Genomic DNA, 56,110 nt, shown 5'->3' with positions numbered 1-56,110 from the left:
GCAAGGGCGCTTGGTTTATTCCAAGATCGCGGTCAGAGCGCTCAACCCAACCATGAACGGTCTCAATCCGAGCCGGACCTGCATAAGAAACCAGAAACGAAATGATCCCAGGCGGAACCCATCCGGTGCTGAAGGACCGGAATAAGTTTCGTGTCAGACGCTTCGCGGCGGCCGCATTGCGATTGGCTGTCGCCAACTCAGCCTCGGTCAAAAGCGACTTAACCTCAATGGTCGCAACGACCGACTCCGCTAAAAACGCGCTAATTCCTCCTCCTAGATCAATACGCGGGCTATCTGATTTGTAGATGACGATATCAAACTGGTTTCTCGGCTCACGGGGCGCTGAATTTGCATCGATAATTTCTCCAGTCCCGACCGCAAGTTTTGAACTCAAATGACCCTGTAAAAATTCGCGAATAAACGCCTCTCGCGGAGTCCCTCGATGCAGCATGTGCCCGGCGTTGGCTGGGATTTGTGAAATGGCAAGTAGATGCCGCTCCACTGCATCGAGATGGGATTTTAGCATGATACGCTTCCGTTCCGGCGCTATGGAGCCGCTCAGCGGGAAAGGGCTCAGTATTTGCCGGGTAGAGCCGAAACTTAAGCCGAACGGCGCTGAGCACGTTGCTTACCCACAAGGAAAAAATGGGCAGCGCACTAGACCCCCTCACCCTCAACCGGCCGCCGTCTCGCCCCCTCAGAGAACCGACCGCGAAGGAAGCCGCGAGACGCCGCAGCGTCGGCATCGAGCGACATCGTGCCCAAGTCCTGGAGCAGCATGCGGATGGCCTCTCGGGGGTCACCGCTGGCCTCATGGAGCTTTGCGCAACCCGTGACGGCCAGCAAGGTCTACCAAGGGTCAACTCGCTAGCGGCGGCCCGTGTTCTTGGTCTTGGGTGCCGGTGTCTGTGCGCCTACCTGTTCATCTGCAACCTCAGGTGCCCCGCGTCGGGTAAGCTCAAGGTCCAGGGCATGGCGGATTAAGTCTAGGCGGGTCTCGCCTTCCTGCCTCACCGCATCAATTCGGGCAGTCGTGCCGGCCGCAAGTGGCAATTCGGTCCTCTCGGGATAACGCAGTTTCCGGCCCATCTCGTGCTCATGCCTCCGCAAAACCAATTTCGTCCAGACGTTATTGACAGCTAATTACGTACAGACGATAAACGGCAGCATCCTCGGAATGACGAGAGGCCGCACCAACATGACATCCCACCTAACGTCCGGCATCAAGCCGGCGACGATTGTCTACGTCACCTCCACCGGCAAACGAATAACCCTCTCTGCGGGCGCCTTTATCAACCGCAGAGCCTTGGGCGTTTAGGCCTCCCCTTAGACCCTAATAACTCGCCGTAACCGTCTGTAATCACGGGCGGAAACCACATTGCGGCAATTCTGTGATGAATTAGGCCACCCTTTAGATGGACCTAGGCGGCATTTTGGCTGCCGTCTGCCTGGGCAAAACTCGCTCTACGAGGCCCCGCTGAGAAGCGCCGGAGGAGCCCCTTGAAGGGCGCCATGTGCCGCGACCGACCTTGAAGCGCTGCCTTCCTCAATCCCACAAGGCAAACATACCATGACCGCCACCGCCCTTTTTGACTGCCGGCCCATCGTGCCGGAAGACCCCTTCGCCCTCCCAGCCACCCCGGCCTTTGATCCTGCCGACCCTTCCACTGCCCAGCACCACCCCATGTGGCCCGACCAGATCGACCTTGAGAAGGGCATGAGGGACGAAGGCGCGGAGGCATACGTCGCCACGGTCGATAAGGCTCGCCGCAAAGGCCACATGGCCCGGCTAGAACCCGTTCGCCACCTGTTGCTTGACTGGGTGCCGAAGGTCTCGGAGTTTATTTGCGCTTGGCGTCGTGCCTACTCCCAAGGCCGTGGCCCGAAACCCACCGCTCTGCCGCTCATCCAGGGAGTGGACCCCGACCTCCTCGCGACCATAACCCTCCGCACCGTCCTCAACCGCATCACGGCCCGCGCCACCAACATCACGCCGCTGTGCATCGAGATAGGCCGCTTCGTGGAGCATGAGCTTCGCATGCGTGCCTGGGAGCGTCACGACAGGCTGGACGAGAAGGCCCGCCGCAAGTTGGCCAAGGAGCTGGCTGCCGAGGGCCTTGAAGTCCCGGAGGACCTCCTCCGCAAGGGCTCCTGGCGCAGCCTCCAAGACAAGCTCACCCGCGAGTTCTCCTCCGCCACGCACCGCCGCATCGTCAACGCCATCATGTTCAACACCGTGGCTGCCGAAGGCGGCATGGAAGGCGTGGACTGGACAGCGTGGTCCGTGGAGCAGCACTTCCGCGTGGGCTCGACCCTGCTAGAGGCTCTGTGCTGCGGCACCAACTGGTTCACCCTGGAGAACGACCCCAACTACGTGTGGAAGCCCGGCTCGAAGAAAGGCCCGGCGCTCGCCCTCCTGCCCCGCCCCGAGATGCTCCAGTGGCTCTCCGAGGCGCTCGACCGTGAGCAAATCTCCCAGCCCGTCTTCAAGCCCACCCTGATGCCCCCCAAGCGCTGGGAGAGCACCAAGGGCGGCGGCTACTGGACGCCCTACGCCCGCACTCCCCGCCTCATCCGCTTCAAGGCCTCCCAGGCAGAGCAGCGTGAAGGGGCGGCCGATGAGTACGAAGCGCTCGACATGCCCGAGGTCTACTCGGCGCTGGCCTTCGTGCAGGAGACCGGCTGGGCAGTGAACACGGGGGTCTTCCACGTCGCGCAAGTCTGCTACGACCGAGGCATCAAGGTGAACGGGATGGTCTCCACGGCGGAGATATCCGACATCATCGAGCCCGAAGACATCGCGGAGAACGCGGACGCTCGGAAGATTTGGCGCAAGGCCCAGGCCTCCGTCTACAGGGCACGCCACGAGCAGGCCACCAAGATGTGGGCCTTGGAGCAGACCATCTCCCTGGCCGACGAGTTCGCCTCCACGACCTGCTTCTACTTCCCCCATATGCTGGACTTCCGGGGCCGCATGTATCCCATCCCGAGCGGCATGCAGCCTCAGGGCAACGACCTCGCGCGGGGCCTCCTGCGCTTCAACGAGGGCCTGCCCGTCACGGAGGAGAATGGTGGCGCCGGATGGATTGCCGTTCAGTTGGCGTCCATGTGGGGCAACGACAAGTGGGACTTCGACAAGCGCATTGCCTGGGTCGAGAAGCACAACGACCTCTGGCAGAAGATAGCCTCAGACCCCATCGGCTACCGCGAGGATGGCCCTGACGGTATGGGCGAAGGCCACGGCTGGGTGAACTGCGACAAGCCCTTCCAGGCCCTCGCGGCCATCCTCGACTGGGCCGGCTTCCTGCGGGAGGGCTACGGCTACTGCTCCTTCCAGCCCATCCAGGTTGACGGCACCTGCAACGGCATCCAGCACCTCGCGGCGATGACCCGCGACGAGGTGGCAGGAAAGCATGTCAACCTCGTGCCCGGCACTGAGCCCCGCGACATCTACCGCTTCGTGGCGGAAGCTCTCCAGGCCAAGCTCGAAGCCCAGGGTGGAGAGCGGACTGACAAGGGGTCTATCGCCCGGTAGCCCGCCAAGCGGGAGCGGGAGATCATTTTTTAAGCGGCCTCATCGCCGCGACCTCCTCCACCGATCAAAGCCCCATACGCCCACCACCAACGCCAGCCCAGCGAAGGCGCACGGCGAGTTGATGTGTGGCGTAGTGGTCAACAGGTCCAACAATCCAATTGTGCGGCCCATAAGCCAGCCCTCCGCTCGAAACTCGATGCCGAGCATGAGGCTGGCGCAAGGTGGTCAACCGTGCACCGCACATGCCTCTGACAACGTCAGCTTCGAGTCTCGAGGCAGATGGTTATGTCGAAAAACTGGCATCAGGCACGCCCCGTATGTGGGGCGGGTGAGCGGCCCGCGCCGGTCAACCGTCTCACTCCAGCCCCGACCCGCTGCCCAACATCTGGATGAAGTCGTGCAGGTTGAGCAGCACGTAGCCGGCCCCTAGGAACCACAGGTACTTTTGCCAGACCGGGGTGGTGGAAGCCAAGGCGACCTGGGAGGCAGCCCCAAGAACACATACCGCCGCCCCTCCGAGCAATGGCATGACGACCAGCGCCGCGAGGAAATTCAAAAGGCTTTCCATCGGGTCAGTCCTCCAGCTTTACGCGGGGGAACTTCGCCATGGCCGCCGCCTGTATCTTGACGGTGGCCCTGCTGCCGTATTGGTCTCCCACCCGCTGCGGTGCGTGCCCTTGGATCGCATCGAGCACCCGGCCCTCAATGCCGGCCTCAAGCCCAACCTCCTTAAAGCGATGCCGCATCCCATGGTAGGGCGCCACGTTGAGGTCCTTGACGTGCTTGCGAGCAAACTGCGCCAGCCGGTTGCGGAGCCCGGTGATTTTCATGGTGACATCGCCATCGCGGCCGGGCGTGAGGAAGAGATGCCCTGGAGGCGAGGCGTCTACGAAGGCCACGAAGCCGACTTCCACGAGGTGCTCATGCACCACCACGTCCCTCGCCTCGTTGGTCTTCACCGTGCCGGCCTCGGGGGTGATGCGGATGACCCAGTTCTCCCCTTCTCTGCGGAGGTCCTGCTTGCGAAGCTGCGCCATCTCGCCAATGCGGGCGCCGGTATAGGCACAGAGCCACGGCACCCACCGCGAGGCCGCGACCGTATGCCGCGCCTTGGTAGTGCTTTCGTAGGTCAATGCCGCAGCGAGCAACGCCGCCGTCTCATCGTCCCGCTGGCTCTTCCCGCGAAGCTGGACTTTCTTGCTCACCTTGAGGGTTAGACCCTCCGCCGCATTGATCGGCAGCTTCCTGTTGGCCTTGGCCCACCCCAGCACCGTCTTGAGCGCCGCGAAGTCGGTATCCTTGACGGTCTTGGGCGAGATCGGCTTGCCCGTCTTCGGGTAGACGCTGGCGAGGCGGTGGTCTTTGTACCGGAGCACGTCATCCGGCCCCACCTTCGCGGCGTCATCGTGCTCCAAGAAGCCCGCGAACTTGAGCAACACGTTGCGGTAGTTCACGTAGGTGACGCGCTTGGTCCCGGTCTTCTCGGCCTCTTTCCACCAATCCTCCACGAGACCCTTGAGCGAGACCGTGGCGGCAGGCGCCGGGGCTGGCACTGCCTGAGGCTTTTCCTGAGGCGGCACCCATTCCGGGAAGCGCTGCGACTTCGGGTCCGGCGAATAGTCGCCCTCTGCGTTCCGAGCGCGGTTCTCTAAGGCATCGCGCAAGGCCTGCACGAAGGCGGCTAGGAGTAGGAGCCGTGAGGGGTGGTCCACCGCTGCGATGCCGCGAGCCAGCAAAAGGCGGTCCACGATTGGGCCGACCACGGGCTCCATCTGGGCTGGCTCGGGCTCTGGGGTGTCGAGCAGTGCGTTGAGCTTAGTTACTTGGGAAAGGGCGCCCCCCGCCTCCTCTACGGGGGAGGCTCCATGCTCAAGCACCCAGTCGTCCCGGCCAAGCTCTCTACCTCTCCGACCCGGCTTGAGGGTGATGCCCATGGTCCCGGTGTTTGGCCACTCCGATGCCCAAGCCCGGTAAAGCTCGCTAGCCAGCGCATGCGCCTGCTTGTTGGTGAGGCTGATAGGCTTGGTGGCACGAAGGCCCCGCCAGACATCCTCAAGGTGGGCCAGCGCATGGGCCTGCCGGCTCTTGGCCACGTTGGGGTCTCGGGTCCTCAGGGAGAACCGGATGGCCTGTGCTTTTGGCGAGATGGTGATGTGATGAAACTCCCCATCGCCCAGAGGGATGGAGAGCTTCAAGTTGGCGGCTCTCGGCAGCACATCGTCAGGGATGCGCTTGACGAACTGCACGAGGGAAGAGTCGGAACGCTTCACCGAACGAACAAGCCTATACAGCATTGGTTACCCGCCTCCGTTACACGGTTCGACGGGCGCAAGTGCTTGATATAGCTCAAGTCGTTGAAAGCGCTAGGCTCCCGACGCTTTTAGTTATCAAGGAAGCTCCGGAGCTTCCGGCTCCGGCTCGGATGCTTCAGCTTCCGGAGCGCCTTCGCCTCGATCTGGCGGATGCGCTCGCGGGTGACGCTGAACTGCTGGCCGACCTCTTCCAGCGTGTGGTCGGTGTTCATGCCGATGCCGAAGCGCATGCGCAGCACGCGCTCCTCGCGCGGGGTGAGCGAGGCGAGCACGCGCGTCGTCGTCTCGCGCAGATTGCTCTGGATCGCCGCGTCGATCGGCAGGATCGCGTTCTTGTCCTCGATGAAGTCGCCGAGATGCGAATCCTCCTCGTCGCCGATCGGCGTCTCCAGGGAAATCGGCTCCTTGGCGATCTTCAGGACCTTGCGCACCTTTTCSAGCGGCATGGCCAGCTTCTCGGCCAGCTCCTCCGGCGTCGGCTCGCGGCCGATCTCGTGCAGCATCTGGCGCGAGGTCCGCACGATCTTGTTGATCGTCTCGATCATGTGGACGGGGATGCGGATCGTGCGGGCCTGGTCGGCGATCGAGCGGGTGATCGCCTGCCGGATCCACCACGTCGCATAGGTCGAGAACTTGTAGCCGCGACGGTACTCGAACTTGTCGACCGCCTTCATCAGGCCGATATTGCCTTCCTGGATCAGGTCGAGGAACTGCAGGCCGCGGTTCGTGTACTTTTTGGCGATCGAGATCACGAGACGCAGATTCGCCTCGATCATCTCCTTCTTCGCCTGCCGGGCCTCGCGCTCGCCCTTCTGGACCATCAGCACGATCTTGCGGAATTCCTGGATTTCCAGGCCGGTCTCGGAGGCGAGCGTGTGCACCTCCTCGCGCAGTTGCTTGATCCGCTCCAACTCCGACCCGACGAATTCCTTCCAGCCGCGCGAGCCCAGCTTGGAAACGCGCAGCACCCATTTCGGGTCGAGCTCGCCGCCGACATGCTGCTTGAGGAAGTCCTCGCGGCCGACGCCATAGCTCTCGGCGAGGCGCAGCAGGCGCGTCTCATGGCCGATCAGGCGCTTGTTGATGTCGTAGAGCTGCTCGACCAGCGCCTCGATGCGGTTGTTGTTGAGCGAGAGCGACTTCACCGCGGTGATGATGTCGTCCTTGAGCTTCTTGTATTTGCGGTCCTGCGACGGCGAGAGCTTGGTGTTCTCCAGCCGGTTGGCGATGTCCTGGTCCTGCAGGCGSCGCAGCTTCTTGTAGTYGTCGGCGATGGCGTTGAACGTCTCGAGCACGCGCGGCTTGATCTCGGCTTCCATGGCCGAAAGCGACACGTTGTTCTCGATGTCGTCGTCGTCCATTTCGGGCGGAGCTTCGCCCTCGGCGGCCTCGGCCTGCTCGCCTTCCTCGCCCTCCTCCTCGCCGGAGACGGCCGGGTTCTTGCCGTCCGGGCCGGCATAGGTCGCTTCGAGATCGATGATGTCGCGCAGCAGCACCTTGCCGTCGACGAGCTCGTCGCGCCAGATGATGATGGCCTGGAAGGTCAGCGGGCTCTCGCAGAGCCCGGCGATCATCGCCTCGCGGCCGGCCTCGATGCGCTTGGCGATGGCGATCTCGCCCTCGCGGGAGAGAAGCTCCACCGAGCCCATCTCGCGCAGATACATGCGCACCGGATCGTCGGTGCGCTCGGTCGGCTCGAGATTGCGCTTGGTTTCGGCCGGAAGCGCCGGGCGCGAGGCATCGACCAGATCGCCGCCCTCGGCCTCGTCGTCGTCGCTGCCGGCGGCATCCTTGCGGTTGGCGCGTTCCTCGCCGGCCGCTTCCGGATCCTCGTTGTCGACGACGTTGATGCCCTGCTCGCTGAGCTGGCCGAGCACGTCCTCGATCTGCTCGGAAGAGAACTCCTCCGAGGGCAGCACTTCGTTCAGTTCGTCATAGGTGACATAGCCGCGCTTCTTCGCGAGCTTGATCATGCGCCTTACGGCCTGATCGGTCAGATCGAGCAACGGGCCGTCGGTAGTCGGGGGGGCGTCGGGCGCGACCTGATCGGTCTTTTCCCGTTCGCTCGCTTTCGTCGCCATCAATCAGCGCTCCGCATTCGCGCGCCGGCGATGACAAAAGCTGTCATGTACCGACGCATAAAAGGGCGGCGCGACCGCAGGCCCGGCGCGCTCACCCACCCAAATCCATTCGCAGATGGCACCAGACGTCGTTGACGAATCGTGAACCACCCCGCAGCCCCGCGCGCATCGAACCTGCGTCCACCATTCGCTGGGCTATCAATCTCCGGACATGGCCTCGGTGCCTTCGATTGTCTCGAGGCGGGCCTTCACGTCCTTGATCCAGGCGAAATTGGCTTCGGTCGCGTCGTCAGCCAATGCGCGCTCGGCTGCTCTCAACTCGCTATTTAGCGTTCGCGCGCGATGATGCAAGACGATGGCCTGATGAATCGAGTCAAAAACCGATTCAGGATCAGCATCTTGTGCCAGTTTGCGCCTCTCTGCGGGGCCGGTGACAGCCATGAGTTGATTGCGGGCCTCCCGCACACGCGGCTGTACCAGCCGATTCGCCAGGATCTCCAGGTCGAGCTTGTCGTCCACCGCATCGAGCAGCGCCTGACGGAAGCGTTCGGCGGCCGGACCGTCGAGCGACAGCTCGGCAATTTCGTCGGCGCAGCGCAGGATGAGATCGGGATGGCTCGCCAGCGCGAGCAGGATGAAGGCCTCGCGCTGGTCCTCGCCGCGCAGCTTCGCCATCATCCGCGACTGGGTCACCGCGCTCGAGGCCTTGAGCGGACCGGCAAGCCAAGGCGGCACCTGCCGGCCGAAGCCGCCGCGCCCTGCGCCCTTACCGCGTTGAAAATTTGCCCCACCGCCGCGTTCCGGCCGGGCCGGGGCGGCGCTGGCGAAGAGCTGCGCCAGCCGCTCATCCATCTCGCGGCGATAATGCTTGCGCGTGGTCTCGTCGCGAATCTGCCCCAGCGGCTCCTTCAGCCGGCGCTCGAATGCGGCTCGGCGCTCCGGCGTGTCGAGCGGCCCGGCCTCGACCTCGCGTTGCCAGAGCATGTCGACCAGCGGACGCGCCGCCGCAACCACCTCCGCAATCGCCTGCCGCCCGCCCGAGCGGGCGAGATCATCGGGGTCCTGCCCGTCCGGCAGCAGCGCGAAGGAGAGCGACTTGCCCGGTTCGAGCATCGGCAACGCCAGATCGATGGCGCGGCTCGCCGCCTTGCGCCCGGCCTTGTCACCGTCGAGGCAGATCACCGGCTCGTCGGCCATGCGCCAGAGCAACCCGAGTTGGTCCTCGGTCAGCGCCGTGCCGAGCGGCGCCACCGTCTGCGGGAACCCCGAAAGCGACATGGCGATGACGTCGACATAGCCCTCGACCACGATCACCTGCCCGGTGTCGTGGGCGGCCTTGCGGGCATTGTGGTGGTTGAACAGGAGATGGCCCTTGTGGAAGAGCGGCGTCTCCGGCGAGTTCAGATATTTCGCCGCAACCTCCGAACTCATCGCCCGGCCGCCGAAGGCGACGACGCGCCCGCGCACATCGTGGATCGGAAACATCACACGGTCGCGGAAGCGGTCATAGGGCACGGCGATCTCCTCGCCATGCACGAGCAGCCCCGCCTCCATCATCAGCTCGGCCGGCACGCCCTTGCCGGCAAGATGGTCCCGCAGTGCGAAGCGGTCGACCGGGCCGTAGCCGAGGCGAAAGCGCGTACGCGCCTCGCCGTCGAGGCCGCGCGTCGCGAGATAGCGCCGAGCCGAGCCGCCGCGATCGCCCATGAGCTCGGCCTCGAAGAACTGCGCCGCGAGCTCCACGACCTCGTGCAGCCCCTTGCGCTTCTCTTCCTGGACCTGCGCCTCGTGCGTGATCTTTGGCAGGATGACGCCGGCTTCCGCGGCGAGCTTCTCGACGGCTTCCGGGAAGGAGAGCCCCTCGGTCTCCATCACGAACTTGAAGATGTCGCCGTTCTTGCCGGAGGAGAAATCGAAGAACGACGCCTTCTGGTCGTTGACGAAGAAGGATGGCGTCTTCTCGGCATTGAAGGGGGAAAGCCCCTTCCATTCGCGCCCGGCCTTCTGGAGGCGCACGCGTTTGCCCACGACCGCCGAAACCGGCAGCCGCGCCTTGATCTCCTCAAGGACGGAGGGCGGGAATTTCATGGTTCCTGATGTGGCCTCTGCGTGGCGGAAAGCCAACCTCGAACATGGCTTCGACCGAGCTTGTCGGGAATATCCACAAGGGGGGGCGTCCAAGCAGGCTCGTCATTCTCGGGCGAAGCACAGCTTCGACCCGAGAATCTCATCACCAGAGGGCGCTAGTTTCCGAGATGCTCGGGTCAAGCCCGAGCATGACGGCCTGAGCTTTTCGGCCGCGCCGGCTCAGCCGCCGAGCGCAGCCTTCACCATCGGGCTGACCTTGCCGAAATCCATCTGGCCGGCATAGGCCGCGCGCAAGGCGGCGATGACCTTGCCCATGTCCTTGACGGCGGTCGCGGAGGTCTCGGCGATGGCCTTGTCGATCGCGGCCTTCACCTCCTCGTCCGACATCTGCTTGGGCAGATAGGAGGTGATCACGGCGACCTCGGCGCGCTCGCCATCGGCCAGCTCGGGGCGGTTGTTGGCGTCGTAGATCGCGATCGATTCCTGGCGCTGCTTGATCATCTTCTGGAGGACGCCGAGGATTTCGTCGGCCGTGGCCTCGCCCTTGCCGGCGCCGCGCGCCTCGATGTCCTTTTCCTTCAGCGCCGCCTGGATCAGACGGATCGCGCCGACCCTGCCCTTCTCGCCGGCCTTCATCGCTTCCTTGAGGTCGCCGGTGAAGCGCTCGCGCAAGCTCGTCATCTCGTTGTTCCTTTTTCTCTTGTGCGGCCTGCGCCCGCCTTGATTGACGGGCAGCGCCCGGCTCTTTATGGCTCGCGTTCCAGATCGGCGGAGCGGATTTCTGCAGCCCCGCCTCCGCATTCTGCCGCTGGCGCGGCCTGGACCGAGACATAGACATGACCGCCTCCGAAGGAAACCCCGCCGATAGCGGCTGGATCGAACCGCGCACGACCGCGCTCCTCGTGCTCGCCGACGGCACGGTGCTGGAAGGCTTCGGCCTCGGCGCCGTGGGCGAGGCGCCGGGCGAGGTCTGCTTCAACACGGCGATGACCGGCTATCAGGAAATCCTGACCGACCCGTCCTATGCCGGACAGATCATCACCTTCACCTTCCCGCATGTCGGCAATGTCGGCGTGAACGAGGAGGATACCGAGACGGTGAACGCCGCCGCCTCTTCCGGTGTGCGCGGCTGCGTGCTGCACGCAGCCATCACCGAACCATCGAGCTGGCGCGCTAACCGCCATTTCGACGCCTGGCTCAAGGCCCGCAACATCGTCGGCATCTGCGGTATCGACACCCGCGCCCTCACCGCGCTGATCCGCGACAACGGCATGCCCAACGCCATCCTCGCCCACAGCCCGGATGGCGTCTTCGACATCGACCGGCTGAAGAAGCAGGCGGCGGAGCTGCCCTCCATGGCCGGCCTCGACCTCGTCCCGCTCGTCACCGCCGCCCAGCGCTATGACTGGGACGAGACGCCCTGGGTCTGGCCGGCCGGCTATGGCAAGCGCGAAACCAGCGACTTCAAGGTCGTCGCCATCGACTACGGCGTGAAGCGCAACATCCTGCGCCTGCTCGCGAAGGCTGGCTGCGACGTCACCGTGGTGCCCTCGACCGCGACGGCCGAGGACATCCTGGCGCTGAATCCCGATGGCATCTTCCTCTCGAACGGCCCTGGCGACCCGGCTGCGACCGGCGAATACGCCGTGCCGGTGATCAGGCAGCTGCTCGACCGGAAGATCCCGACCTTCGGCATCTGCCTCGGCCACCAGATGATGGCGCTCGCCATCGGCGGCCAGACGATGAAGATGAAGCAGGGCCATCACGGCGCCAACCACCCGGTGCAGGACAAGACCACCGGCAAGGTCGAGATCGTCTCGATGAACCATGGCTTCGCCGTCGATCCGGCGAGCCTGCCGGCCAATGCGGTCGAGACCCATGTTTCTCTCTTCGACGGCTCGAACAGCGGCATCGCGCTGACCGACCGCCCGGCCTTCAGCGTCCAGCACCACCCGGAGGCCTCGCCGGGCCCCCAGGACAGCCACTATCTCTTCAACCGTTTCGTGGAATTGATGGTGGCGGAAAAGGGCAAGAAGGCGGCCTGACGGCAGCCACGACGAGAGGAGGCAGGCATGATCCACCAGTTGCGCATCTACGAGATCTTCGAGCGCAACAAGGCGGCTTTCCATGCCCGCTTCCGCGACCATGCCGCTCGCATCATGGCGCGCCACGGCTTCRGGATCGTGGCGATGTGGGAGACGGCGAGCGCCGGGCGCACCGAGTTCGCCTATATCCTCGCCTGGCCGGACGCAGAGACGAAGGCGAAGGCCTGGGCGAGCTTCATGGCCGATCCGGAATGGAGCGAGATCAAGCGCACCACCAAGATCGAGCATGGCGACATGGTCGGCGCGATCGAGGACCGCACGCTGACGCCGACCGCCTATTCGCCTGCGCTCGATTGACAGCGCCGCCGCCCCGCGCTTTAAGCGGCTCATGATCAGCCTGCTCGCCTTCCTTCACGGCTATTACGCCCCGTCCTCATAGAGGCGGTGGCATTCCCATGTTCAACCGCCGCGCTGGCGGTTGAATTCAGGCAGATCACCCGGCATCGCGGCTCCCACCGGACCAGAGCGATGTCTTCCAAAATCAGAACCATCTCCACCATCGGCATCATGGGCTTCGGCGCCTTCGGCCGGCTGATGGCCCGCGATCTCCAGCCGCATTTCGCGCTATGTGTATGCGACCCCGCGCAACCGCCCGAACCGGACCTATCAGGCAAGGGGCTCCTGCCGGCCAGCCCCGCTGAGGTAGCCGCTTGCGACCTCGTGATCCTGGCCGTGCCAGTCCCGGCGATCCCAGAAGCGCTCTCGGTGCTGCGCCCCCATCTCAAGGCCGGCGCCGTCGTGCTCGATGTCGGCTCGGTCAAGATCGGCCCGGCCAGCGCCATGCAGGCGGCGCTGCCCGATGATGTCGAGATCATCGGGACGCATCCGCTTTTCGGCCCGCAGAGCGCCCGCAATGGGCTCGCCGGGCTCAGGATCGCGCTCTGTCCTATCAGGGGCGGCAGCGCGCCGCGCATCGCCGCCTTCCTGCGCCGCGTCCTCAAGCTCAAAGTCATCATGACGACCGCCGATGCCCATGATCGCGAGGTTGCGATGGTGCAGGGCCTCACCCATCTGATCGCCAAGATCCTGGTCCGCATGGAACCGCTGCCCCGGACGATGACGACGGCGAGCTTCGACCTCCTGATGCAGGCGACCGAGATGGTCCGCTACGACGCACCCAACGTCTTCATGGCGATCGAGCGCGCAAACCCACATGCCAAGGCGGTGCGGGACCGCTTCTTCGCGCTCGCCGAGGAGATGCGGCTGTTCCTGGAGGATGGCCATGCCGAAGCAGCACAGCCGGCCGCCGACCTGCCTCACAAGGTCGCAGAGGTCGCGCAGGCCTAGCCTTTGCGATCCTTCCCTACGAGAATACCGGAAACACGAACGTTCCTGCGATGACCGACAATCCCCTGACCCACCCGGGCGCTGCCCATCCCGACCTGCGCGAGCCGATGATCGCGGAGCTCGTCCGCACCTTCTATGCGAGGGCGCGACAGGACAAGCTGATCGGCCCCGTCTTCGCAGCGGCCGTCGAGGACTGGGACGAGCATATCGCCAAGATCACTGATTTCTGGAGCGGCGTGATGCTGCGCAGCGGCCGCTACAACGGCCGCCCGATGCGCCCGCACCTGATCCTGCCGCTGAAAGGCGAGCATTTCGACCGCTGGCTCGACCTGTTCGAGATCACCGCGCACGAGGTCTGTCCGCCCGAGATCGCGCAGGCCTTCATCGTCCGGGCGCGGCGCATCGCCGACAGCTTCGAGATGGCGCGCGCCAGCCAGCGGGGCGAATTCGCGGCTCCGCGTCATAGCTTGCGCTGAATGCAGTCCGTCATTCTCGGGCTTGTCCCGAGAATCTCAGGCCGAAAGGGATTTCGGCACCTGCTAGTCACGAGATGTTCGGGTCGAGCATGACGCAGATACGGCTCAGGCCGCCCGCGCCTCGCGATTCAGGAACGCCTCGCTCTCGGCTGGCGCGGCACCTGCCTCGCGCGCGATCCGCTCAGCCAGCGCCGCAGCCGATGGGCGAAGCGCTCCCAGCGGCCGGTCGAGCCAATAGGAAACCGGGTTCAGTGCCTCGCGCGCATCGACCCTGACGATCCGTCCCACCGCCAGTTGCTCGCGCGCCAAAGGCGGCCGCGCCAGCGCGATGCCGAGGCCATGCGCGGCGGCATCGAGGACCAGATTGTAGTCCTCGAAGCGCCGATCCTGCGGGCGCGGACGGTAGTCCAGCCCCTGCGCCGCGAACCAGGCCTTCCAGCCGGCGGCGTCGGAATCATGGATCAGCGGCTGCGCCAGCAGGCGCTCCGGCGCCCCCTCCCCGATTGCGGCGGCGATCTTCGGCGAGGCGATCGGGAAGCACCATTCCTCGAACAGCTTCAGTGAGAGCCGGTCCGGCGCGCCGCCGCGCCCGCAACGAATGCCGAGATCGACGCCCTCCTCCTCGAAATCCACCTTGCGATGCTCGACCTGCAGCACGATCCGCAATGAGGGCGTCCCCGCCTCCAGCACAGCCAGCCTCGGCATCAGCCAGAGTGCACAGACCGAGGGCGGCGCGCTGACCCGCACCACCGAAGCACCTCGCGCCTCGCGCCAGCGTTCCGACGTATCGGCAATCAACGCGAAGGCCTCCTGCGTCCGCTGGAGCAGGCGCTGGCCCTCCGGCGTCAGCGAAACCCCGCGCGCCTGCCGCAGGAAGACGCGCAGGCCCAGCCAATGCTCGAGCTTCGCGATCTGCCGGCTGACAGCGCCATGCGTCAGGTTCAGGGCCTCGGCGGCGGCCGAGAAGCTGCCGGTGCGCGCCGCGGCCTCAAAGGCACGGAGGGTATCGAGCGGCGGCAGGTTTGAGCTGTGATCCATCCTCACAGCTCATGCGCGAATTGATCGTTTGTCAATCAGCTCGCCGAGGCGTCTATCGGGAACAACCTTTCGTCACCGATGGATTGACGCCATGTCCTCCTCAAGCTGCGCCACTCCCGCGCTGACCTCTTCGGGTTCCCAGCGCCTCGACCCCACGCTGCTCTTCACCGTCACCTTCACGGTGATGGCCTGGGCCTCCTCCTTCCCGGCGATCCGCGCCGGGCTCGCCGGCTTCGGCCCTGCAGAGATGGCAGCGCTACGCTTCGCGCTTGCCGGCGTTCCCGCCGCGCTTTTCCTCGTCGCGACCCGGGCGAAGCTGCCTGAACGCGCCGACATCTGGCGCTTCCTCGTCGGCGGCGTGATCTTCATCGCGGGCTATGCCCTGCTGCTCAATTTCGGCCAGCGCGTCGTGCCGGCAGGTCCCGCCGCCTTCATCATCAACACCAACCCCATCATGACGGCCGTGCTCGCCATGATGATCCTCAGCGAGCGCTTCAGCCTGACCGCCTGGCTCGGCACGGCACTCTCCTTCGCCGGCATAGGCGTCATCGCGCTCGGCAAGGGGCTCGATGTCGAGATCGGCATGAGCGTGCTCTTGATCCTCGGCGCCGCCTTCTGCAACGCCATCACCACGGTCGTGCAGAAACCGCTCTTCGCCCGCTACAAGCCGCTCCATGTCGCGGCCTGGAACATGGCGATCGGCGGCTTCGTGCTGCTGCCCTTCCTGCCTTCCGCAATCGCACAGGCGCAGGTCGCCCCGGCCGTCTCCTTTTGGTCGGTGGTCTATCTCGCCGCCGTGCCGAGCCTGATCGCCTACGGCACCTGGGCGATCACGCTCTCGCGCCTGCCGGCCGCTCGCGCCGCGAACTTCCAATACGCAGTCCCGCCGGTGGCGATGCTGATCGGCTTCCTCTGGCTCGGCGAGGTGCCGACGCTCTTCGGCCTGATCGGCGGCGCCATGGCGCTGGCCGGCGTGGTGGTGGTCAACCTGAAGCGCTGACCTAGAAGCCTTTCGCCGCGAGCGCCTTCTCGTCATCCGCAATGTAGTCGCGGATGATCGGGACGGCGCTCTTGTGCGGTCCGAGCAGCAGCTGGAACACCATGTCGCCGCCGATGTCGAAGGAGATCGAGCAGGCGCAGAGATAGAACTCCCACATCCGGGCGAAGCGCTCGCCCATCATGCCGACCACCTCCTCGCGCCTGGCCATGAAGCGCTCGCGCCAGGCTTCGAGCGTCCAGTGATAGTGGCGGCGCCAGAACTCGCAATCGGAGGACCAGAGCCCCGTCTGCTCGACGGCGGCGAACACCTCCGACAGTGCCGGCGCATAGCCACCGGGGAAGATGTATTTCTCGAAGAACGGCCCGGTGAAGCCGGGCGGCCCGGCGCGGCCTATGCAGTGGACGAGAGCGATCCCGTCCGGCGTCAGCAAATCCCGGATGCGCTCGAAATACTCGCCGTAATGCGCGACGCCGACATGCTCCATCATGCCGACCGAGACGATGCGGTCGAACGTTCCGGTGAGCTCGCGATAATCCTTGTTGATGAAGGTCACGGCATCGCCGACGCCGGCGGCGTCGGCGCGTTGCTGCGCCGCCGCCATCTGGTCGGGCGAGACGTTGAGGCCGGTCACCTTGGCGCCGCAGGCCTTGGCCAGATAGATCGCCAGTTCGCCCCAACCCGAGCCGATATCGAGCACGCGCATGCCCGGCTCGATCTTGAGCTTGGCGGCGATATGCCGGAGCTTGGCCTTCTGCGCGTTCTCCAGCCCCACCTCGGGACTGTGCCAATACGCGCAGGAATAGGTCATCGTTTCGTCGAGCCAGAGCCGGTAGAAATCGGTCGGGATGTCGTAGTGGTGCTTGACCTTCTTGCCGGCGAGGCCGAGCGGGTTGTGCATGCGCCAGCGCCGGATGCGGAAGCGCAYSTGCCGGATCGCCTTYTGCAGCGGRTGCTTSCGCAWTTCCTTGCGCTGCAGCCAGAACAGCGTCAGCAGGTCGTGGATCGTGCCTTCCTCGAAGTCGATCCGGCCATCCATGTAGCCTTCGGCCAGGGCGAGCTCGGGATTGAGGAAGAGTTCCCGCTCGATGCGGTCGTCATGGAAGCGAACCGTGACGGACGGCGCCATCTTGCGCACGCCGGCGAACAACATCTCGGCCGGACCGGGCCCGAAGGCATGGCGCTTCCCGTCCGGAGTGATGACAGTCAGGCGTCCCTGCCGGACGAACCCCTTGAGCAATCGCGGCAGCAGCAGCATCGGCATCCCCCTCCCGCGCGTCCCCGACTCGCGGACGCATTCACGACTTAAGCGGAAACGGACGCGTCCCGGAACCCCGGCTGTTGCGGAGCCACGCCGCTTGCGTCTAGTCATCGGATGACGGCCGCGAGCGGCCACCGAGGATCGACACTGCCCATGTCCTGGCGCGATTTCTGGAACGGCGAACATTCCATCTACGTCTCGCCGCGCCACAAGGCGCTGCATTACCGCGCCATCGCAAGCGACTTGATCGCGCATGTTCCCGCGCGTGACGCCGTCGTGCTCGACCATGGCTGCGGCGAGGCGCTCGACGCCGCGCGCGTCGCCTCCGCTTGCGGCCGACTCTACCTCTGCGAAGCTGCGTCCAGTGTGCGCGACAAACTGCGCGCCAAGTTCGGCCGCAAGGACAACATCGCGGTCGTCTCGCCCGAGGAGGTCGAGGCCCTGCCGGAGGCATCGCTCGACCTCGTCGTCGCGAATTCGCTGGTCCAGTATCTCTCCCGCGACGAGCTGAAGGCACTGCTCGAAACCTGGCGCGGCAAGCTCAAGCCCGGCGGAAAGCTGGTGATCGCCGATGTGATCCCGCCGAACGTCAGCCCGCTCACCGACGCATCGCAGCTCCTCGCCTTCGCCTGGCGCGGCGGCTTCCTGACGGCGGCGCTCGGTGGCCTCATCCGCACCGCCTTTTCAGACTACCGCAAGCTGCGCGCCCAATACGGGCTGTCGACCTATACGCCCGAGGCCATCTCGGCACTGATCGGCGAGGCCGGCTTCGTCGACCTGCAGCGGCCCGCGAATTTCGGCCACAATCCGCACCGGATGACGTTCAAGGCGATGAAGCCGGCCTGATCCGCAACACGGCGCATCCAACGGCTCGCCATGGCGACTAATACTAAAGTTCCGTAACTGTAATGCATCAGGCATCTTGATTTAACGACGCAAACATGGCTCTGAGCGCGGCTTGCCCCAAAGGCGTGAGAGCTCCGTGCAGGACCAGTTCAACTGTCCCTATTGCGATGCCACGCTCAATGCGGGGGTGCTGTCCTGCCGTTGCTGCGGACGTGACCTGACGCCCGTGCTTCCCTTGCTGCGCCGTCTCGGTGCGCTCGAAGAGCGGCTCGCCACCTTCGAGAAACGTGCAGAGGAGGACCGCGCCGCGCTGGCTGCAAGACCCGTTGCAGCCCTCGACCCCGCAGCATCGGAGCCGGCAGACGCGCCAGGGCCTGCAGCGCCGGTCGCCCACCCCGCCGCACGCCGCCGCTACTGGGTGCTGCCCTTCGGCCTGACTTTGCTGCTGCTGGCCTATTGCGCCGTCGTCCTTTGGCTCGACCTGCCGCTCTGGGCGCTGCGCCTCGCCTCGATCGGGATCCCCTTCTTGACCGGCATGCTCTATTTCGGGCTTCGCCCGCGGCTGCTCGCTTTCGATATCGGCATCGCCATAGGTTTCGCGATTTTTTCCGTCGCGACCATGAACGCGTTGCTGGGTTGGCACGACAATATACCGCTCCTTCCGCAAGGGCTGGCAGCCTGGCGCGAGACTTCGTTCTACGCGCTGAGCATCGGCGCCTCGATGTTCTCGGGGATGTTGATGCGCGTGACGCAGGCTGCGCTTGCCGCGCGGGGTCTCGTCTCGTTGCCGGAACTGCGAAAGGGGCTGCTGGCCGTGCATGGCAAGGTGCCGATGGAAACGCTGAAGACCATCGAAACCACCATCCTGATGGCCGGTACCATCATTTCTGCCATCGCCGGCCTCATCGCCGGAATTCTGGGAGTGAAATAGGACGATGATGAAGACTGTGCTCATCCCGCACATTCTGCGTGTTGTTCTCGCCACCGCTGCGATGTCGACGGCGTCGCACGCCGCCGAGCCGGTTCAGCTCATCACACGCGAGGAAGCGGGCTTGCCGACCACGGCCAAGGCGCCGGCCAGCACGCGCAACCTCACCCGCGGCCCCGGCATCGACACCTTGCCGACACCCGACAAGGGTGTCGATGGCAAGCCCTTCCGCCTGGCCGTTCGCTTCATGCCGAGCAATGGCGTACCCATCGATCCTGCGACCGTGCGCGTCTTCTATCGCCGCCAGCCCCCGGTCGACATCACCGAGCGGATCAAGCCCTTCATCACCCCGGCCGGGATCGACGCGCCTTCGGTCCTTGTCCCCAGCGGAAGCCACATCATCGAGATCGAGGCGACCGACAAGGAAGGCCGCATCGGCCGCCGCCAGCTCACGCTGACCGTCGCCCCGCAGCAGTAAGGCGGCGCGTAGGGGCCGGAATACACCGTGTGAGTCATCCAAATGGGTGACGCCACATGCAGCCCACGCGCCTTCAATCGACGATGCTGGGGAAGCGCCGTCGCGCCTCCGTCGCCGGCGGGGCTGCCATGTCGTCGAAGATTCTGAGGCCTGGCCAGTTGCTGTCGGCTGGCAGCCAAGGGCCTGAAGTCAAGCAGGTTCAGCGCCTTCTGAACCTGTTCCCTCCGACCAAGCTGGCAGCTCTCAAGCTCGACGGCATCTTCGGGGAGAAGACGCGCCGGCGCGTGCTCGAATTCCAGCAATCGGTAGATTTGCGGCCGGACGGGATCGTCGGCGCAGCCTCGGTCAATGCCCTCTGCGTGACGTTTCCGGAGTTCGAGGCACTCGGAGCCCACTACGGCACGGTGATTCAGGGGCCCCGTCGTATCGCCTATCAGCGCCAGCTCCACGCCACGGTCAACGGATTTCGCCCGGTCGCCGCCGTCCCGGGCGTCGTCGTGGTGGTCGGGCTCGTCATCGCGATCATCATCGTCTTCTACATCGCGATGCTGAACCTTCTGCCCGCGCATCAGAAGGCGCATCGCGAATTCGCGAAGTTCATCGAAAAGAAGATCGACGAGCTGCGCGAGGCGATGAACCTGCCGGGCCCCGTGCAGGTGATGGAACGCGCCATCGAGAACATCCGCGAGACGACCAAGGAGTTCATCGAGCGGCTGAAGCAGAGCCGGCTGAACTGTGACCAGTCGCCCGAGGCCCTGACGCGATGTGCCAAGCAGAGCATGGCGGTCGCCGTTGCCACGCAGAACCTGCTTCACAAGCTCGGCGAGCTCACCTTCATCGGCACGCGAGGTTTCAAGCTCGACGATCTGGTCGCCGGCATCCTGGCCTCCTGCGCAGCGCTGGTGAAAGCCTATTCCGAGCTCGGCAAATGCCTGAACTGCAAGGACATCTCATTCCTGGACTGAGTTCGGGCTGCGTCAGGACGCCCCCTCGTCGCTAGCTGGCCCGATCGGCGAAGCTGAAGAATTTGTGGCCGAGGAACGAGAACACCATCACCACGCCGGTGGTGACGATCTGCATCGGCAGATAGGGCAAGCCGGCCCGCGTCACGAAGACATGCATCAGGATGCCAGTCAGCACGAAGCCGCCGGCCGCGATCAGGGCGAAGCGCCAACCCGCCTGCGCATGGCTGCGCGTGGCGTCGAAGGTCATCCAGCGGTTCAGCGTGTAGGACACCAGCGCTCCGACGACGAAGCCGGCGAGCGTCGCGGGAACGGGGTCTATGCGGCCGAGTTCGACAAGCCCGATCAGCACGCCGTAATGCGCGACCGCCGTCAGCCCTCCGGCGACGACATAGGCCATGAGCTGTCGGAACTGGCGCGGATAGCGGCGAAACGGCATCCGCGCTTCCTAGAGCATTTTCGCGCGAAGTGGACACCGGTTCGCGTGAAGAAAATGCGATGAGGTCAAAGCCGGAGGACGGACGCGCCGGGCGAATGGCTTTTCACCCGGCGCGTCCGGTCCGTCAGCCCGCTTCGCTGCCGGCGAGATTGGCCGGCATGCCGCCGACCGGCATGTCGAGCCCCTGCTTCAGCGTGTCGAGATGGTATTCCCGGATGCGCCCACCGGTCGGATCGCTGACGAAGGCGCTGCCGCCGACCACGGCGAGGCCGGGCGTCGGAGTCTTCGCGCCAAAGGCGCAGTCGAAAGCCGGGACGGCATCGAAGGAGGCCAGTTCCTTCCAGGCCGGCGCAACCTCATAGACCCTCAGCTTGCCGTCGGCTGTGAGGTTCGCAAGCCGGGTGCCGGTGCTGCTTAGCTCGAACTGGCAGACGGCCTGTCCGCCCGGCACCGACAGCACGTCCTCGGCGGAGAGCGCCTTGGCATGCGGATCGATGCGCAGCAGCGCATCATAGGGCGCCTTCAGTCCGTAATTGCCGACGACATAGCGTCCGCCCTCGCGGGATTTGAGAGCGCTGGTGCGGCGCTCGTCGGGATAGGCGAGCTTTCGCGCGCTCCAGCCCGCCGTCTCGCCCTTGCCCGCTTTGGAAAGCACGAGGACGCCGCCTCCCTCGCCCTCGGCGCAACCGAATAGATGCCGTCCGCCGCGCGCCGGCGCATAGCCGTGATAGAGCTTGCAGGAAGCATCGGGCCGCGCCGGATCGTTGAAGTTTGCGATCCGCCTCCAACCGTCTCCCGTCGCGGACGACTTGGCCCGCTCAAGGATTTCGAAGCCGTTGGGCCGCGGCGAGGCCCCGCGGTCGTCGCCCCCGGCATAGGCGGGGTTGGGCACCGAGATCAGCCATTGCTTCGCGCCCAGCGGCACGGCGATGCCATGCTGCGGCGCCGGGCTTGGCCAGATCGTCATATCGGGCTTCGGCTTGGCAAGGCCGTCGATGGCAAGCATCACCACCTTGGGCTCGCTCTTGCCCTCCCAGGGTCGCAAGCCGTCATAGAACAGCCCGAGCTGGCCCTGCCCCGAGATGACATGGGCGGGCCGATCACCCGTCGTCATGAACTCGAGCAGCTTTGGCTCGGCCTTGGCGAGGTCGACATGGTCGCCATGCGATTCGGCCATCAACCCGGTGTCGAGGATGCGCAACGTGCCGGCCTCGTCGCCGGTCTTGACCACGACGTAGCGCCCCCCGGATACGCCTGCGAAACCCGGATTCGCCTTCGGAACGTCGAAGCTGTGCGTCACCTCGCCGCTGTCTAGGTCGAGGATGCGGATGACCGGCTTTTCGTGGTCGGCGAAGACGAGGCGCCCGCGCAGCACCGCATGATCATGCGCAGGGGCCGCGGAAGCGAGGAAGCAGCCGGCGAGGCAGAAGCCGGCTGCGACGAAGCGAGACGAAGACAAAGGGGAGCTCCAATCAGATATGCAATGATATAACATTGCACATTTGCGATCGCAGCTTCAACCCGCTACGACCGCGAGCGCTGGAGAGCCGTCCGCGACGCTTCGGACAGCGCCTCGCCGGATTCAGGCCTCAGGCCCGCACCTCGAACACCATGTTGAACGGCGTCTCGGTCGCACGACGGAAATGCGAGAAACCCGCATCCATCGCGACCTTGCGCAGCCGCATCTCGCCGGCCTGCGCGCCGAGGCAAAGCCCGACCTCCTGCGACTGCGAGGCCGGCGTGCAGATCATCGTCGATGCCCCGTAGAAGATCCGCCCGACGGGGTTGAGATTGTCCTTGAGATGGTCATGCGCGAAGGGCTCGACGATCATCCAGCTGCCGTCCCTCTCCAGCGACTCGCGCACATGCTTGCCCGCGCCGACCGGATCGCCCATGTCGTGCAGGCAGTCGAACATCGTCACGAGGTCGTATTTCCGCTCGGGGAAGTCCTTGGCGGAAGCGCGCTCGAAGACGATGCGGTCCGCGACCCCGGCTTTCTCGGCAGCCTCTCGCGCCCGCTCGATCGACGGTCCGTGATAGTCGAAGCCGTAGAAGCGCGATTGCGGATAGGCCTGCGCCATGAGGATGGTCGAGGAGCCGTGCCCGCAGCCGACATCGGCGACGGTCGCGCCCTGCATCAGCTTGGCCTGGACGCCCTCCAGCGCCGGAATCCACTCCGCCGTCAGATGCGCGTTGTAGCCCGGCCGGAAGAAGCGCTCGGTGCCCCGGAACAGGCATTGGCTGTGTTCATGCCAGCCGAGACCCGCCCCCTTGCGGAACGCCTCCTCGACCTTCGGCTCATCGACCCACATCGACTGGACGATCTCGAAGGCGCCGGCGAAGAAGGCAGGACTGTCTTCCTCGGCGAAGGCCATGGCCTGTTCGGGCGACAGGCTGAAGCTGTCGCTGCCTTCGTCGTAGTCGACATATCCGGCCGAGGCCTGGCCCGCGAGCCATTCGCGCACATAGCGCTCCTTGAGGCCGGTCTTCTCCGCCAGTTGCAGGGAGGTGACGGGCTCGCCATCGCCCATCGCCTTGTAGAGGCCGAGCTGGTCGCCCAGCACGATCAGGGCGCCCGTGACGGAGGCTCCGACGTCACCGACGAGACGTCCTACCAGCGCATCGAGTTTCTGAGGGTCGGCTGCACGCATGGCCATGCTCCTCGTGTTCGGGCGTGGCCGGTGCCGCGTCGCGATCCGGCTCGACGCCATCGCGGAAGAGAGGACGCTAAACCCGGATGGACCGCTGTCAACGGGGCGAAGTGGAACCCTGCGCCTCATCGCCGCCTGAAAGCCATTCGGGGCCGAGCCGCGGCAGGTCAGGATCGCGCCGCGCGGTCTCGATCACGCTGTCGATCAGCCCAGGAAAGCGCTGGTTCAGCTCGTCGCGCCGGATGCTGAGATAGCGTGACGTCCCCTCCACCCGCATGCGAGTGATGCCGGCCTCGCGCAGCTTGGCGAAGTGATAGGACAGCAGCGAAGGCGAGGCGAAGGCGGTGAAATGGCTACAGCGCGCCTTGTCGACCTCGCTGACATCGGCGAGCGCGACGAGGATGCCGAGCCGGATCGGATCGGCCAGCGCAGCGAACACGTCGGCGGGCGCGACATCCTCGATATCGGGATGAAAAACCGGCTTCATGACCGACGAGATAGGCGATCCCCGCGCTCCTGACAATATTCAACATTCATTGAAATTACCCTTGCGGCAATTGTCGGGCCGGATTAATTCAACGATCCTTGAATTTCGAAGCCTGACTCCGAAACAGCGATCATCCGCAAGGATCATTCCCATGGATACGCGCCTTCTTTCGCTTGCCGGCGGCGCCTTCGCCATCGGCACGGGCAGCCTGATCGTCACCGGCATTCTGCCCCATCTCGCCAACGGCCTGAGCGTCTCGGTCGACACCGCCGGCCTGCTTATCTCGATCTTTGCGCTCGCCTATGCGATCGGCTCGCCCATCCTCTCCACCGTTCTCGGCGACGTCGACCGCAAGGCCGTTCTGGTCGGAGCGATGGCGGTGTTCGGCCTTGCCAATCTCGGCGCCGCCTTCGCCAGCGACTTCTGGGTGGTGATGGGCGCCCGCATCGTGATGGCGCTTTCGGCCGGCGTCTTCATGCCGGCGGCGAACGCCGTCGCGGTGGCGGTGTCCGCTCCGGAGCGGCGCGGCCGCGCCATCGCGCTGGTCACCGGAGGTATGACGGTCTCGCTGATTCTCGGCATCCCGATCGGCACCGCCGTCGTCGGCTTCGGCGGCTGGCACCTCGCCTTCCTGATCGTGACACTGTTCAGCGCGCTTTCGCTGGCGGGCCTGCTCGTCAAGCTGCCGCGGGGCCTGCCGCGCGGCACCAACACGCTGCGCGAGCGCCTCCAGGTCGCAGGCCGCGGCGACGTGCTGCTGGCGTTGGCCACGACCATGCTGTGGACCACCGGCGCCTTCGTCCTCTACACCTATATCGCCCCCTTCCTGACCAACCACGCTGGGATCGTCGGCCCCTGGCTCGCTGCAACACTCGTCGTTTCCGGCATCGGCTCGGCCATCGGCAACCAGCTCGGCGGCATAGCCAGCGACCGCTTCGGCCCCGAGCGCACGCTCACCGTGGTGCTGACTGTGCTGGCTGCGGCGCTGCTCGCGGCTTCGCTGATCGCCTTCAGCCTGCCCCCTGAACTGGCGATCTGGCCGATTCCCTTCGTGCTGCTGATCTGGAGTGCGGCGGGCTGGGCCGGCCATCCCTCGCAGATGTCGCGGCTCGCGGCGATGGCGCCAGACGCAGCCGTGGTCGCGCTCTCGCTCAACGCCTCGGCACTGTATTTCGGCATCGCGGCCGGCGCCGCGCTCGGCCAGCAAGTGATGCGCCATGCCGGCACCTGGCCGCTCGGCTTCGTCGGTGCCGCCTGGGAGATCGCGGCGCTCGCCGTGCTCTTCATCGCCATGCGGCGCAAGCGCCGGTTGGAGCGTCGCTCGCCGCGCCCGCTGGAGATCGATCTCGCCCTTCCGGCACCGCGGCCTGTGCGTTGAGCAAGGACCGAAGCGCTTTTAGCTTCCTTCCGCCGCCTTGCCCGTCTATAGCGAGCGCCTAGCATTCATTCAGACGCTCGCCAGGCCTCCGCTCGCCCGATCGGACCGGCCTTGCGCGCGCCCGCAAGACCGGTCGAGATCATGCCCAAGCGCACAGACATCAAGTCCATCCTGATCATCGGCGCCGGCCCCATCATCATCGGACAGGCCTGCGAGTTCGACTATTCCGGCACCCAGGCCTGCAAGACGCTGAAGGCCGAGGGCTACCGCATCATCCTGGTCAATTCGAACCCGGCGACGATCATGACCGATCCGGACCTGGCCGATGCGACCTATGTCGAGCCGATCACGCCCGAGATCGTCGCCAAGATCATCGAGAAGGAGCGCCCCGACGCGCTCTTGCCCACCATGGGCGGCCAGACCGCGCTGAACTGCGCGCTCTCGCTCAACAAGAAGTCGATCGTCCAGCCCGATGGCAGCAAGATCAGCGTGCTCGAGAAGTTCGGTGTCGAGATGATCGGCGCCACCGCCGAGGCCATCGACAAGGCCGAGGACCGCGAGCTCTTCCGCGAAGCCATGACCAAGATCGGCCTGGACACCCCGCGCTCGCACCACATCAAGACGCTCGGCCAGGCGCTCGACGCGCTCGAGGACATCGGCCTTCCCGCCATCATCCGCCCGTCCTTCACCATGGGCGGCACAGGCGGCGGCATCGCCTACAACAAGGGCGAGTTCATCGACATCGTCGAGCGCGGCATCGACGCCTCCCCCACCAGCGAGGTCCTCATCGAGGAGAGCGTGCTGGGCTGGAAGGAATACGAGATGGAGGTCGTCCGCGATAAGAAGGACAACTGCATCATCGTCTGCTCGATCGAGAACTTCGATCCGATGGGCGTCCATACCGGCGATTCGATCACCGTCGCGCCGGCGCTGACGCTGACCGACAAGGAATACCAGATCATGCGCGACGCCTCGCTGGCGGTGCTGCGCGAGATCGGTGTCGAGACGGGCGGCAGCAATGTCCAATTCGCGATCGATCCTGCCACGGGGCGCATGATCGTCATCGAAATGAACCCGCGCGTCTCGCGCTCGTCCGCTCTCGCTTCCAAGGCGACCGGCTTCCCGATCGCCAAGGTCGCGGCGCGGCTGGCCGTCGGCTACACGCTCGACGAGATCGAGAACGACATCACCGGCGGAGCCACCCCGGCCTCCTTCGAGCCGACGATCGACTACGTCGTTACCAAGATCCCACGCTTCGCCTTCGAGAAGTTCCCGGGCTCCGAGCCGACGCTGACCACGGCGATGAAGTCGGTCGGCGAGGCCATGGCGATCGGCCGGACCTTCCAGGAATCGCTGCAGAAGGCGCTGCGCTCGCTGGAAACGGGCCTCGACGGGCTCGATGAGATCGAGATCGAGGGCTTCGGCCATGGCGACGACCGCAACGCCATCAAGGCGGCGATCTCGATTCCGACGCCGGACCGCATCCTCCACGTCGCCCAGGCCATGCGCTTCGGCTTCAGCGACGAGGAGATCCACGAGAGCTGCAAGATCGACCCCTGGTTCCTCGCCCAGATGCGCGAGATCGTCGAGACCGAGGAGAAGATCCGCAAGTTCGGCCTGCCGCAGACACCCGGCTCCTTCCGCCAGATCAAGGCGATGGGCTTCTCGGACAAGCGCCTCGCCGCGGTTGCAGGCAAGACCGAGGCCGAGGTCAGGGCGCTGCGCAAATCGCTCGACGTCCGCCCCGTCTACAAGCGCATCGACACCTGCGCGGCGGAGTTCGCCTCGCCGACCGCCTACATGTATTCGAGCTATGCCATGCCTTTCGCCGGCAAGGCGGCGGATGAGGCCAATCCTTCCGATCGCAAGAAGGTCGTCATCCTTGGCGGCGGGCCGAACCGCATCGGCCAGGGCATCGAGTTCGACTATTGCTGCTGCCATGCCTGCTACGCTCTGCGCGACGCCGGCTACGAGACCATCATGGTCAACTGCAACCCGGAGACGGTCTCGACCGACTACGACACCTCCGACCGGCTCTATTTCGAGCCGCTCACCGCCGAGGATGTGCTCGAGATCCTCGAGACCGAGAAGCAGAACGGCACGCTGCACGGCGTCATCGTCCAGTTCGGCGGCCAGACCCCGCTGAAGCTCGCGAATGCGCTGGAAGAGGCGGGCATCCCGATCCTCGGAACTTCGCCTGACGCGATCGACCTCGCCGAGGACCGTGACCGCTTCAAGCGCCTGCTCGACAAGCTGCATCTCAAGCAGCCGAAGAACGGCATCGCCTATTCGGTCGAGCAGTCCCGCATCATTGCCGGCGAACTGGGCCTGCCTTTCGTCGTCCGCCCCTCCTACGTGCTCGGCGGGCGCGCCATGGCGATCATCCGCGACGAGGTGATGTTCGAGGACTATCTGCTCGGCACSCTGCCCWCGCTGATCCCCTCCGAGGTSAAGGCGAARTATCCSAACGACAAGACCGGCCAGATCAACACAGTCCTCGGCAAGAACCCGCTGCTGTTCGACCGCTACCTATCGGACGCCATCGAGGTCGATGTCGACTGTCTCGCGGACGGCAAGGACGCCTTCATCGCCGGCATCATGGAGCATATCGAGGAAGCCGGCATCCATTCCGGCGACTCGGCCTGCTCGCTTCCGCCGCGCTCGCTCTCGGCCGAGACCATCGCCGAGCTCGAGCGCCAGACCAAGGCGATGGCGCTCGCGCTCGATGTCGGCGGGCTGATGAACGTGCAATACGCCATCAAGGACGGCGATATCTACGTCCTCGAAGTGAACCCGCGCGCCTCGCGCACCGTGCCCTTCGTCGCCAAGGTCATCGGCCAGCCGATCGCCAAGATCGCCGCCCGCATCATGGCCGGCGAGCCGCTGGCGGGCTTCGACCTGAAGCCGGCCAGCCTCGACCATGTCGGCGTCAAGGAAGCCGTCTTCCCCTTCGCGCGCTTCCCGGGCGTCGACGTGCTGCTCGGGCCCGAGATGCGTTCGACGGGCGAGGTCATCGGCCTCGACCGCTCCTTCGACACGGCCTTCGCCAAGAGCCAGCTCGGCGCCGGCTCCAAGGTTCCGGTCAAGGGCACGGTCTTCGTATCGGTGCGGGATGATGACAAGCCGCGCATCGTCCCGGCCGTCCGCATCCTGGCCGATCTCGGCTTCCGGATCGTCGCGACCGGCGGCACGCTACGCCTGCTGCAGGAACAGGGTATCGATGCCGCGCGGATCAACAAGGTTCTGGAAGGCCGGCCGCATGTCGTCGACGCGATCAAGAACGGCGAGATCCAGCTGATCTTCAACACCACCGAGGGTCCACAGGCGCTTGCGGATTCCCGTTCGCTCCGTCGAACAGCCCTCTTGCACAAGGTGCCCTATTATACCACCTTGGCCGGAGCGATCGCTGCGGCGGAGGGCATCAAGGCCTATTGCAGCGGCGATCTCGAAGTACGATCGTTGCAGTCATACTTCGAACGCGCTGCCTGAGACAGGCTGTTCGTGGCGAACGAGGATTGAGCGGAAGCGCGGAAACGCCGGCGGCTGATTTGCCGCCGGCGAACTGCGCTTTCGGAGCTTATGGAACGGAAAGAATGGAAAAGGTTCCGATGACCGCTAGCGGCTTCGCTGCTTTGGAGGTGGAGCTGAAGCAGCGCCAGCAGGTCGAGCGTCAGCGTATCATCACCGCGATCTCCGAGGCGCGCGCCCTCGGCGACCTGTCGGAGAACGCCGAATATCACGCGGCGAAAGAAGCACAGTCGCTGAACGAGGGCCGGATCCTGGAACTCGAATCGCTGATCGGCCGCGCCGACATCATCGATGTCAGCAAGCTCGGCGGTGATACGATCAAGTTTGGCGCCACCGTCAAGCTGATCGATGACGATACCGAGGAAGAGAAGAGCTACCAGATCGTCGGCGAGCCGGAATCGGACGTCAGGTCCGGTAAGGTCTCCATCGGCTCGCCGATCGCGCGCGCGCTGATCGGCAAGAAAGTCGGCGATTCCGTCCAGGTCAACACGCCCGGCGGCGGCAAATCCTACGAGGTCGTCAGCATCGCCTTCCGCTGAGCTCAGCCTCCCCGCAGAACGCACCATGCTCGCCCTCGTGGCGAGCATTTGTGTTTCGGGCCCAGCCTGCGATGGCGACTCAAGCGCTCGGAATGAATCCGGGCACGACGCACACGGTCGTCATCCCGTCACGACGATCCTTACCGCCTTGATGATGCCGTCCACCGCGACGCTCGCCAGGATCAGGCCCATTACGCGGCTGATGACGCTGGCACCGGCATTGCCGATCACCGCGATGATGCGCGAGGCGCAGAACAACAGCCCGACCAGGACGACAAAGATAATCGTGATCTGAAGCACGGTCTCGGCCTGCTCGGCGATGCTGAATCGCGAATTGTCGGTGACGGTCATCACCGTCAGCATCGCGCCGGGGCTGGCGATGCTCGGGATCGCGAGCGGATAGACCGCTTTCTCGAGATCCGAGGAGCTCAGCAGCTTCTGATCCTCATCGAGCTTCGATTCGCCGAAGATCATCGTCAGAGCGAACAGGAACAGCACGATGTTCCCGGCGATCTGGAAGGAGCTCAGCTCGATATCCATCGCCGTCAGCAGGATTTGGCCCAGCACGACGAAGAACAGCAGCACGATGAAGGCGACGAGCGATCCCTGAAGGGCGATGCGACGCGCCGCCGCAGCGCCGAGCCCTGCGGTGACGGCCAGGAATACCGGTAGGGTCCCGATCGGATCGATCACCACCCAGAGCTTCACGAATTCCGTCAGCCAGCGTTCCATCGAATCCCCCAGCGATTCTGACGCCCATAGAGCATGCCGAGACGATGGCGACTATGCTGCCTACCCGCGACACGCCTTGGAAACCAAGATCGAGTGAAGATGGCGCGCGGGCCCGCAGCCATGGAATATCGCAGCCGCGCGCCTACATTGATGTGACAAGCCTTCGGAGACCCCGGCCATGATGACGCGTCGACTTTTTCTGGCTTCCTCGCTCGGTGCCGCGGCGTTGACTCTCGTGCCCCGCAAAGCCTCGGCGCAGGCCGTGCCGATCGGCTCGATCAAGATCCAGTTCTCGCCAACCGTGACTCACGCCTGGGGCGCGAACGTTGCCATCGTCAAGAGCGAGCTCGAGCGCACGCTCATCGACTTGCTCGGACCGTCGTTGCAGCGCGGCGCCGGCACATCCCTCGTCGTCAATGTCAGCAGTATCTGGCTGGCGAGCTTCGCCGGCGGCGGCGGCGGCGGCAAGCCATCCGATGGCGGGGGTTCCAACGACTATCTGGAAAGCATCGCGACGCTCTACGATCGCAACGGCCGCGAGCTCGCCAGCTATCCGATCATGTCGACGGAACTGTCCGGCGGGGCCGGCGCCTGGTATCGGCCGGACATCGATCAACTCCGTCTGAAGGCGCTCGCCCGCAACAACGCCTACTGGATCAAGCGCTACATCGGCTGAGCGCTCAGAGCCCGTTTCGAAACTCGCTGCGGCCAGTCAGATGGCGGTGTTTTCGAGAACCGGAGCGCAGCGGACATTAGATCAACCTGCCATTGGGCAGAATCGCCCAATGGCAGAAAAGTTGATCGATTCTAATACCTTAAGCATGATGTTCTCGAAAAAGTGGAAACCACTTTTCGGCAGCGTGCTCTGGTCCGCGGGCACCGGACGCGCAGCCAACGCCGTCAGATGGCCGCTGCAGCAGAGTTTCGAGACGGGCTCTCAGCCGAAAGGCACGATCGGCTCGTCCTTGACCCGGTCGAGGGCGAGCGCAGTGCGGACGTTGCGGACATTCGGCATGGCCGTCAGTTCGCCGACGAAATCCTGGAAGGCCTTCAGATCCGGCGCCACGCATTTCAGCGCGAAATCGATGTCCCCTGACAGCGTCCAGCATTCGCGCACCGCAGCCCATTCGCGGATGCGGCTCTGGAATGCCGCGAGATCGGCCTCGGCCTGGCTCGCCAGATGCACGAAGGCGAAGCAGACCACCTCATAGCCCAGCTTTCGCTCGTCGAGATCGGCATGGTAGCCGCGGATCAGCCCGGCTTCCTCCAACGCCCGGACACGGCGCAGGCAAGGCGGCGGCGAGATGCCGACGCGGCTGGCGAGCTCGACATTGGTCATGCGCCCATCGGCCTGGAGCTCGCGCAGGATGCGCAGGTCGATATCGTCGAGTTTCGGACGCACGAAGATCCCCGAAGGCAAAGTATCCTCAAAGAAAAGCCGGGCTGGTGTAGACGGCAGCGACGGGCGATACAAGGCGCATGCCGCGGACGCAGACAGCCATGCACGAAAATCCGACGCCGACCGTCTGGGTCCTGAGCGACGGCAAGGCCGGCGACGAGTTGCAATGCCTCGGCGTGGCCGAGCGCCTGGGTGCCGCCCCGGAGATTCGCCGGGTGAAGCCGCGCAAGCCATGGGCCTGGCTGATGCCGCGCGGCCCGATCGACCCGCGCGAGGCGCCGGATCGGCCGGGGAGCCCGCTCAGCCCGCCCTTTCCGGAGATCGCGATCGCCTCGGGGCGGCGCGCCGTCGCTTATCTGCGCGCCCTCAAGAAGGTCTCGAACGGCGCGACCTATACCGTCTTCCTCAAGGACCCGCGCACCGGCCCGGGCACCGCCGACCTGATCTGGGTTGCCGGGCATGACCGGCTGCGCGGCGACAATGTCCTCGTCACCACCACCTCCCCTCACCGCCTGACGCCGCAGAAACTCGCGGCTGCGCGCGCTGCTCCGCCCCCCGCGATCGCCGGACTGCCGCATCCGCGCGTCGCCGTACTGGTCGGTGGCGACAGCCGCCATCACCGCTTCACGCCTGCCGACATCGAGCACTTCACCGGGCAACTCGACGCGCTGGCCCGCTCGGGCGCGTCCCTGATGGGCTCGCCTTCCCGGCGCACCTCCCCCGCATTGGCCACCGCCGTCGCGGCCGTCTTCGCCCGTCACGGCGGCTGGTGGTGGGATGGCTCGGGCGCGAACCCCTATCTCGCGCTGCTCGCCAATGCCGACGCCGTCGTGGCCACCGCCGATTCAACCAACATGATCGGCGAGGCAACCGCGACGGGCGCACCGATCCTGGTTTTCGAGCCGCAAGGCGGCCATCCGAAGATCGCGGCGCTGATCCAGGCGCTGGAGCGCGAGGGCGCTGTGCATCGCTTCTGTGGACGCCTTGAAGGCGAGGGCTATCAGCCGATAGACTCCACACCCGTCATCGCCGATGCGATACGGCGGGGCTGGCAACGCCACAGGGCCGCTTTGGGGCTCGGAGCGGCATGAGTCCGAAGGGTCTTGTTTCTGCGCCGCGCCGCCGTATCTGACGGATCGAGGCTGCGGCCCGGCCGCAGGAGAGGAACTGAGACGATGGCCTCATACCCACGCCCGCGTCATGGCCATCGGCTCCGGCCCGGCCGCCCGATCGCCCGCATCGCAGGCAGTCGCGGCAATCCGACGTATGCTCTCAAGGCCGCCTGATTCCAGCAGCTACCTTTACGGGTTTCATTGATGTCGAAGACTCATCACACCAAGACGCTCATCATCGGCGCAGGTCCTGCCGGCTACACCGCGGCGATTTACGCAGCGCGAGCCAGCCTCAAGCCGATGCTGGTGACGGGCATGACACCGGGTGGCCAGCTCACGATCACAACAGACGTGGAAAACTACCCTGGCTTTGCACACGCCGTGCAGGGGCCTGATCTGATGGAGCAGATGCGCCAGCAGGCGGAGAATGTAGGAACGCAGCTCGTCTACGATCTGATCGTCTCGGTCGACCTCGCGGCCAATCCAAAGAAGGCGATCGGCGACTCCGGCGATATCTATCTCGCGGATACCGTGATCATCGCAACCGGAGCCCAGGCGCGCTGGCTAGGCCTCGAATCGGAAAAAGCCTTTGGCGGCCATGGCGTGTCCGCCTGCGCGACCTGCGACGGCTTCTTCTACCGGGGCAAGGAAGTCGTGGTCGTCGGCGGCGGTAACACGGCCGTCGAAGAAGCGCTCTATCTGACCAACCATGCCAGCAAGGTCACCGTCGTCCACCGGCGCGACAGCTTTCGGGCCGAGAAGATCCTCCAGCAGCGTCTTTTCGCAAATCCTAAGGTCGAGGTGATCTGGGACCACGCAGTCGACGAGATCCTCGGCACCACCGACCCGCTGAAATCGGTCACCGGCGCAAGGTTGCGACATGTGAAGACCGGAGAGCTCAGGGAAATCGCGACTGACGGCGTTTTCGTCGCAATCGGCCACGATCCTGCCACCAGCTTGTTCCGGGGCCAGATCGATATGGACGAGACCGGTTATATCAAGATCGCACCATGGTCGACCAAGACCAGCCAGAAGGGCGTGCTCGCGGCGGGAGACGTGGCCGACCCCACCTATCGCCAGGCCGTCCTTGCGGCCGGCATGGGTTGCATGGCGGCTCTGGAAGCCGAGAAATACCTGGCCGAGCACAGCTCGAATCCCGAGGTGGCCGCCGAAGAGAAGCAGCATTCCGAGATGATCGAAGCCTGGTGAGTTGAACTTCCCTGACCGCGCCCCGCAATGCCGGCGTGGTCGCCACAAGATCCAACGTGGATCGCGACGATCGCGCCCGGGCCTTCGCGCCTAGGCGAGATCGCTTTGGCGGATTGCGCTCGTTTCCACGGCAAAGCTTCCCGATGGTCCGGATGCGGCTTCAAGCCCTCGCGATCGGGGCCTCGCGGCCGATGGCGGCGTCGCGCTCGATTGCCGGTTGCATCAGTCCGGCCGCATCCGAGAAGAAGATCGGCTTATCCTGGCCGCCTGTCCCCGAAGCCGCCAGCAGGCCGCTCCATCAAGCCGGAAGACAAAAGCGGTCGCAGGTGAGTTGCGCCATGCATCATTTCGTAAATGCACTGCAGCATATGTTTCTGAACGCTCTGTCTCTCACTTGAGATGAGCGCGGTTCTAAGCGAAGTTAGATAGGCAGCGCTACCGAGCCGCGTGAGAGCCTGACTGTGCAGGGTGAGTGACATGCGAATTGGCTGGACGACAGTGTTGGCACTCTCTTTAGCCGCGCCGCTGGCGCCTTCGCCCGCAAGTGGCAGAGAAGTCGTCAGCTATAATGGCACGGAAGGGCCTGGCTCTATCGTCATCCGGACAAAAGACCGACGGCTATACCTTATTCTGGAAGATGGAACGGCCATCCGATATCGCGTAGCGGTAGGGAAATCAGCGAAGCAATGGCAAGGAACCGTTCGGATTGAAGGCAAATATGTCGAGCCAGCCTGGTCTCCGCCGGACGAAATTAAGCGCGACAACCCAAATATACCCGATGTCATAGCGGGAGGTTCTCCGCGAAACCCCATGGGTGCCCGTGCAATGACGCTTTCCGGCGGCGGGCAATACGCGATACACGGAACGAACAGGCCCGACTCCATCGGGACTTTTGCGTCTTATGGATGCATCCGCATGCTGAATGACGACATTATCGACCTGTTCGGTCGTGTCCCGGTTGGAACCCCGGTCATAGTGGCTAGATAACACGAGAAACACCTCGTGTTTCGAACGGATCTATTGACCGCTATGCGATGAGAATTGCGGCTCCGACATTTTACGGCTGTTGAGATCGCGAAGACTGGAGATATAATCCGCCGGGTACAGCAGCGTATTATCCGGCGCTCTCATTCCCATGAAAGTAGCGACCTCGCCAACCCAGCGATTGCAGTTATAAAGCACGGCATGCCACATCGTGGCAGTCCTTTGCTTTTGCTTGATATAAGCTAGCACCCGCCGGTACTGAGCCTCATCGAGCAATACGCGAAATCGGTTGGAAATGTACTGATCTTCCGTGTCGCCGTCGCTGGCTCCGGTTTCTGCCGGGACCGGTATGACGTGCCCGGCCGACCAGAGCTGAGGCCCCTCTCCCGCGGGGTGGAGGCCAGCGACTTGATCCGCAGTGACCGGGCCGACCTCACCTCTCGCGTTGAGGCGTCCATGAACCAGGAATGTGTGCCCATAGCTCAAGGCGTAGCGGGAGCGAAACTCGACGAAATATTGCGCTCTCTCGCGCGGTGCGTATGGCGATCTCGGCGCCGACACCGTTCGCGTCGTCGATGCAGTAGCCTGGCTCCTGCTCTCGCCCGATTCATGATCGCGCGCGGCCGCTACACCGCTACCAAATACGAGCAGAATGCTCGTTAGGCCACAAGCGAAGATCCAGGAGCGTATTGGAGGGTTTTTGGCGAACCGCATCGCAAGCCTCCGATCAAGCTTCAACGTGCCAGCGACTGCGCCTCAGTAATCCGAACGCCGCACGCGCCGCACCAAAGGAGAAAGCGGCCGAGTACTCGACCGCTTTCCTTATAGATAATGCTAACCCTTGGTTACGATGGGGGCAGCAGCGGGAGGCGGAGCCTTCCCCTTACCCTTACCGATGGAAGCACACCCGCCAACGCTAATGAGTGCAACAGATACGGCCAACACTACGATCTTTTTCATCGGTTCGCCCTCGGTTAAACAAGCCCACTTTGAGGTCAGCGCAATCATTAGCCTAGTGCAACTGCGCAACATCGTGCCGAAAAATACAAGTCGTCGTGTGGCACCTGCCCATCATCTCAGATGCCATAAGCAATTTCAATTGACAAAAATCCATTAGCTGCGGGACGACGATTTATGGTTGCCAAACAACATGAAGACGGCCGCCCTGGCCGAAGAATCCGCGCTCCATGGCAACTCGTCAGTGGGGAGGATGAGCGCTATTCAGACGTGGCACAACCCGGCCGGTACGATTGATGTAATCCTGGTACTGCTTGCCGAACGCCCCGCTCATGAGCCTTTCCTCCTCCCCGACACGAAAGAAATACAGCGTCCCGAAGCCAATGAGTCCAGCCGGACCCGAAATCCAATTAGGTAAAAGCAGCGCCTGCGCTATGGCCCATAACCAAAAGGCGCTATACATCGGGTGACGAACGTAAGTATACACTCCGCTGGTTACTAACTTGTGGCTCTCTCGAAGATCGAGGGAGACAGACCAGTTGCGCCCCAAAGCGCGGTGAGTCAGGTAAAACAACAGCAATGACGCGGCTGCGAGAAACGCCCCTGCCCAGGCCAAGGTGGGCTGGAACGCGTATTTCGCAAACCGCGGAAACCCGAATGCGACATAGGCAAAAGGCAGGATCCCCAAACCCGTAAAAGAGATGCTCAGCAGGATGCGTTCCTTGATTCCGCGCGCTGACCGGGAAACAGGCGTCCGACGAGAACGCCGCTCGTGCGGAATGCGGATGATGTACCAACCAATTGCGAGAACCAGATAGATCGCCTTGGCAACGGAAAGGGTCATAGCTTCACGACCCCGGCGGCATCGAGATCGCCTGAAAGCTCAACTGATTCGATCAGTTGACCGTCTGCGTCGAATAAATCCATCACACCTCGCTCCGATCGCGCGCTCTGCTCCGCGGAGATCGGGCCGCAGATCGACATGAAGTAATCATAAGGGGCCCGCCGATCGTTGGCCCTCACAAATTGACAGTGCATTTTGTACCAGTTCCTGCGGATTCTCGGATAACGCTCCGGGGCGATCATCCGTCGGATGCTGACATTGCGAACCATTGGAGAGCCGGTGGCAGGCAGCTTCAAATCTCGCAGCAGGTCCGCGCCATAGAAGTTCATCACATCGGAACGAGCGCGGTAATCCGCCCACACAACGTCCGGATTCGAGCTGACACGCCCGACCGCCTCGCGAAATCCGCTTGCAGCGCGGTGGAGGCCAATTTTGAGAATGGAAGCCCCGACCGAAAAAAAGGCCAGCTTCCGGCTTACCCGGCGCTCGAGTTGAAGCTTCGTGGCGCGATCAATGAGATCGACAGCGAGCACGGCGCCCAGACTGTGCCCGACAATAAGAACCTCATCCACCGCCTCGCTTTGAGCGTTGGCGGCGATATCCGCGGCGACCCGCTGCAGGCGGCCGTCCAAAATTTCATTGCCAAATCGGATATAGTGACGCGAAAAAATCCAATCATCCAGCAATAACCCAAGATATAACAAGCGATCAGACATGTATAGCAATAAACAAACAACCAAAAATAAGACAGCCAAACCAAAAAATACACTACCGACAATCTTCGACACCAAATAAAATGAACCGATAGCGAGCGCGATAATCGACATCAATATCACGAACGGATAAATGAAAAACATCGCGTAACGCCAGCTTGATCGAAGATATCCTACGAACGCTCCTGCACTCAAAAAATCGAAAAAGGCCGCCGCCCCCGGTATCAAGCGTCCCCATGTCGGCCCTGCGACCGATTCAGCTATCAGATCATCCCACCGAACCAGACGAACTTCGGTTTCGGTGCGCCAGTTGGGGCCCGCTGCAGACACCTGCCATGTCGCGAGATCTGGCTCCGCTGTCAGCTCAGAGATCGTCGTGCGCACATTCCAGGCGCGTTCGAAGCGCTTCAATTCCTTGGCGAAACGTTCGAACACGGCCGATGGCGGGGCCGGGTCATAGCCACCAACATGGTACACGCGACGCTTGAGAACCCGAGTCTCACTCGCTCCAGGCTGATTTTGGCCGCGTTGTTCCGCTCCATGATCCTGAAGATCGGTCCTATGTGGAGCAGGCGTCATCTCTTGGAACCCGAAGTCAAGACTCATTCCACTGCAAACGCGGCGAGGTCACCCGTAGGATTGCACCGGTTGAGATCATCACCATCTCGCCCCGGCGTAAAACACGAACGATTCATAGCTCGCTCGGCCTTTTAAATACGGCGACAGCGCCTTTACCCCTTATAGGTCGTTGCAGCTCGTAAACATTGCAGCTCACGCGAAATCCTGTCGGCGGCCTCCAGAATGTGTTCTGCCATCGCCGGAATGACTTCGTCGGTCAATCGGCTCGACGAACCCGATATGCCGACTGCTGCGTGGATTGCCCCGTCGGCGCATCTGATCGGCGCCGCCATCTCGCATCTCGCGCTGTCGCCGCCGGTCCAGTGAGCAGCATATCCTTGCGAGCGGATCGCCTCGAACTCGCGTCGAAATGCGCCGGGATCACCCTGTGTTGGAGCGGCGGCAAGCGCGCTTTTCTCTAGTTCACCAATCACATCGAGGGATTGGAAAGCGAGAATGGCCTTCCCTGCCGCGCAAGCGAGGGCCGGCACTTTTGTTCCAACCTCGAACTCCGCCCCCATTGGCCCAGGCACGTTAAATCCGGCCGCGACGACAATCTCCGTATCCGCAATGATTGCCATACACGCCGACTCGCCGGTGCTCATGACAAGCTCGGAAAGATGATGATCCGCAACACGTGTTAGATCGGCCGTGGCCTTCGAGCAGAATCCCAGGCTCCATAATTTTGGCGACAACGTTACGATTTCGGAAGCCTGAGATATCGAGATATAGCGTGTCGTTTCGAGTATCCTGAGCGTCTCTTGAACTATTGCCTGATCGAATCGCGTCTGAGAGCTGATTTGATCGATGGTCTTGGGATGCTTACTTCCAGCTAGAGCTTCAAGGACGGCCATTCCGGCTTCAAATGATACGTTCATGATCAACCTCATGACATTAAGATGGTTGAGAGCCTATGTCCGCTTTCTCAAAGCCACGATACCGGCGCTTGCGCGAACACGGCATCCGGCAACTCAACGTCTACGCACGGATACGCGAGGTGGTCAGGTGCGATGAATACTGATCCGATCGCCAGCCCAAGGCCAGCGCAGATCAAGCTGTTCCCCCAATTTTTTGCCGCAGCGCTGTCCGTGAACTCGCGGATCCGCTGTGGCGCTATCGGAGGCAAGGGACGGCACCCATCCGACCGTCGACGATTGCAGCCTTTTCAACCGCACGCAGTGCGCGCGGGTCGCTACCCGTTCAACGGGGATGCGCTTTTCGTTGGGCCGAACCGCGGGCAAGCCGTGTCCGCACAATTGGGAACGAAAGATCAGCCGCTTCCGGCACTAGCCAAACTGCATGGATGGCACGCAAGATCGAACACCGGCGTTGAGCCCCGCGAGCGTGGCTGATGGCGCTTCACCGAACAATCGTCGGTAGTACGCAGCGAATTTCCCAAGTTCCGAGAAGCCACATTGAGTGGCCGCTTCGGTGACGCTTTCTCGTCTACTGACAAGACGGCGACGCGATTCGTTCAGTCGATAATTTCGAACGAACTTTGCCGGTGGCATGCCCGTTAGACTGACGAAAGCCCTATGGAGCGTTCGCCTCGGAATGGCGAGTTCGGCACAGATGCTGTCTATCCCGCTGCCCCGTTCGATGCTCGACCGCGTGAACTCGATAACGTCGTTGACGATCTTCCGATCTCTTGTCGGGTCTCTTCTGGAATCCGACGTTTCCGGATCGAGTCTGGAGAGATATGCACCTAGAAACCGGTCGCGCACTTCAGCTGCGAAATTTGGGCAGGAGAAGCGCTCCGGGCTGTGCTGCAAGAAGTTCGAAAGAATGCGGCCGACCCAGAAGGCGCGCTTTCCGTCGGCAATGATGCCCTCGGACTGCAACTGTTTGCGGCCCAGCCGGAATTCGTTCTGATCCGCGAACGCGGCCAATCGATCTTCAGACAAGGCTAAGGTCAGATACTCGGCCGAGCCCTGATAGAGTGCCGTCTGCGGGCTTCCAGCCGGGAAGAAGCCAAGATCGCCGGATTCCACCTCGCTTGCCCAATGCGTCACGGGCCGCATGCACGACAGCAGAACACCTAAAACGACGCGGTCCGGCGACAGCGGGCCCTCCAGGTAGAAATCCCCCGCGACCCTGCCGAACGAGAGAACGGCTCCGTCCAAATCTGCGACGAGGAGCGAACCATGAATGCCCGCGGCAGAAAGTTGCGTCGCGCGGACCTCGGCGCCAGCGATCGGGCGCTGGAGCGCTTCGATGTTGTCGAGAACAGACTGGTGAACCGCATCCACCATCGGCGTCCTCCATTGGCAGAAATGGCATAGCCAACTTTCCGCAACAGATTATGGTCGCGATACGGCCGGATGTCGACGGCATTCAATATTGGACGATAGTTTCAGCAATATCTTCGAAGTAATTGCGGTCAGCATGCTGATGGCTGGGTGCGGAGAACTGATCGTCTCGCAAGCTCACGAAACGGAGATCAAAAGGAATTTCCGATGCGCTCGTCGGCGTTAGGCATGTGCCTTGCTGCGCTTTTTCGCTGTGGCTCCTCGCCGCTGCCGCACTTGTCTGCGCAATCGACAGGCGCAGATAGGCTCGCCAGGCAGCTCGCAAATCCGGTCCCGGACCTGATCATGTCATGGCCGGCAGTTGGACGGCGAAAGCGCACGGGAGCGACGCGATAGCCGTCCGCGGGACTGCCGCGTACAATACGAAAGCGGGCGAGGTGTCGGTCTCCGCGCGGGTCAAGATCTACAGGCAGTTCGATGCCTGCATTTGGCAGGAAGGAGCCGAGGACTTTCCGACCTGCCGTTGCCGCTCGGCGCGGAGCAGCCGAGCACCGCCAAGACGATCGACGACCGGAAGGCCCCGCTCTCTGTGCTTTATGTGCGTTGGAGGGTTTCATGAAGGGTATCACGAAACTCATTGCGGTTTTGACGCTGGCCACTGCGGCCCTCACGACGAGTTGGGCATCGGCGCAGCCGGACCCGCTGCCTGGGTGGAATGACGGCAAGTCCAAGGCCGCAATTCTGGCGTTCGTTCGCAAGGTTACTCTGGAGGGCGGACCCGATTTTGTGCCGCCAGCCGAACGAATCGCGACCTTCGATAATGACGGGACGCTTTGGGCCGAGAAACCGATCTACTTCCAGGCGCAGTTTGCCCTTGACGAGATCAGGAGCCAAGCCGCGGCGACACCCGCGCTGAAATCCAAGGAGCCGTTCCGGACCGTTCTCGCGGGCGATCTGAAGGCGCTGATGGCTGATGGCAACAGGGGCCTCGGCCTGGTTCTCGCGCGTACCCATTCCGGCATGACGACACAGGCCTTTTCCCGCTCGGTCGCCGAGTGGTTGGAGACCGCGCGTCATCCGCAAACCAAGCGCCGCTATACGGAAATGGTCTATCAGCCACAGCTCGAATTGCTGGCCTATCTGCGCGCAAACGGCTTCAAGACGTTCATCGTTTCGGGCGGCGGGGTCGAGTTCATGAGGGTGTTCGCGGACAAGGCCTACGGGATCCCGCCCGAACAGGTCGTCGGCTCGTCCGGCGTCGTCAAGTTTCGTCTGGGCAAAGACGGGAAGCCTGAACTGATCAAGGAGGCCAAGGTCGAGTTCGTCGACGACGGCCCGGGCAAGCCCGTCGGCATCAATCGCTTCATCGGCCGTCGTCCGATATTCGCATTCGGCAATTCCGACGGCGATCTCCAGATGCTGCAATACACTGTCGGCGGCAGCGGCCCGAGGATGGCGTTGATCGTCCACCACACCGATGCCGAGCGCGAATGGGCCTATGATCGCAAGTCCGAAGTCGGGAAGCTCGACAAGGCGCTTGACGAGGCCGCGGCGAGGGGCTGGACGATCGTGGACATGAAGAACGACTGGAAGACCGTTTTCCCGCCGCCCCCGTGACGTCGGCCGCCGACATCGAGCCGGGCGCTCTCCGCCCCCGGCTGGCTTGCTGCGGCTGGAGCCCCGCTGTTCGCTTCTGCGCCGCCCGTCAGAGGCGATAGATGCGACTGGCCGTGTCCCAAAACAGTGCCGACCTGTCGTCGGCCGAGTAGTCGGCAGTCAGGCGCTTGAAGGCGTTCCACCCTGCCGCGCAGGCATAGGAGCCCCGGTCCACCGGTGCATTGCTTTCCAGCATGCAGCGCCTCGGTTCGAAGGCCTCGATAGCGGTCTCCACATAAGGCCGCCATGCCTCGGCAAGCGCGCGTGAATCGGGTGGCCGCATCCCCTGCTCGAAGCCGAACCCGTTGATCCGCATGCCAAGGCCGCCGATCTTGACGACCACGTTCGGGCAGCGGGCGAGATCGCGGATCGCGCGCTTCCAGTCACGGAACAACTCGTCGCGTCGCCCCTGATAGGCGCCGGCGCCGAGAATGCCGCCGAGATGGTCGAGCACGATCGTCGTCTCGGGAAAGGCTTGCGCCAGCGCCGTCAACTCGTCGAGTTGCGGCTGGAACAGCCAAGCGTCGAAACTCAGCCCGAGCGGCGCGAGCCGGGCGAAACCCTCCCGGAAGCAGGCATCGCCGAGCAGACCGGGCGGACCGGCGCTCCGCGGGTTCATCAGGCTGGAATCGGCATCCCACACCGTGATGTGACGGATGCCACGGAACCGGCCGCGCCCTTTCTCGATATGCGCGAGGAGAACCGCCTCGACCCCAGCGCCCAGGCGCAGATCGGCATGGCCGACGATGCCGGCGCAGAAAGCGGGCCCGTCCGGGCCGAGCCGCTCGGCTTTGGCCGCGACATAGGCGGTCTCGCCGACCGGGCGCAGATGTGGCGGCTGCGTCGGGTCGTAGGCGGTCTGGCATTGCATGAAGACGGAGGCGATGATGCAGTGGCCGCTCGCGGCAAGCTCCGTCTTGTAATCGTCGATCAGAAATCGCCAGCCCGGCCGGTCCCAGAGATGGTGATGGGCGTCGACGATCGGCAATTCTGGTTCGAGCGCGGCCTCGGACGCCAGCGTCAGCCAGTCCGGGCGCACTGGCAGATAGTTGGCGGGCGGCGCGCTCATGGCTCGCGGTTGGGCACGGGCCGTCGCGATGGCCCGTCATAGCGATAGGCGAAGCTGCGTGGGATCGGCCCCTTGTTCCGTTCGCCGCGTCCGCTCTGCTCCCAGGCATGGGCGAGGATGCCGACTGCCCGCGACAGACAAAATACACCGCGCGCGAGCGGTGCGGCGAAGCCGAGCTCGCCATAGATCACCGCGGTGGCACCGTCGATGTTCATCGGGATCAGCCGCCCCTTGCGCCGCTCGAGGCAGCTCTCGACCGCCCGCGCGGCCGCTGCGTAGCGGCCGGTGATGCCGCCCTTGCCGACCGTAGCGTCGACAAGCGCCAGCAGGCGGCCGGAACGAGGGTCGACCGGGTGGAAGCGGTGGCCGAAGCCGGGCAGGTATTTCCCGCGCGTCGCGATAAAGGCATCGCTCGCGGCTGCCGCCGCCTCGTCCATGCCACAGCCCGCCGCACATCGCGCCAGCAGGTCGTCATAGAGTTCGAGCGCCTGCTCACCCGCGCCGCCATGCACATCGTCGAGGGTGTTGAGCGCTGAGGCCAGCGCTCCGTTGAGCGGCAGCCCGCAGGATACCGCCATGCGCGAGATGGCGATGGAGGGCGCATGCGGGCCGTGGTCGACCGAGGCGACGAGCGCGGCCTGAAGCAGTTGCTCCTGCTCCGGGCTCGGCAGATCGCCGCGCAGCATCAGCCAGATCATCGCCGGAAAGGAGACGGCGCCGATCAGTTCCTCGATCGGATAGCCGCGAAAGGCGATGCGACCGGGTGCGATATCCGCGATCGCGGTCGACCAGTACTCGGCGATCCTCTCGCGATCGGAGGGTGAAGCTTCGTCGTTCATGCTGCGCTCTTTTGCCGTTCGCAGCCGACGATTCGGCGCGCGATCAGGCTCTCGATCTCGTCTTCGCCATAGCCGAGGCGCCGCAGCCAGGCGGCGGTATCCGCCCCCAGCGCGGGCGGATGGGCCGGTGGCGCGAAGGGCTCGTCAAGCAGGAAGCCCGGCCGGGTCACGCGCAGCGAGCGGCCGCCGCGGCCCTTGGCATCGACGGGCTCAACGAAACCGCGCTGTGTCACCTGTGGCTCCGCCATCACCTCGGGCAGGGTGAGGACGCAGCCGGCCGGCACGCCGGCAGCGTTCATCAGGCGCTCCCATTCGCGTGCCGGGCGCGTGGCCAGCGCCTGTTCCAGCGCTGCGGTCAGTGCCCGGCGATTGTCCTTGCGGGCCTGGCGGGACGCGAAGCGCGGATCGTCGATCAGTTCGGGCCGTTCGATCAGTCCGCACAGCGCCTCGTATTGCTTCTGCTCGTTGGCAGCGATGTTGAGCGGCCCGTTCCCAGTCCGGAACGTCCCGGACGGGGCGGCGGTGAAGTTTTCGTTGCCGATCGGCTGCGGGTCGACATCGGCATTGAGATGGTTCGACACCACCCAGCCCATCGCGGCGAGCGTCGATTCGAGCAGGGACACGTCGATGAAGCGTCCCCGCCCGCTCTGCTTCTGATCGACGAGCGCCGCCGAGATCGCGAACGCCGCCGTCAGCCCGGAGATGGTGTCGGAGATTGGAAAGCCGGTCCGCAGTGGCGCGCTTTCCTCATCGCCGGTCACGCTCATGACGCCGGAGAGACCCTGCACGATCTGGTCATAGGCCGGGCGCCCGGCCCAGGGCCCCGTCTGGCCGAAGCCGGAAATCGCGCAATAGACCAGGCGCGGATTGATCTGCGACAGGTCCTCATAAGCGAGACCCAGCCTCTTCATGACGCCGGGGCGGAAGTTCTCGAGGACCACGTCGGCTGTCCCGACGAGCCGCAGGAAGACTTCGCGCCCCTCCGGCGCCTTGAGGTCGAGCGCAATCGACTGCTTGTCGGCATTGACGGCGACGAAGGACAGGCCGGAGAGGCGCGCTGCCATCTCGGGATCGGCGCCGAGCTTGCGGGCGAGATCGCCGCCATCCGGTTTCTCGACCTTGATTACCTCGGCGCCGAGGCGGGCGAGGTTGTACCCGCAGAACGGGCCGGCGAGCACGTTCGAGAGGTCGAGAACGCGCACGCCCGCAAGTGGCATAGTCATTTTCTGTCTCCGACTGCGCGGGATTATTTGCCGATCCGCCTTGCGGCTTCCTCGGCGAACTTGTTCGTGTAGGTCTTGGACAGGTCGATGCCAGCCGCGGCAATCGCGGGATCATAGGCGGTGAGCACCGAGAGCGGCGTCTTCAGGGTGTCAGGCGAGAACCGGCCGTCCTTGGAGAACAGACCCGTCGAGGCACGCATGATCTCGATGTTGAGCACGCGGTCGTCGAGCTTGTAGGCCGACGGGATCGCATCGACGACAGCCTCCGGGCTGTTGGAATGAATCCAGCGCACGGTCCGCAACATGGCGTTGGCGAGGCGCTGCACGGTTTCCGGATTCTTGTCGATATAGCTCTGGTTGAGATAGAGGCAGGCGGTCGGATAGACGCCACCGAAAGCTTTCTTCGACCCTTCCTCGGTGCGGCCGTCGAACAGGATCTTCACGGCGTTCTTGCGCGTCAGGATGGTCGCGGTCGGATCGTAGAAGCCGAGCACGTCGACCGCCTTGCTTTCGAGCGCCTTCATACCAGGGGCACCGCTGCCGACGCCGATGAACTCGACGTCGCGTGGCCCAAGCCCGTTCACCTTGGCGTAGTAGCGAGCGATCATGTCGGTCGAGGAACCCGGCGTGGTGATGCCGACCCTCATGCCCTTCAGGTCGGCGCCGCTCTTCACCTTGTCCGCGAGATCGGCACGGACGCCGAACACGATGCCGGGGACGTCGTTGAGCAGAAAGACGCAGGAGATGTCCTTCTTCTTCGCCTGCATCTGGATGGTGTGGTCGTAGAAGCCGACCACGCCGTCGACCGAACCGCCGACCAATGCCTGGAGCGCCTTGGCGCCACCGGCCTGGAAGTTCTGAATGGTGACGTCGAGGCCTTCCTTCTTGAAGTTCCCGAGGGAATCGGCCAGCGCCAGCGGCATGTAGTTGAGAATGGCGGAGCCGACGGCGATGGTGACCGCCTTGTGCTCGGGTTCGGCGGCGCGCGCAGCGCCCGCCGGAAGCAGCAGCGCGATGGCGAGGGCCGCAGCCCGACTTGCGAACGATGTCATCTGTTTCCTCCTGCTCGGTTATGTTTGTGGTTGCGATGCGGGTCAGGCGTCATCATGCGAGGGGGCCGGACGCCAGACGAGGAGCCGCTTCTCGAGGCGGTCGACCACGAGATCGAGCAGCACCACGAAGACGGAGAGCACGACGATGCCGGCGAAGACGCCGGTGGCGTCCATCACGCCCTCGGCCTGCGCGATGATATGGCCGAGCCCCATCGAGGACCCCAGATATTCGGCCACGACCGCACCCATCACCGCCATGCCGACCGAGACGCGCAGCGACGACAGGATCCAGCTCATCGCCGACGGGATATAGACATGGCGCAGCAGCGAGAGCTTGCTGGCACGCAGCAGGCGGGCATTGGCCAGGACCACCGGATTGACCTCGCGCACGCCCTGATAGGTGTTGAAGAAGGCGATGAAGATCACGATCGTCATGCCGAGCGCGACCTTGGAGGCGAGCCCGAGGCCGAACCAGATCACGAAGATCGGGGCCAGCAGCACGCGCGGGATGGCGTTGAAGACCTTGATGATCGGCTGGATGACGTCGGCGGCGAAGCGCGAGAGGCCGAGCCAGATGCCGAGCGCGGTACCGCCGGTCACACCGAGCACGAAGGACAGCACGGTCTCGAGCAGGGTGATGCCGAGGTCGCCCCAGATGTCGCCCTCGGCGAACCATTGCGCGATGCGCCCGACGATGGCCGAAGGGGCCGGAAAGAAGAACGGGTCGATCAGGCCGGATCTGGCGCCGGTTTCCCAGGCGGCGAAGAAGCCGCCGATCAGCACCAGCCGGGTCAGCCTGACCTTCATGCGATAGGCGGAAGCGGCGCTGCGCCGGCGCGCCTCGACGGCATCCTCGGAGGAGGCGGCACCCGCTGGCGGCGCAAAGGCGAGCGTCTGCGACTTACTGGACGACATAGCTCTTCTCCACTTCGGCGCCGAGGAGATTCCAGATCTCCCGGTAGAGGCTGACGAAAGCGTCGGTGGTCGCCAGCGCCGAGACGTCGCGCGGCCGGGGCAAGGTGATGTCGACCTCCCCGACCACACGGCTGGCGGGACCTGCGGACATGACCACGACCCGGTCGGCCAGGGTGATCGCCTCATCGAGATCGTGAGTGATGAAGACGAGCGAGCGGCGGTCGGCCTGCCAGAGATCGAGCAGGATCCGGTGCATCAGGCGGCGGGTATGCACATCGAGCGCCGAGAACGGCTCGTCCATGAGGACGATGCGCGGTTCCATGATGAGCGTCTGCGCCATGGCGACGCGCTTGCGCTGCCCACCCGAGAGCTGGTGGGGATAGCGCTTCTCGAAGCCCTTCAATCCAACCTTGGCGAGCCAGGCCCGCGCCTTGGCTCGCGCTTCTTCCTTGGCCATGCCGCGAAAGATCAGGCCCAGCGCGACATTATCCTCGGCGGTCTTCCAGGGAAGGATCGCTTCCTGCTGGAGCATGTAGCCGCTGTCGCCGTTCAGGCCCTCGAGCGGCTTGCCGAAGATGGCGACCTCGCCGGCGGCCGGGCGAAGCAATCCGGTGACGACGTTGAGAATGGTCGACTTGCCGCAGCCGGTCGGCCCGACCACAGCCACGAACTCGGTGTCTCCCACAGTGAGATTCATGTTGCCGACGGCGGTGAAGGCGCCAAAGCGCACAGCGACGTCGTGCAGCCGAACGGCTGCTGTTCCCTCGGTCATCGTTCCTCCTGACAGAATAGCATTCTATTTTGCTGCGCTTCTAGCAGGACACAGGTGGCCGGTCAACATCCGTTCCGTTAAGCGGAACATAAAATCAGCGTGATAACGGCCTCCTTGCACAATGCAGAAAGTTACGTTCTATTAGACAGAACGATTTTGATGACGAGGTAGACATGTCCGAACCCGGCACGAAGCGGGAGGGAGTCGACGCGGTGGAGCGGGCTCTGGCCATTCTCACGGCGTTCAGTGAGCAGGCCCAGGAGCTGAGCCTTGCCGAATTGGCCCGGCGGACGGGGCTCTACAAAAGCACGATCCTCCGGCTGGCCGCCTCGCTCGAGCACACGCGCTTCCTGACGCGCGGAAGCGACGGCGCCTTTCGCCTGGGACCGGAGCTCTGGCGGCTGGGCTCGCTCTATCGCCGCAGCTTCGATCTCGGCGAATATGTCCGCCCGACGCTGCGTGCCCTGGTCGAGGCGACGCAGGAGACGGCTTCCTTCTACATCCGCGACGGCGATCAGCGCATCTGCCTGTATCGGCTCAACTCGCCGCGCTCGGCCCGCCATCACCTTGATGAGGGCGTGCGCCTCCCGCTCGGCCGCGGCGCCGCCGGGCGCGTGCTGCTCGCCTTCACCGAACGTGACGATCCTTCGTTGCAAGCAATCCGGGACGCTGGCCTGGTGATTTCGCGCGGAGAGCGTGATCCCGAAGTGGCGGCGGTATCCGCCCCGGTCATCGACAGCGCCGGCCATTTGCGCGGCGCGCTCTCGCTCTCAACACTCATCAGCCGCTTCGACGAGGAGGCCCAGCGCAAGCTGGTGGCAGCGATCGTGCCGGCAGCGACGAATCTCGCAGCGCGGCTGCCGGCTGAATAAGCGCGTTTTCGGGATATCGCCGCGCAGCCCGACAGTGCAGCCGGGGCCGCCGGACCTTCGCCCGAGCCCCCTGGCCAATGCAGATCCTTGGGCGAGCCATATTCGACTTTTGGCCGGTCACACTGATCGGCCACAACAGGCGGCAGCAAGCCGCCATTGCGCGCCCATCAGGGGAAGCTGCCGAGCAGCCGCCCTTTACGTACTCATCACCGAAGCTGATGGGTTTAGTCACCAGATTAAGTACGGATAATGGGCGACATTTGTCACACGGACATTGACGCACAGCAGCTTTATCCCCCATCATGCAAAAAACGCATAGCGGGGGAAGCGCGGTGGATTGGGACCGCATTAGAATCTTTTATACGGTCGCGGAGTCAGGCAGCTTCACCAAAGCTGGCGATGTTCTCGGCTTGAGTCAATCGGCCGTCAGCCGGCAGATCGGGGCGCTTGAGCGAGAGCTGCGCGCGCCGCTGTTCCATCGGCATACGCGGGGTCTCATCCTGACCGAACAGGGCGAGTTGCTCTGGCGGGCGGCGCGCGAGATGACGCAGCGCCTGGAACGGACCCGCTCGCAGCTTTCGGAGACGCGCGAGCATCCTTCCGGCGAGCTCAAGGTTACCGCCACGCGCGGCCTGGGCGGCCATTGGCTGACCCCGCGCCTCGCCGAGTTCATGGATCTCTATCCGGACATCCGGGTCGAGCTCATCCTCACGGATGAGGAGCTCGACCTGTCGATGCGCGAAGCCGACATCGCGATCCGCCTGCGCCAGCCGCAGCAGCCGGACCTGATCCAGCGCAAGCTCTTCACGGTGCACTTCCACGTCTACGCTTCGCCTGCCTATGTGAAGCGCTTCGGCGAGCCGAAGACCTATGACGATCTGGACAACCACCGCATCCTGTCCTTCGGGGGCACCTCGCCCTCCTATCTGACAGCGGTGCACTGGCTGGGCACGATGGGACGCGACCAGCGCAACCCGCGGCCGATCCATCTGACGGTGAACAACATCACCGCCATGAAGCGCGCGGTGGATTCGGGTGCCGGCATCGCCGTGCTGCCCGACTATCTGATCGAGACCGGGTCCCCGCTCGTGCAATTGATGCGCGAGACCGAGATGCCGCAGCTCGAAAGCTATCTGGTCTATCCGGAAGAAATGAAGTCGGTCGCCCGCGTCCAGGTCTTCCGTGACTTCCTGATCCAAAAGGCCCAGCGCTGGACCTACTGACAGCAAGCCGCCCTCTTCTTCGATAGGCCGTTGAATCGGGCGCCTACGGCGCCCGTTTTCAATTCTGACAGTTTTGTGACCAGAGCAGCATAATCCTCGCGCAAATCCGCACGCCGGGAACGCAGGAAAGCCGCCAAAAGAGCGAAAATACCCCGCTAATCGACCTAAAATTGTACCGCCACGCCAGAAGCGTGTGCAACGAATGCATATTTCTCAATCATTTAGGATCAAATTCGTACCATTTGCCACTATCTCATGCAGATAACGCATAGCGGCCCCAAACTATGCTGCATTGCAAAAAGGCAGATCATGCCCGATATTGTGCTCACGGTTGTTCGGAACGGGCTCCGCAATCTCCTCCCGGCGTTGAGTTCGTTTCAGCCGTTCCCCTCTGAGATGTTTGGCGTTTCGCCAGATGTTTCAAACTTTCAAAGCCGGCTCCCCTCGGGGACGCCGGCTCTTTTTTTGCCTGGCCACCGGTTAGCAAAAAAGCGCCGCCCCGAAAGGCGGCGCCTGCGATGGAAGCTTGCGAAGGGCGCCGGCCTGTCAGGCCGCGAGCTTGATCGCAATTCCGGCGAACTGATCGAGGAAACCCTGCAGGAAGGCCCGCGTCCCTTCATTGGTGATGTTGTGCTCCGCGTCGATCAGGCCATCCTTGAAGGTGATGAAGACCTGCCCGCCGACCACGACGCCGACAAGGTTGGTCAGGATCATGCGCAGTTGCTGCTGCGACACGGCGGTGCCGACCGCGCCGCTGCTGGTGCCAGTCACAGCCACGGTCTTGTTCGCCCAGGAGCTCTGGCCATAGGGCCGCGAGGCCCAGTCGATGGCGTTCTTGAGCACCGCAGGGATCGAGCGGTTGTGTTCCGGCGTCACGATCAGGATCGCGTCAGCCGCCTCGATCTCTCGCTTCAGCCTCAGCGTCGGCTCCGGCCGCTGTGGCTCAAGATCCGGGTTGAACATCGGCAGGTCGTCGATCTGGACGAAGGACGCGTCGAAGGCGTTCGCCCCCAGCTTCACCAGCGCCTGGGCCAGCTTGCGATTGATCGAATCGCGACGATTGCTGCCCACGATGACGGCGAGCTTGAGTTTGGCCATGATACCTCTCGAAGAAGCGTTGAAAGGCCGAACAGTAGCGGCCCCTGCGCGCGCCTCGCAAGCAACCTCGCTGCAAACGCGTATTGCGCGATTTCAAGGAAAACAGGTGTACGAAAAATGGGTGATTGCGCGACTCAGCGTCGGGCAGGCCGTGCCGCAAGCGGCAGCTCCCCGAACAGGCCAGGCTCGGCGCTCGTGCGCGCCTTCTCGATGGTCAGGATTCTGAGCTTGGTCTCGATGCCGCCATCGGCTGAGAAGCCGCCTGTCTTGCCGCCTGCCGCCAGCACGCGGTGGCAGGGCACGATGATCGGCCAGGGATTCTGGCCGAGAGCGACGCCGACGGCCCGCGCCGCGCCGGGCTCGCCGATGCGCTGCGCCACCTCGCCATAGGTCAATGTCTCGCCCGGCGGAATGGAGAGCGCGACCTCATAGACCTTGCGGTTGAAGTCGGAGACCGTCTCCAGCGCGACCGGCAGATGGGCCAGCTCACGCTTCTCGCCATCGAACAGCGCCCGGATGCCGGCTACCGCCTCGGCGACGATGCCGGTCGCCCCTGCCTCGTCAGCCTGCGGATAGCGCCGCGCCAGTCGCCTGCGCGCCGTATTCTCGTCACGTTCGGGCAATTGCGCGCCGACGAAGCGCTCACCTTCCCAGATCAGCGCACAGGTGCCGATCGCGGTGTCGAAGAGATGGAAATGCTGGATAGCCATGGGCGACTCGTGCCGTTCCAACTACATGGTGGCTGCACGCTACCATGGCCCCGCTCGGCTTGGGCACCCGAAACCTGCTCCCTCACATGAACAGGCGCTCGTTCTCCAACCCCTTGTAGAGGCCGGCAACCTGCTCGCCGTATCCATTATAGATCAGCGTCGGGCGCCGGTCCCGCGAGCCCAGCACCTGCTCGCTCGCCTGGCTCCAGCGCGGATGCGGCACGGCCGGGTTCACATTGGCCCAGAAGCCATATTCAGAAGCCTGTAGCCCTTCCCAGAAGGTCTTCGGCCGTTCGGCGACGAAGCTGATCTTGCGGATCGATTTCACCGATTTGAAACCGTATTTCCACGGCGTGATCAGCCGGATCGGGGCGCCGTGTTGCGTCGGCAAGGGCTTGCCGTAGATGCCGGTGACGAGCAGCGGCAATTCGTTCGTGGCCTCCGCGATGGTCAGCCCCTCCGTATAGGGCCACGGATACCAGCGCTGGCCCTGGCCGGGCGCGACACGCGGGTTCAGGAAGGTCTCGAAGCGGATGTATTTCGCGCCCGAGAGCGGCTTGGCCAGCGCCACGAACGACTTGAGCGGAATTCCGGTCCAGGGCACGGCCATCGCCCAGGCCTCGACGCAACGGAAGCGGTAGAGCCTCTCCTCCAGCGGCAGCTTACGCACGAGATCGTCGAAGCCGATCTCGAACGGCTTTTCGACCATGCCGTCGACCTGAACGGACCAGGGCCGTGTCGCCAGACGCTGCGAGGCATCGACGATGTCCTTCGACATCCCGAATTCGTAGAAATTATTGTAGTTCGCCGCATCCTCCGCCTTGGTCAGCGGCACGTCGAGCTTGTAGGCGTCGTTGCGCTTGGCGGGGTAGAGGTCGAGCGTCGGATCGGGTGCCTCCGCTCCGGCACGGCCCGGCCACGCTGCCGCTGCGATCAGCCCCGCTCCGGCACTCATCAACTGGCGGCGGTTGAGGAACGCGCTCTCGGGCGTGGCCTCGCTTTCCGGCATTTCCCAGCCGGCACGGCGCTTGATCAGCATGACGGACACACTCCGCTTTCGATGGCGCTGTTAGGCCATGAAAGCGGAGGCACCGCAATTCACGAGGGGGAGAGGTTTTCTCCAGCCGTCATGGTCGGGCTTGACCCGACCATCTAGTAAACCAGCCAGATTCTGCCGGAGATGGTCGGGTCAAGCCCGACCACGACGCGGCGGGATCAGCTCACCCACGCGCTTCCAGCGCCTTGATGATCGCGGCGCCCATCTCGCTGGTCGAGACGGCGTTGGCGCCATCAGCGGCGATGTCCTTGGTGCGGGTGCCCTGGCCAAGCACGTCGGAAATCGCGCCCTCGAGCCGGTCGGCCGCCTCGCCCGCGCCAAAGGAATAGCGCAGCGCCATGGCGAAGGAGCCGATCATCGCGATCGGGTTGGCGAGGCCCCTGCCGGCGATATCCGGCGCCGAGCCATGAACGGGCTCATAGAGCGCCTTGCGCTTGCCTGTGGCCTTGTCCTCGGCGCCGAGCGAGGCCGAGGGCAGCATGCCGAGCGAGCCGGTCAGCATCGCCGCGACGTCGGAGAGGATGTCGCCGAACAGGTTGTCGGTGACGATGACGTCGTATTGCTTCGGCCAACGCACCAGCTGCATGGCGCAGTTGTCGGCGAGCACATGTTCAAGCTCGACATCCCCGTATTCGGCCGCGTGCAGCGCGGTGACCGTCTGCTTCCAGAGCACGCCGGTCTTCATGACGTTGTGCTTCTCGGCCGAGGAGACCTTGTTGCGGCGGGTGCGCGCCAGCTCGAAGGCGACGCGCGAGATGCGCTCGATTTCCGGCGTGGTGTAGAGCTGGGTGTCGACGCCGCGCTTGGAGCCGTCCTCCAGCGTGACGATCTCCTTCGGCTCGCCGAAATAGACGCCGCCGGTGAGCTCGCGCACGATCAGGATGTCGAGCCCCTCGACGACCTCAGGCTTCAGCGACGAGGCCGAGGCCAGCGCCGGGTAGCAGATCGCCGGGCGCAGATTGGCGAACAGGCCGAGATCCTTGCGCAGGCGCAGCAGGCCGGCTTCCGGGCGGTGCTGATAGGGCACATCGGCCCATTTCGGGCCGCCCACCGCGCCGAACAGCACCGCGTCGGCGTCCTGCGCCAGCTTCATGTCGCCTTCGGAGATCGCCGCTTTGTGCGCGTCATAGGCGGCGCCGCCGACGAGCCCCTTCTCGATCTCGAAGGAGGCCAGGCCCTGCTTGCCGAACCATGACACGATCTGCTCGACCTGGCCCATCACCTCGGGGCCGATGCCGTCGCCGGGGAGCAGCAGGAGCTTGTGGGTCGCCATGATCGTCGCCTCGCCTTGTCGCGTGTTTGCGTTGGCGGGGTGATTACGAGCGCAGCGCCCGGCGCGCAAGCATGCGAATGCAGGCCCGTCCTGTTCACGCCGTGGCGCGGTCAGCCCTTCGGCAGGCGCGCCGTCACCTCGATCTCGATCTTCATCTCCGGCCTGAGCAGCCCGGCGACGACATAGATGCCGGCCGCGGGCCTGATCTCGCGAAAAAACTCGCCGCAGACGGCCAGAACCGGTTCGCAATAGCTGCGATCGGTGACGAAGTACTGCGCCCGCACGGCCTGTGACAGCGAAGACCCCGCCTCCTCCAGCACGGAGCCGATGGTGCGGAAGATGTTGCGCGCCTGCTCGGCCGGGTCCTCCGGCAGCGTCATCGTGGCGTAGTCGTAGCCCGTCGTGCCGGAAACAAAGACGAGATCCCCGTCGATGACGGCGCGCGAATAGCCGAAGGAGCGCTCGAAGGGCGATCCGGTGGAAATCAGGCGGCGTGTCATGCAGGCGTCTCCAGAGGAAGTGGAAGAAACGCTTCCCCGAAATGCGTTCCCGACGCCACCCGATTTCTGGACCTCAAACTCGCCCGCCTTTCAGCGCGCGCAACACTTTCTCGCCAGGCCGCCCGGTCTGCGGCATGCCGAGCTTGCCCTCGATCTCCTTAATCGCCGTCCGGGTCAGCGACCCCACCGCGCCGTCCGGCTCGCCGACATTGTAGCCGCGGGATATCAGCAGGCGCTGGAGCTCACGCCGTTGCTCGCGCGACAGCGGCAGATCGTCGGTCGGCCACTCGCCCTGCACGCCCGACTTGCCGCGCAGCCGGTCGGAGAGCAGCGAGATGGCGAGAGCATAAGAGTCCGCACCGTTGTAGCTGTAGGCTGCATCGTAATTCTTGAAGACGAGGAAAGCCGGGCCATTACGCCCCGCTGGCATCAGCAGGCCGGCATTGCCGGTGCCGTTGAGCGGCGAGCCGTCATATTTCACGATGCCGCGCCCCGCCCATGTCGAGACCGGCTGCTTGGGGTTGCGTCCGGTCGGGCCGGAATAGCCATCGGGGACGCGCACCTCGTAGCCCCAGGTCGCGCCGGTCACCCAGCCTGCCTTGGCCATGAAATTCGCGGTCGAATGCAGCGCATCGGGAACGGAATCCACCAGATCACGCCGTCCGTCACCATCGCCGTCGACGGCGAGCCGCAGATAGGTCGAGGGAATGAATTGGGTGTGGCCAAAGGCACCCGCCCAGGAGCCGAACAGCCGCTCGGGCCGCACGTCGCCGCGCTGGATGATCTGCAGCGTCGCGATCAGCTCGCCCTTGAAGAAGGCGTTGCGGCGCGGCGCGAGGCAAGCGCCGGTCGAGAGCGCCTGCACGAGCGGCATCTTGCCGCGCGCCTTGCCGAAATCGCTCTCGACGCCCCAGACGGCGGCAATGGTGTAGCGGTCGACGCCGAAGCGCTGCTCGGCCGCCGCAAGGGTCGAAGCATGCTGTCGCATCATCGAGCGTCCTTCCGCGACCTTCTCGTCGTCGACCAGCGTGCCGAGATAATCCCAGATCGGCGTCTTGAACTCCGGCTGGTTGTTCATCGCCTCGATGACCTTCATGTCCGGCTCGACACCGGCCATGGCCCGGTCGAAGGTCGCGCCCGACACGCCCTTGGCCGCCGCCTCCGAGCGCAGGCCCGCAAGGCAGGACTGGAAGCTGCCTTGAGCCGAAGCTGTGGAAGCAAGCAGGATGAGTGGCAAGGCCAGTTGATAGACGCGCATGGTCTCCACCGATTCGGACAGATTCTCGGACAGGCTAGGTCGCTGTGGTTAACGGAGATTAACCGTCGAGAATGGCGGCACGAAGGAACGAATTCCGTTATGGGGAGGCAACTCTTCTTCCTGCGATTCGCCGCCATGTCGCCAGCCGCCATCGAGCTTCTCGGCTTCGCCGCAGCCGCGCTGACCAGCCTGTGCTGGCTGCCGCAGGCCTGGCGGACGATCCGCACCCGCGACACCCGCGCGATCTCGCTATGGACGCAGGGGCTCTTTGCCGCAGGCACCGCGCTGTGGCTGAGCTACGGCATCCAGATCCTGTCCTGGCCGGTCATCGCCGCCAATGCGCTCACGCTCCTGCTCGTC

53 protein-coding genes (2 of these 53 running past the window's edge) are annotated in these 56,110 nt (G+C 64.2%); 21 read left to right on the top strand and 32 right to left on the bottom strand.

Going from position 1 to position 56,110, the window contains the following annotated elements; translation table 11 throughout:
• Positions 1-526 carry the 5' portion of a DUF6602 domain-containing protein gene (locus AC1DEZ_RS05690; RefSeq protein ID WP_476778975.1) on the bottom strand. 314 nt of this gene lie to the left of the window's left edge, so 526 of the gene's 840 nt are visible here — the first part of the coding sequence; its start codon is at positions 524-526; its stop codon lies beyond the left edge, outside the window.
• Positions 527-1,570: 1,044 nt separating this feature from the next.
• On the opposite strand from AC1DEZ_RS05690, the gene AC1DEZ_RS05685 reads away from it, so the two are divergent.
• Positions 1,571-3,535, top strand: a complete 1,965-nt coding sequence (locus AC1DEZ_RS05685) for a DNA-directed RNA polymerase (protein WP_476778974.1) — start codon at positions 1,571-1,573, stop codon at positions 3,533-3,535.
• Positions 3,536-3,890: 355 nt separating this feature from the next.
• Here the strand turns inward: AC1DEZ_RS05685 and AC1DEZ_RS05680 are convergent, their stop codons facing one another.
• From AC1DEZ_RS05680 to AC1DEZ_RS05660, 5 genes are all read right to left on the bottom strand, one after another.
• Positions 3,891-4,103 carry a hypothetical protein gene (locus tag AC1DEZ_RS05680; RefSeq protein ID WP_476778973.1) on the bottom strand — a complete coding sequence of 71 codons (213 nt, stop codon included), beginning with the start codon at positions 4,101-4,103 and terminating at the stop codon, positions 3,891-3,893.
• Between the two features lie 4 nt (positions 4,104-4,107).
• Positions 4,108-5,829 carry a DUF6538 domain-containing protein gene (locus tag AC1DEZ_RS05675; protein WP_476778972.1) on the bottom strand — a complete coding sequence of 574 codons (1,722 nt, stop codon included), beginning with the start codon at positions 5,827-5,829 and terminating at the stop codon, positions 4,108-4,110.
• 86 nt (positions 5,830-5,915) lie between these two features.
• Entirely contained in the window at positions 5,916-7,928 is a 2,013-nt protein-coding gene (rpoD, locus tag AC1DEZ_RS05670; RefSeq protein WP_476778971.1) for an RNA polymerase sigma factor RpoD, read from the bottom strand.
• Between the two features lie 198 nt (positions 7,929-8,126).
• Positions 8,127-10,016, bottom strand: coding sequence for a DNA primase (gene dnaG / locus AC1DEZ_RS05665; RefSeq protein WP_476778970.1), 1,890 nt, complete (start codon positions 10,014-10,016; stop codon positions 8,127-8,129).
• Positions 10,017-10,235: 219 nt separating this feature from the next.
• Entirely contained in the window at positions 10,236-10,697 is a 462-nt protein-coding gene (locus tag AC1DEZ_RS05660) for a GatB/YqeY domain-containing protein (RefSeq protein ID WP_476778969.1), read from the bottom strand.
• 155 nt (positions 10,698-10,852) lie between these two features.
• On the opposite strand from AC1DEZ_RS05660, the gene carA reads away from it, so the two are divergent.
• The 4 genes from carA (at position 10,853) to AC1DEZ_RS05640 (ending at position 13,884) form a co-directional block, all read left to right on the top strand.
• On the top strand, positions 10,853-12,061 hold the full coding sequence (gene carA / locus AC1DEZ_RS05655) for a glutamine-hydrolyzing carbamoyl-phosphate synthase small subunit (protein ID WP_476778968.1): 1,209 nt from the start codon (positions 10,853-10,855) through the stop codon (positions 12,059-12,061).
• 27 nt (positions 12,062-12,088) lie between these two features.
• Positions 12,089-12,418 (top strand): NIPSNAP family protein, encoded by a 330-nt coding sequence (locus AC1DEZ_RS05650; protein ID WP_476778967.1) that lies wholly within the window; start codon positions 12,089-12,091, stop codon positions 12,416-12,418.
• Positions 12,419-12,589: 171 nt separating this feature from the next.
• Positions 12,590-13,408, top strand: coding sequence for a prephenate dehydrogenase/arogenate dehydrogenase family protein (locus tag AC1DEZ_RS05645; RefSeq protein WP_476778966.1), 819 nt, complete (start codon positions 12,590-12,592; stop codon positions 13,406-13,408).
• Positions 13,409-13,458: 50 nt separating this feature from the next.
• Positions 13,459-13,884: a group III truncated hemoglobin gene (locus AC1DEZ_RS05640; RefSeq protein ID WP_476778965.1), complete on the top strand. Its 426-nt coding sequence runs from the start codon at positions 13,459-13,461 to the stop codon at positions 13,882-13,884.
• Between the two features lie 105 nt (positions 13,885-13,989).
• Here the strand turns inward: AC1DEZ_RS05640 and AC1DEZ_RS05635 are convergent, their stop codons facing one another.
• The gene (locus AC1DEZ_RS05635; protein WP_441512119.1) at positions 13,990-14,922 is read right to left on the bottom strand and encodes a LysR family transcriptional regulator; all 933 of its coding nucleotides are present in this window, start codon (positions 14,920-14,922) and stop codon (positions 13,990-13,992) included.
• Positions 14,923-15,013: 91 nt separating this feature from the next.
• Between AC1DEZ_RS05635 and AC1DEZ_RS05630 the strand changes: the two genes are divergently transcribed.
• A complete protein-coding gene (locus AC1DEZ_RS05630) occupies positions 15,014-15,922 on the top strand; it encodes a DMT family transporter (protein ID WP_441512118.1) in 909 nt (302 codons plus the stop codon).
• Position 15,923: 1 nt separating this feature from the next.
• Here AC1DEZ_RS05630 and AC1DEZ_RS05625 read toward each other — a convergent pair whose 3' ends face one another.
• A complete protein-coding gene (locus AC1DEZ_RS05625) occupies positions 15,924-17,183 on the bottom strand; it encodes a class I SAM-dependent methyltransferase (protein WP_476778964.1) in 1,260 nt (419 codons plus the stop codon).
• 150 nt (positions 17,184-17,333) lie between these two features.
• Between AC1DEZ_RS05625 and AC1DEZ_RS05620 the strand changes: the two genes are divergently transcribed.
• The 4 genes from AC1DEZ_RS05620 (at position 17,334) to AC1DEZ_RS05605 (ending at position 20,397) form a co-directional block, all read left to right on the top strand.
• Complete coding sequence (locus tag AC1DEZ_RS05620) at positions 17,334-18,026, top strand: class I SAM-dependent methyltransferase (protein WP_476778963.1); 693 nt, start codon at positions 17,334-17,336, stop codon at positions 18,024-18,026.
• A 136-nt stretch (positions 18,027-18,162) separates the two neighbouring features.
• A complete protein-coding gene (locus tag AC1DEZ_RS05615) occupies positions 18,163-18,957 on the top strand; it encodes a hypothetical protein (RefSeq protein WP_476778962.1) in 795 nt (264 codons plus the stop codon).
• Positions 18,958-18,961: 4 nt separating this feature from the next.
• A complete protein-coding gene (locus AC1DEZ_RS05610) occupies positions 18,962-19,432 on the top strand; it encodes a hypothetical protein (protein ID WP_476778961.1) in 471 nt (156 codons plus the stop codon).
• 128 nt (positions 19,433-19,560) lie between these two features.
• Complete coding sequence (locus tag AC1DEZ_RS05605; RefSeq protein WP_476778960.1) at positions 19,561-20,397, top strand: peptidoglycan-binding domain-containing protein; 837 nt, start codon at positions 19,561-19,563, stop codon at positions 20,395-20,397.
• Positions 20,398-20,428: 31 nt separating this feature from the next.
• Here AC1DEZ_RS05605 and AC1DEZ_RS05600 read toward each other — a convergent pair whose 3' ends face one another.
• The 4 genes from AC1DEZ_RS05600 to AC1DEZ_RS05585 form a co-directional block, all read right to left on the bottom strand.
• Positions 20,429-20,833: a GtrA family protein gene (locus tag AC1DEZ_RS05600; RefSeq protein WP_476778959.1), complete on the bottom strand. Its 405-nt coding sequence runs from the start codon at positions 20,831-20,833 to the stop codon at positions 20,429-20,431.
• A gap of 124 nt (positions 20,834-20,957) precedes the next feature.
• On the bottom strand, positions 20,958-22,292 hold the full coding sequence (locus AC1DEZ_RS05595; RefSeq protein ID WP_476778958.1) for a hypothetical protein: 1,335 nt from the start codon (positions 22,290-22,292) through the stop codon (positions 20,958-20,960).
• Positions 22,293-22,422: 130 nt separating this feature from the next.
• A complete protein-coding gene (locus tag AC1DEZ_RS05590; protein WP_441512110.1) occupies positions 22,423-23,484 on the bottom strand; it encodes a class I SAM-dependent methyltransferase in 1,062 nt (353 codons plus the stop codon).
• 97 nt (positions 23,485-23,581) lie between these two features.
• The gene (locus AC1DEZ_RS05585) at positions 23,582-23,971 is read right to left on the bottom strand and encodes an ArsR/SmtB family transcription factor (protein WP_441512109.1); all 390 of its coding nucleotides are present in this window, start codon (positions 23,969-23,971) and stop codon (positions 23,582-23,584) included.
• A 151-nt stretch (positions 23,972-24,122) separates the two neighbouring features.
• Between AC1DEZ_RS05585 and AC1DEZ_RS05580 the strand changes: the two genes are divergently transcribed.
• The 3 genes from AC1DEZ_RS05580 (at position 24,123) to greA (ending at position 29,416) form a co-directional block, all read left to right on the top strand.
• On the top strand, positions 24,123-25,349 hold the full coding sequence (locus AC1DEZ_RS05580; protein ID WP_476778957.1) for an MFS transporter: 1,227 nt from the start codon (positions 24,123-24,125) through the stop codon (positions 25,347-25,349).
• 141 nt (positions 25,350-25,490) lie between these two features.
• Entirely contained in the window at positions 25,491-28,838 is a 3,348-nt protein-coding gene (gene carB, locus AC1DEZ_RS05575; protein WP_476778956.1) for a carbamoyl-phosphate synthase large subunit, read from the top strand.
• Positions 28,839-28,942: 104 nt separating this feature from the next.
• Positions 28,943-29,416, top strand: a complete 474-nt coding sequence (greA, locus tag AC1DEZ_RS05570) for a transcription elongation factor GreA (protein WP_441512106.1) — start codon at positions 28,943-28,945, stop codon at positions 29,414-29,416.
• Positions 29,417-29,536: 120 nt separating this feature from the next.
• Here greA and AC1DEZ_RS05565 read toward each other — a convergent pair whose 3' ends face one another.
• The gene (locus AC1DEZ_RS05565) at positions 29,537-30,148 is read right to left on the bottom strand and encodes a MarC family protein (protein WP_476778955.1); all 612 of its coding nucleotides are present in this window, start codon (positions 30,146-30,148) and stop codon (positions 29,537-29,539) included.
• Positions 30,149-30,326: 178 nt separating this feature from the next.
• On the opposite strand from AC1DEZ_RS05565, the gene AC1DEZ_RS05560 reads away from it, so the two are divergent.
• On the top strand, positions 30,327-30,824 hold the full coding sequence (locus AC1DEZ_RS05560; RefSeq protein WP_476778954.1) for a hypothetical protein: 498 nt from the start codon (positions 30,327-30,329) through the stop codon (positions 30,822-30,824).
• 261 nt (positions 30,825-31,085) lie between these two features.
• Here AC1DEZ_RS05560 and AC1DEZ_RS05555 read toward each other — a convergent pair whose 3' ends face one another.
• The gene (locus AC1DEZ_RS05555) at positions 31,086-31,550 is read right to left on the bottom strand and encodes an Lrp/AsnC family transcriptional regulator (RefSeq protein WP_476778953.1); all 465 of its coding nucleotides are present in this window, start codon (positions 31,548-31,550) and stop codon (positions 31,086-31,088) included.
• Positions 31,551-31,648: 98 nt separating this feature from the next.
• Here AC1DEZ_RS05555 and AC1DEZ_RS05550 point away from each other — a divergent pair, with 98 nt between their 5' ends.
• The 3 genes from AC1DEZ_RS05550 to AC1DEZ_RS05540 all read left to right on the top strand — a co-directional run bounded on the left by AC1DEZ_RS05550 (position 31,649) and on the right by AC1DEZ_RS05540 (position 34,855).
• Positions 31,649-32,638, top strand: a complete 990-nt coding sequence (locus AC1DEZ_RS05550; RefSeq protein WP_476778952.1) for a mitochondrial fission ELM1 family protein — start codon at positions 31,649-31,651, stop codon at positions 32,636-32,638.
• A 225-nt stretch (positions 32,639-32,863) separates the two neighbouring features.
• Positions 32,864-33,868, top strand: coding sequence for a thioredoxin-disulfide reductase (trxB, locus tag AC1DEZ_RS05545; protein ID WP_476778951.1), 1,005 nt, complete (start codon positions 32,864-32,866; stop codon positions 33,866-33,868).
• A 477-nt stretch (positions 33,869-34,345) separates the two neighbouring features.
• The gene (locus AC1DEZ_RS05540) at positions 34,346-34,855 is read left to right on the top strand and encodes a L,D-transpeptidase (RefSeq protein ID WP_441512100.1); all 510 of its coding nucleotides are present in this window, start codon (positions 34,346-34,348) and stop codon (positions 34,853-34,855) included.
• A gap of 30 nt (positions 34,856-34,885) precedes the next feature.
• Here the strand turns inward: AC1DEZ_RS05540 and AC1DEZ_RS05535 are convergent, their stop codons facing one another.
• From AC1DEZ_RS05535 to AC1DEZ_RS05510, 6 genes are all read right to left on the bottom strand, one after another.
• On the bottom strand, positions 34,886-35,566 hold the full coding sequence (locus AC1DEZ_RS05535) for a hypothetical protein (protein ID WP_476778950.1): 681 nt from the start codon (positions 35,564-35,566) through the stop codon (positions 34,886-34,888).
• 120 nt (positions 35,567-35,686) lie between these two features.
• The gene (locus tag AC1DEZ_RS05530) at positions 35,687-35,812 is read right to left on the bottom strand and encodes an ABC transporter (protein WP_441473303.1); all 126 of its coding nucleotides are present in this window, start codon (positions 35,810-35,812) and stop codon (positions 35,687-35,689) included.
• A 238-nt stretch (positions 35,813-36,050) separates the two neighbouring features.
• A complete protein-coding gene (locus tag AC1DEZ_RS05525; RefSeq protein WP_476778949.1) occupies positions 36,051-36,653 on the bottom strand; it encodes a protein-S-isoprenylcysteine O-methyltransferase in 603 nt (200 codons plus the stop codon).
• A complete protein-coding gene (locus AC1DEZ_RS05520) occupies positions 36,650-37,972 on the bottom strand; it encodes a hypothetical protein (RefSeq protein ID WP_476778948.1) in 1,323 nt (440 codons plus the stop codon). Before AC1DEZ_RS05520 ends, AC1DEZ_RS05525 begins: the two co-directional genes overlap by 4 nt.
• Before the next feature lie 125 nt (positions 37,973-38,097).
• Entirely contained in the window at positions 38,098-38,862 is a 765-nt protein-coding gene (locus tag AC1DEZ_RS05515; RefSeq protein WP_476778947.1) for an IclR family transcriptional regulator, read from the bottom strand.
• A 408-nt stretch (positions 38,863-39,270) separates the two neighbouring features.
• A complete protein-coding gene (locus tag AC1DEZ_RS05510) occupies positions 39,271-40,236 on the bottom strand; it encodes a helix-turn-helix domain-containing protein (RefSeq protein WP_441512095.1) in 966 nt (321 codons plus the stop codon).
• Positions 40,237-40,848: 612 nt separating this feature from the next.
• On the opposite strand from AC1DEZ_RS05510, the gene AC1DEZ_RS05505 reads away from it, so the two are divergent.
• On the top strand, positions 40,849-41,850 hold the full coding sequence (locus AC1DEZ_RS05505) for an HAD family hydrolase (protein WP_476779349.1): 1,002 nt from the start codon (positions 40,849-40,851) through the stop codon (positions 41,848-41,850).
• Positions 41,851-41,938: 88 nt separating this feature from the next.
• Here AC1DEZ_RS05505 and AC1DEZ_RS05500 read toward each other — a convergent pair whose 3' ends face one another.
• The 6 genes from AC1DEZ_RS05500 to AC1DEZ_RS05475 form a co-directional block, all read right to left on the bottom strand.
• Positions 41,939-42,958 carry an amidohydrolase family protein gene (locus AC1DEZ_RS05500; RefSeq protein ID WP_476778946.1) on the bottom strand — a complete coding sequence of 340 codons (1,020 nt, stop codon included), beginning with the start codon at positions 42,956-42,958 and terminating at the stop codon, positions 41,939-41,941.
• Positions 42,955-43,797, bottom strand: a complete 843-nt coding sequence (locus tag AC1DEZ_RS05495) for a citryl-CoA lyase (RefSeq protein WP_476778945.1) — start codon at positions 43,795-43,797, stop codon at positions 42,955-42,957. The genes AC1DEZ_RS05500 and AC1DEZ_RS05495 overlap by 4 nt, the downstream gene beginning before the upstream one ends.
• Entirely contained in the window at positions 43,794-45,020 is a 1,227-nt protein-coding gene (locus AC1DEZ_RS05490) for a CaiB/BaiF CoA transferase family protein (RefSeq protein WP_476778944.1), read from the bottom strand. The genes AC1DEZ_RS05495 and AC1DEZ_RS05490 overlap by 4 nt, the downstream gene beginning before the upstream one ends.
• 23 nt (positions 45,021-45,043) lie before the next feature.
• Positions 45,044-46,072: an ABC transporter substrate-binding protein gene (locus AC1DEZ_RS05485; protein WP_476778943.1), complete on the bottom strand. Its 1,029-nt coding sequence runs from the start codon at positions 46,070-46,072 to the stop codon at positions 45,044-45,046.
• A 42-nt stretch (positions 46,073-46,114) separates the two neighbouring features.
• Positions 46,115-46,879: an ABC transporter permease gene (locus AC1DEZ_RS05480; protein ID WP_476779348.1), complete on the bottom strand. Its 765-nt coding sequence runs from the start codon at positions 46,877-46,879 to the stop codon at positions 46,115-46,117.
• Between the two features lie 94 nt (positions 46,880-46,973).
• Complete coding sequence (locus AC1DEZ_RS05475; RefSeq protein WP_441512089.1) at positions 46,974-47,759, bottom strand: ABC transporter ATP-binding protein; 786 nt, start codon at positions 47,757-47,759, stop codon at positions 46,974-46,976.
• Between the two features lie 173 nt (positions 47,760-47,932).
• On the opposite strand from AC1DEZ_RS05475, the gene AC1DEZ_RS05470 reads away from it, so the two are divergent.
• Both AC1DEZ_RS05470 and AC1DEZ_RS05465 read left to right on the top strand, forming a co-directional pair.
• Entirely contained in the window at positions 47,933-48,631 is a 699-nt protein-coding gene (locus tag AC1DEZ_RS05470) for an IclR family transcriptional regulator (RefSeq protein ID WP_476778942.1), read from the top strand.
• 332 nt (positions 48,632-48,963) lie between these two features.
• Positions 48,964-49,854, top strand: a complete 891-nt coding sequence (locus tag AC1DEZ_RS05465; RefSeq protein ID WP_149133170.1) for a LysR family transcriptional regulator — start codon at positions 48,964-48,966, stop codon at positions 49,852-49,854.
• A gap of 546 nt (positions 49,855-50,400) precedes the next feature.
• Here AC1DEZ_RS05465 and AC1DEZ_RS05460 read toward each other — a convergent pair.
• The 6 genes from AC1DEZ_RS05460 to AC1DEZ_RS05435 all read right to left on the bottom strand — a co-directional run bounded on the left by AC1DEZ_RS05460 (position 50,401) and on the right by AC1DEZ_RS05435 (position 55,750).
• Positions 50,401-50,952 carry an NADPH-dependent FMN reductase gene (locus AC1DEZ_RS05460; protein ID WP_476778941.1) on the bottom strand — a complete coding sequence of 184 codons (552 nt, stop codon included), beginning with the start codon at positions 50,950-50,952 and terminating at the stop codon, positions 50,401-50,403.
• Positions 50,953-51,086: 134 nt separating this feature from the next.
• Complete coding sequence (locus AC1DEZ_RS05455) at positions 51,087-51,662, bottom strand: methylated-DNA--[protein]-cysteine S-methyltransferase (RefSeq protein WP_476778940.1); 576 nt, start codon at positions 51,660-51,662, stop codon at positions 51,087-51,089.
• Between the two features lie 82 nt (positions 51,663-51,744).
• Complete coding sequence (msrP, locus tag AC1DEZ_RS05450; protein ID WP_441512085.1) at positions 51,745-52,701, bottom strand: protein-methionine-sulfoxide reductase catalytic subunit MsrP; 957 nt, start codon at positions 52,699-52,701, stop codon at positions 51,745-51,747.
• 181 nt (positions 52,702-52,882) lie between these two features.
• A complete protein-coding gene (gene leuB, locus AC1DEZ_RS05445) occupies positions 52,883-53,992 on the bottom strand; it encodes a 3-isopropylmalate dehydrogenase (RefSeq protein ID WP_476778939.1) in 1,110 nt (369 codons plus the stop codon).
• A 110-nt stretch (positions 53,993-54,102) separates the two neighbouring features.
• A complete protein-coding gene (locus tag AC1DEZ_RS05440) occupies positions 54,103-54,492 on the bottom strand; it encodes a RidA family protein (RefSeq protein ID WP_476778938.1) in 390 nt (129 codons plus the stop codon).
• 73 nt (positions 54,493-54,565) lie between these two features.
• Positions 54,566-55,750, bottom strand: coding sequence for a lytic murein transglycosylase (locus tag AC1DEZ_RS05435; RefSeq protein WP_476778937.1), 1,185 nt, complete (start codon positions 55,748-55,750; stop codon positions 54,566-54,568).
• 135 nt (positions 55,751-55,885) lie between these two features.
• On the opposite strand from AC1DEZ_RS05435, the gene AC1DEZ_RS05430 reads away from it, so the two are divergent.
• Positions 55,886-56,110 carry the 5' portion of a SemiSWEET family sugar transporter gene (locus AC1DEZ_RS05430; protein WP_441512081.1) on the top strand. It continues 36 nt past the right edge of the window, so 225 of the gene's 261 nt are visible here — the first part of the coding sequence; its start codon is at positions 55,886-55,888; its stop codon lies beyond the right edge, outside the window.

The organism is Allobosea sp. 10L422 (genome assembly GCF_056395345.1).
This window is presented reverse-complemented; position numbering and strand designations above follow the sequence as displayed.

What these genes read in the sequence shown, in the direction of transcription:
- AC1DEZ_RS05675 (WP_476778972.1), bottom strand. Translation starts at nt 5,829, where the DNA reads ATGCTGTATAGGCTTGTTCGTTCGGTGAAGCGTTCCGACTCTTCCCTC.
- greA (WP_441512106.1), top strand. Translation starts at nt 28,943, where the DNA reads ATGGAAAAGGTTCCGATGACCGCTAGCGGCTTCGCTGCTTTGGAGGTG.
- AC1DEZ_RS05510 (WP_441512095.1), bottom strand. Translation starts at nt 40,236, where the DNA reads ATGGTGGATGCGGTTCACCAGTCTGTTCTCGACAACATCGAAGCGCTC.
- dnaG (WP_476778970.1), bottom strand. Translation starts at nt 10,016, where the DNA reads ATGAAATTCCCGCCCTCCGTCCTTGAGGAGATCAAGGCGCGGCTGCCG.
- AC1DEZ_RS05640 (WP_476778965.1), top strand. Translation starts at nt 13,459, where the DNA reads ATGACCGACAATCCCCTGACCCACCCGGGCGCTGCCCATCCCGACCTG.
- AC1DEZ_RS05540 (WP_441512100.1), top strand. Translation starts at nt 34,346, where the DNA reads ATGCGAATTGGCTGGACGACAGTGTTGGCACTCTCTTTAGCCGCGCCG.
- trxB (WP_476778951.1), top strand. Translation starts at nt 32,864, where the DNA reads ATGTCGAAGACTCATCACACCAAGACGCTCATCATCGGCGCAGGTCCT.
- AC1DEZ_RS05500 (WP_476778946.1), bottom strand. Translation starts at nt 42,958, where the DNA reads ATGAGCGCGCCGCCCGCCAACTATCTGCCAGTGCGCCCGGACTGGCTG.
- AC1DEZ_RS05565 (WP_476778955.1), bottom strand. Translation starts at nt 30,148, where the DNA reads ATGGAACGCTGGCTGACGGAATTCGTGAAGCTCTGGGTGGTGATCGAT.
- AC1DEZ_RS05440 (WP_476778938.1), bottom strand. Translation starts at nt 54,492, where the DNA reads ATGACACGCCGCCTGATTTCCACCGGATCGCCCTTCGAGCGCTCCTTC.
- AC1DEZ_RS05525 (WP_476778949.1), bottom strand. Translation starts at nt 36,653, where the DNA reads ATGACCCTTTCCGTTGCCAAGGCGATCTATCTGGTTCTCGCAATTGGT.
- AC1DEZ_RS05645 (WP_476778966.1), top strand. Translation starts at nt 12,590, where the DNA reads ATGTCTTCCAAAATCAGAACCATCTCCACCATCGGCATCATGGGCTTC.
- AC1DEZ_RS05585 (WP_441512109.1), bottom strand. Translation starts at nt 23,971, where the DNA reads ATGAAGCCGGTTTTTCATCCCGATATCGAGGATGTCGCGCCCGCCGAC.
- AC1DEZ_RS05590 (WP_441512110.1), bottom strand. Translation starts at nt 23,484, where the DNA reads ATGCGTGCAGCCGACCCTCAGAAACTCGATGCGCTGGTAGGACGTCTC.
- AC1DEZ_RS05515 (WP_476778947.1), bottom strand. Translation starts at nt 38,862, where the DNA reads ATGAACGTATCATTTGAAGCCGGAATGGCCGTCCTTGAAGCTCTAGCT.
- AC1DEZ_RS05560 (WP_476778954.1), top strand. Translation starts at nt 30,327, where the DNA reads ATGATGACGCGTCGACTTTTTCTGGCTTCCTCGCTCGGTGCCGCGGCG.
- AC1DEZ_RS05460 (WP_476778941.1), bottom strand. Translation starts at nt 50,952, where the DNA reads ATGGCCAAACTCAAGCTCGCCGTCATCGTGGGCAGCAATCGTCGCGAT.
- AC1DEZ_RS05535 (WP_476778950.1), bottom strand. Translation starts at nt 35,566, where the DNA reads ATGCGGTTCGCCAAAAACCCTCCAATACGCTCCTGGATCTTCGCTTGT.
- AC1DEZ_RS05490 (WP_476778944.1), bottom strand. Translation starts at nt 45,020, where the DNA reads ATGACTATGCCACTTGCGGGCGTGCGCGTTCTCGACCTCTCGAACGTG.
- msrP (WP_441512085.1), bottom strand. Translation starts at nt 52,701, where the DNA reads ATGCTGATCAAGCGCCGTGCCGGCTGGGAAATGCCGGAAAGCGAGGCC.
- AC1DEZ_RS05435 (WP_476778937.1), bottom strand. Translation starts at nt 55,750, where the DNA reads ATGCGCGTCTATCAACTGGCCTTGCCACTCATCCTGCTTGCTTCCACA.
- AC1DEZ_RS05610 (WP_476778961.1), top strand. Translation starts at nt 18,962, where the DNA reads ATGATGAAGACTGTGCTCATCCCGCACATTCTGCGTGTTGTTCTCGCC.
- AC1DEZ_RS05520 (WP_476778948.1), bottom strand. Translation starts at nt 37,972, where the DNA reads ATGAGTCTTGACTTCGGGTTCCAAGAGATGACGCCTGCTCCACATAGG.
- AC1DEZ_RS05660 (WP_476778969.1), bottom strand. Translation starts at nt 10,697, where the DNA reads ATGACGAGCTTGCGCGAGCGCTTCACCGGCGACCTCAAGGAAGCGATG.
- AC1DEZ_RS05475 (WP_441512089.1), bottom strand. Translation starts at nt 47,759, where the DNA reads ATGACCGAGGGAACAGCAGCCGTTCGGCTGCACGACGTCGCTGTGCGC.
- AC1DEZ_RS05620 (WP_476778963.1), top strand. Translation starts at nt 17,334, where the DNA reads ATGTCCTGGCGCGATTTCTGGAACGGCGAACATTCCATCTACGTCTCG.
- AC1DEZ_RS05635 (WP_441512119.1), bottom strand. Translation starts at nt 14,922, where the DNA reads ATGGATCACAGCTCAAACCTGCCGCCGCTCGATACCCTCCGTGCCTTT.
- carA (WP_476778968.1), top strand. Translation starts at nt 10,853, where the DNA reads ATGACCGCCTCCGAAGGAAACCCCGCCGATAGCGGCTGGATCGAACCG.
- AC1DEZ_RS05605 (WP_476778960.1), top strand. Translation starts at nt 19,561, where the DNA reads ATGTCGTCGAAGATTCTGAGGCCTGGCCAGTTGCTGTCGGCTGGCAGC.
- AC1DEZ_RS05485 (WP_476778943.1), bottom strand. Translation starts at nt 46,072, where the DNA reads ATGACATCGTTCGCAAGTCGGGCTGCGGCCCTCGCCATCGCGCTGCTG.
- AC1DEZ_RS05630 (WP_441512118.1), top strand. Translation starts at nt 15,014, where the DNA reads ATGTCCTCCTCAAGCTGCGCCACTCCCGCGCTGACCTCTTCGGGTTCC.
- leuB (WP_476778939.1), bottom strand. Translation starts at nt 53,992, where the DNA reads ATGGCGACCCACAAGCTCCTGCTGCTCCCCGGCGACGGCATCGGCCCC.
- AC1DEZ_RS05680 (WP_476778973.1), bottom strand. Translation starts at nt 4,103, where the DNA reads ATGGAAAGCCTTTTGAATTTCCTCGCGGCGCTGGTCGTCATGCCATTG.
- AC1DEZ_RS05600 (WP_476778959.1), bottom strand. Translation starts at nt 20,833, where the DNA reads ATGCCGTTTCGCCGCTATCCGCGCCAGTTCCGACAGCTCATGGCCTAT.
- AC1DEZ_RS05480 (WP_476779348.1), bottom strand. Translation starts at nt 46,879, where the DNA reads ATGAAGGTCAGGCTGACCCGGCTGGTGCTGATCGGCGGCTTCTTCGCC.
- AC1DEZ_RS05530 (WP_441473303.1), bottom strand. Translation starts at nt 35,812, where the DNA reads ATGAAAAAGATCGTAGTGTTGGCCGTATCTGTTGCACTCATTAGCGTT.
- AC1DEZ_RS05580 (WP_476778957.1), top strand. Translation starts at nt 24,123, where the DNA reads ATGGATACGCGCCTTCTTTCGCTTGCCGGCGGCGCCTTCGCCATCGGC.
- AC1DEZ_RS05470 (WP_476778942.1), top strand. Translation starts at nt 47,933, where the DNA reads ATGTCCGAACCCGGCACGAAGCGGGAGGGAGTCGACGCGGTGGAGCGG.
- AC1DEZ_RS05455 (WP_476778940.1), bottom strand. Translation starts at nt 51,662, where the DNA reads ATGGCTATCCAGCATTTCCATCTCTTCGACACCGCGATCGGCACCTGT.
- AC1DEZ_RS05495 (WP_476778945.1), bottom strand. Translation starts at nt 43,797, where the DNA reads ATGAACGACGAAGCTTCACCCTCCGATCGCGAGAGGATCGCCGAGTAC.
- AC1DEZ_RS05685 (WP_476778974.1), top strand. Translation starts at nt 1,571, where the DNA reads ATGACCGCCACCGCCCTTTTTGACTGCCGGCCCATCGTGCCGGAAGAC.
- AC1DEZ_RS05550 (WP_476778952.1), top strand. Translation starts at nt 31,649, where the DNA reads ATGCACGAAAATCCGACGCCGACCGTCTGGGTCCTGAGCGACGGCAAG.
- AC1DEZ_RS05505 (WP_476779349.1), top strand. Translation starts at nt 40,849, where the DNA reads ATGAAGGGTATCACGAAACTCATTGCGGTTTTGACGCTGGCCACTGCG.